This window comes from Enterobacter sp. ENT03 (genome assembly GCF_019218745.1).
In the GTDB taxonomy this organism is placed as follows: Bacteria; Pseudomonadota; Gammaproteobacteria; order Enterobacterales; family Enterobacteriaceae; genus Enterobacter_D.
In genome coordinates, this window is record NZ_JAHUXA010000002.1 from 230686 (window position 1) to 286694 (window position 56009).

Sequence of the window (56009 nt, forward strand, 5' to 3'; positions counted from 1 at the left end):
CCGGGCTGAGGGTTTGGGTGGATTTTTTCATTATTATTGAAGTCGTTAGTTGAATAGTTTTCTTGCCAGAATTCAATGATAACGAATTGGGAGATTGTTGGGGAATTGTTACGTGTCCGAACGTGCGGTAAACCTCACCCCGGCCCTTTCCATCGGGAGAGGGCCGGGGTGAGGGGGAAATCACACTTATTTCTGCGCTGCCAGCGCTTCTTTCACCCAGCCGTCAAACTGCTGCTGGTGGGCTTTGATCCAGCCATCGACGTGACCGTTAATATCGGCTTCCGAGGCTTTACCGGCATGCATCATCGCGTTCTGCGCATTGATGTCAGCCAGCGGCAGTTTCATTACCGAGAACAGCTTCGCCGCCGCCGGGTTTTTTTCCGCCCAGGCTTTGTTCGCCACAATGTGCATGGTGTTAACCGGGAAGCCATAGTTCATGCCGTTCGGCAGTTTGGTATCAATGTCTTTCTGCTCGCCCGGCAGGGAGGAGAACGGTACCTGCAACCACACCACATCTTTACCCGGTTTCAGCACATCGCTGACCCAGTACGGCGTCCAGGTGTAATAGAGCACCGGTTTACCTTCTTTAAAGCGTGCAATGGTGTCTGCCATCATCGCCGAATAGTTACCGTGGTTCACGGTGACCGTATCGGCCAGTTTGTAGGCCTCGTTCTGATGGTTAATCACCGCTTCACAGCCCCAGCCTGGCGTACAACCCATCATGTCGGCTTTGCCGTCGCCATTGCTGTCGAACAGCTTCGCGATCTTCGGATCTTTCAGCTGTTCAATATTGGTGATGTGGTATTTTTCGGCGGTTTTCTTGTCGATCAGATACCCCTGGGCCGCGCCGGTCACAAACACCCCTTCACGGTAGAACTTCTTGTCGCCGCCCGCGGCGGTATACATATCGTCGTGCAATGGCTGCCAGTTAACGGCGGTAAAGGTGGCATCACCGGAGGCAATCGAGGTGTAGCCAACGTTGTAATCCACTTCGCTTGGCTTATTCACGGTGTAGCCGAGCTTTTCCAGCGCGCGGCTTACCAGCTGCGTCTGAAAGGTTTCTTCGGAGATGGTGCTCTGGATCGGCTGCACAGTAATGCCTTTACCCGGCAGATCGGCGGCGAAAGCGCTGGTGGAGACAAGGCTGGCAAACGCGGTGGCAATGATTACATTCTGTCGCATCGTTGTTCCTCAAGCTAAATGTTATGTAGGCCCGGCAAGCGCTGTGCCGCCGGGCAAAAAGATCACTTACTGAACGGACGGGTCAGCAGACCCAGCGGGCCGGTCTGATACCAGCGGCGGTTGCCGCGACTGCGGGAGTCGCGACCCACGGCCTGGGTCAGACGGTCAAGAATAATGGCGAGAATAACGATCCCGACGCCGCCCACGGTGGCCAGTCCCATATCGAGACGGCCAATGCCGCGCAGCACCATCTGACCCAGCCCGCCCACGGCGATCATCGAGGCGATCACCACCATTGAGAGCGCCAGCATCAGCGTCTGGTTAACGCCCGCCATGATGGTCGGCATCGCCAGCGGTAGCTGAACCTTGAACAGCATCTGGCGCGGGCTGGCACCGAACGAGCGCGAGGCTTCGATCAGATCTGCCGGCACCTGGTTAATGCCAAGGATCGTCAGACGCACAATCGGCGGCAGGGCGAAGATAATCGTCACCACCACGCCCGGCACGTTGCCGATACCGAACAGCATGACGATCGGCACCAGGTAAACAAACGCCGGTGTGGTCTGCATGGCATCGAGCAGTGGACGAATAATTTTCGCCGCCCGCTGACTGCGTGCCAGCCAGATCCCCAGCGGCAGGCCGATGATCATACAGAACAGCAGCGCGGTCAGTACCAGCGCCAGGGTGATCATCGCCTGCGACCAGGCACCGATGGCCCCGATAGCGACCAGTGAAATCAGCGTCGCCACGCCCATGCTGAGGCTCGACATCTGCCAGGCAATCAGCGCGAAAATGGCAATTGCCACCGGCGCGGGCATGCCCAGCAGCAGTTGCTGGAAGGCGCTGAGGATATAATCCACCGGCACGCGAATGCCCTGGAACAGCGGGCGGAAATGCACCACCACCCAGTCGATGCCCTGCGTCACCCAGCTGTCGAGCGGGATCAGAGTCTTATGGAACGGATCCATAATATTGAAATGCTCCGGTGCAGGCGGCGCGCTGGAAAGCCAGTCTGCGCTGCCGCTATCGGCAGGCGCACCTGACGGGTTGCCCCAGGCATCGGCAGACTGTGCGGCACTGTCGGCAGCCGGTTCGCTGCCCCACGGATTAGATTGATCAGCCATTGTTCACCCCATCGCGATCTAAAGCCTTGAGCAGCGTACCTTTGGAAATGCTGCCCATATACTGTTGCTCATCACCCACTACCGGCACCGCGCAGGGCGCCAGACCGACATGTGAGAGCAGTTCGCTGAGCGGCGTTTCGGCCTCCACCGCAGCGGGGGAGTCCAGTAACGCCGCATCGATACCCAGATTCTGGCTTAACGCCGTTTTCAGAGAATCGATCGAGACAATGCCGACAAATTTATTTCCGCGTTCAATGACGTAACCGTAATCACGATCTTCGTCCTGCAATAATTTCAGCGCCGAGCGGGGACCAAAACCTGGCGTTTTACGGATCAGACCTGCCTGGCTACGGCGGGCAATATCTTTAGCGCTGAACACCTGGCTAATATCCACGCCGCGGAAGAAGGTGCGGACATAATCATTGGCCGGATTATTGAGAATTTCATCGGGCGTGCCGACCTGCACCACTTTGCCATTTTGCATAATGGCAATGCGATCGCCGATACGCATCGCTTCATCGAGATCGTGGGAAATAAAGACGATGGTACGCTGATGTTTCGCCTGTAATTTTACCAGCTCATCCTGCATCTCCGTGCGGATAAGCGGATCGAGCGCCGAGAAGGCCTCATCCATTAATAAAATATCAGGGTTGATGGCTAATGCGCGCGCCAGACCAACACGCTGACGCATACCGCCAGAGAGTTCATCCGGATACGAATGCGCATAATTTTCCAGCCCTACCTGACGCAACGCATCCAGCGCTTTTGTCTGACGTTCTGCCGCTGGAATGCCGGCTAATTCCATGCCAAAGGCGGCATTATCCAGCACCGTCATATGGGGCATCAGCGCAAATGACTGGAAGACCATCGCAATCTTTTTCCTGCGCACCTCACGGAGAGCGGCATCCGATATTTTGGCGATGTCTTCGCCGTCAATCAGTACCTGTCCACGGGTGGGTTCAATCAGGCGATTGAGAAGGCGAACCATGGTCGATTTACCTGAACCAGATAATCCCATGATGACGAAAATCTCGCCTTCTTCAATGGCCAGACTGGCGTCAATGACACCAAGCGATAGCCCTGTTTTTTCCAGTATCTGTTCTTTCGAAAGTCCTTTTTCGATATATTTGAAAGCCCGCTGTGGATGCTCACCAAATATCTTATAGAGATTTTTAATTTCGAGTTTAATTGCCATGCAATAAAAGAGTTCCCGTTATTTATTTATATCAATACAGTTCCTGATGGAAATAATGAGCGGGCTATACCCTAACATACTCAGATTCTGAGACAACCCTCAAGGGGCAACTGGCATGGAAATTGCCGAAGCTCATCTGGCGGCATTTCCCATGATATAAGGGCTGAGCGCAGGTCATAAAAAGTGATATTTTTTTTGAATGGCAAGCAGAATGGCACCTGAAACTCCGGGCTTCAGGTGAACAGCATTAGCAAAAACAGTATAAGGTATGGGGAAATAATGGTGTGATGAATTGGCTATTCGCGGCAAATATCCATCCGGGAAATAGGTAAATATTTCCCGGATAAAAGCAGATTAAAAATCCCAGTCTTCGTCGGTGGTTTCCACCGCTTTGCCCATTACATAAGACGATCCAGAACCGGAGAAAAAGTCATGGTTTTCATCGCCGTTGGGGGAGAGTGCCGCAAGGATCGCCGGATTCACGTCGGCCATTTCCGGCGGGAACAGCGCCTCATAGCCGAGGTTCATCAGCGCTTTATTGGCGTTGTAGCACAGGAACGCCTGCACATCCGCTTCAAGACCGGTGCCGCCGTAGAGATCGGCGGTGTAAGCCAGCTCGTTGTCATAGAGATCCATCAGCAGATCCAGCGCAAACAGCTTTAACGCCTCGCGCTGCGTTTCGTCCACTTTTTCCAGTCCCTTCTGATACTTATACCCAATGTAATACCCGTGTACGGCTTCGTCGCGGATGATCAGCCGGATAAGATCGGCGGTGTTGGTCAGCTTGCCACGGCTGGAAAAATACATCGGCAGCCAGAAGCCGGAATAAAACAGGAACGACTCCAGAAAGACGCTGGCGATTTTCTTTTGCAGCGGCGCGTCGGCGGCATACTGTTCGAGGATCAGCTGCGCTTTGCGTTGCAGCGGCGCATTTTCCTCGCTCCAGGCGTAGGCGGCATCGACATCTTTGGTCTGGCACAGCGTCGAGAAAATCGAGCTGTAGGAGCGGGCGTGCACCGCCTCCATAAAGCTGACGTTCGACAGTACCGCCTCTTCATGGGGCGTCAGCGCATCGGCCATCAGCGCGGGCGCGCCCACGGTATTCTGGATGGTGTCGAGCAGCGTCAGACCGGTGAACACACGGATAGTGAGCTGCTGCTCGGCGTGGCTCAGGGACTGCCAGGCGGGGATGTCGTTGGACAGCGGGACTTTTTCCGGCAGCCAGAAATTGCTGGTCAGGCGGTTCCACACCTCCAGATCTTTATCATCCTGGATTTTGTTCCAGTTAACCGCACTGACGCGGGATAAACGGTTCATCCTTTTCTCCTTACAGCGCGCATGACACGCAGCCTTCAATTTCGGTGCCTTCCAGCGCCAGCTGGCGCAGACGAATGTAATACAGCGTCTTGATGCCTTTCTTCCAGGCGTAAATCTGCGCACGGTTGATGTCGCGCGTCGTGGCGGTATCCGGGAAGAACAGCGTCAGCGACAGCCCCTGATCGACATGGCGCGTGGCGGCGGCGTAGGTATCAATGATTTTTTCCGGCCCGATCTCATAAGCATCCTGATACATCGCCAGATTGTCATTGGTCATAAAGGGAGCGGGGTAGTACACCCGCCCGGTCTTACCCTCTTTGCGGATCTCGATTTTCGACACAATCGGGTGAATGCTGGAGGTGGCATGGTTGATATAGGAGATCGACCCGGTTGGCGGCACCGCCTGCAAATTCTGGTTATAGATCCCGTGACGCATCACGTCATCGCACAACTGCTGCCACATGGCGCGCGTCGGCAGCACAATACCCGCGCGGGCAAACAGCGAACGCACTTTCTCGGTTTTCGGCTGCCAGTTTTCTTCCAGATAGGGCGTGAAATACTCACCGCTGGCATAGCGGGACTGTTCAAAACCGGCAAAGCGCTGGCCCCGCTCGCGGGCGATCATCATCGAGGTGTGCAGCGCGTGCCAGGTGATGGTGTAAAAATAGAGATTGGTGAAATCAATGCCTTCTTCGCTGCCGTACAGAATGCCTTCCCGCGCCAGATAGCCGTGCAGGTTCATCTGCCCGAGGCCGATGGCGTGTGACGCGGCATTGCCGTTTTCAATTGACGGCACTGAGCGGATATGGCTCATGTCCGATACCGCCGTCAGACCGCGCACCGCGGTTTCCACTGTGCGGCCAAAATCGGGGGAATCCATGGTGTGGGCGATGTTGAGCGAGCCAAGATTGCAGGATATGTCCCGCCCGGTCTGGGCGTAATCCAGATTTTCATCGTATTCTGACGCGCTGTTGACCTGCAAAATCTCCGAGCAGAGATTGCTCATATTAATGCGCCCGGCAATCGGGTTCGCGCGGTTGACCGTGTCTTCATACATGATGTAGGGGTAGCCGGACTCGAACTGGATCTCCGCCAGCAGCTGGAAAAAGTCGCGCGCATTGATGTACGTTTTACGAATACGATCGTCGGCCACCATCTCATGATAGTGCTCGCTGATCGCCACATCCCCGAACGGCTTGCCGTAAATACGCGCCACGTCATAGGGCGAAAACAGCGCCATCTGGTCATTGTCTTTCGCAAGCTGGAAGGTGATGTCCGGGATCACCACGCCGAGGGAAAGGGTTTTGATACGAATTTTTTCGTCAGCGTTTTCCCGTTTGGTATCCAGAAAACGCAGAATATCCGGGTGATGGGCGTGCAGATAGACTGCCCCCGCGCCCTGGCGTGCGCCGAGTTGATTGGCATACGAGAACGCATCTTCCAGCATTTTCATCACCGGGATCACGCCGGAGGACTGGTTTTCAATACGCTTAATCGGCGCGCCCGCTTCCCGCAGGTTAGAGAGCAAAAACGCCACGCCGCCGCCGCGTTTGGAGAGTTGCAGCGCGGAATTCACCGCCCGGCCAATGGACTCCATATTGTCTTCGATACGCAGCAGGAAACAGGACACCAGCTCGCCGCGCTGCATTTTGCCGCAGTTTAAAAACGTTGGCGTCGCGGGCTGAAAGCGTCCGGCGAGAATTTCCTGCGTCAGCTGCTGCGCAAGTTGCTCATCACCCTGCGCCAGCGTCAGCGCCACCATCACCACCCGATCCTCAAAGTGTTCCAGGTAGCGTTTGCCGTCGAAGGTTTTTAGCGTGTAGCTGGTGTAATACTTCCAGGCACCCAGGAAAGTCTGGAAACGAAAACCGCTGGCGTGCGCCGTCTCAAACAGGCCGATCACGAAGGCGCGATCGTAACGCGCCAGCACGCTGTCATCGTAGTAACCCTCTGCCACCAGATAGTTCAGGCGGGCATGCTGATCCGCAAACGTCACGGCATTGGGCAGCACGTGGGCGTGATAGAACGCCTCCACCGCCTGATGATCTTTCTCAAACTGGATACGGCCCGCTTTATCGTACAGATTCAGCATGGCGTTCAGCGCGTGATAGTCCGTGGAGGCCTGCATTACGCGTTCTGCGGTTGTCGTTGCCAAAATTCGCTCACTCCTTTTCGCACATTTACGATGTCACGCGGCGTACCCATCAGCTCAAAACGGTACAGATGCGGCACGCTGCATTTTTGCGCGATGACATCCCCCGCACGGCCATAAGCCTCGCCAAAATTGCGGTTCCCGGCGGCGATCACGCCGCGGATCAAGGCCCGGTTGTGCGGATCGTTTAAAAAGCGGATCACCTGACGCGGCACGGCGCCTGCGGTTCCGCCGCCGCCGTAGCTCGGCACCACCAGGATATAAGGCTCGTCTACCTGGATCCGCCCACGCTCATTCAGCGGAATACGCACTGCCGGCAACCCCAGGCGCGTGATAAAGCGGTGCGTGTTTTCCGAGCTGCTGGAGAAGTAGACGAGGGTACTCATGCGCTGGCGACGCGGGGCGCGCAGGCCAGGCGGTTGATCATGTCCGGGCGAAAACCGGACCAGCTGGTGTCACCGGCGATCACCACCGGCAACTGGCGAAATCCCAGCGCGCGAAGTTCATCTGCGGCGTCGGGCACCAGATCCACATTGACCATATCGAAGGTGACGCCACGACTTTCCATGGCGCGTTTGGTGGCATGGCACTGCACACAGTCATTTCGAGTGTAAATAGTAATGCGCATGATTCGTATTTCCATCTAAGATAGCGATACGACGCGGAAAATCGCGTCGGGTTGTGTGTCACTTGCTTAGAGAGATACTAGATGTAGTTATAAAAATTATCAACCGCACAATATATAGGATTTTCAGATAAGTTTATTCCCGCTGATGCACTCAGCGGGGAAGGGTTTTTTATGGCTAAATTACATGCGCATAGCAATGGCGAGACGGTTAAACGCGTTCATCAGGCTGACGGCAAAGGTCAGATCGCTGATTTCCTGAGCGCTAAAATGTTCCAGCATCGGCTGATAAACGTCATCCCCGGCATGGGTGGTGGAGATATGCGTCAGCGACTCCGCCCAGGCGAGCGCGGCTTTTTCTTTCGCACTGAAATGCGGGCTGATATGCCAGCCTGCCAGCGCATCAAGCTTGCTCTGATCGGTGCCGGTTTTGCGCAGGGCCTTGCTGTGCATCTCCAGACAAAACGCGCAGCCGTTGATCTGCGACACGCGTAAATAAACCAGTTCCAGCAGCGGTTTGTCGGTGGCGCTGCGCTCCAGTGCCTGGCTGGTCTGGACAAGGCCGTTGTAAGCCTCAGGGCTGAGTTCGGAATAGGGCTGGCGTAATTCAGTCATGGTGATCTCCTCGTTTTGATGGCGAGAAAATAGCACTATAATGGTCTGCATCAGATAGCCATATTTTAACTAAAAAAGCAGACCATAATGGACGCTTGCTACCAGCAAATCGCCCGCTTACTGAAGAACTCCATCACCGCAGGCGAACTTGCGCCCGGCGCGCGGCTGCCGTCGAGCCGCACTTTCGCGCAGGAAAATGGCGTATCGCGCGCCACGGTGGAACACGCCTATGCCGAGCTGGTGGCGCAGGGGTGGATAGAGCGGCGCGGGCAGGCGGGAAGTTTTGTCGCCGAGACCGTCACGCCGGGCAACGCCACGCCGTCGCCTTCGCCAGCGGAGGGCAGCGACAAGATCCCGCTGCCGTTTGAGATGGGTTTACCGGCGCTGGATCTGTTCCCCCGTGCGCTGTGGGCGCGGCTGATGGGGCGGCGACTGCGCACCCAGACGCGCTACGATCTGGGGCCGGGAGAGGTGGCGGGGGAGCAGCTGTTGCGGCAGGCCATCGTCGATTACCTGCGTTTTTCCCGCAGTATCGACTGCGCCCCGGAGCAGATTTTCATCACTGCCAGCTTCGCGATGTCGATGACGCTGATCCTTCGCACGCTCGCCCGCGCTGGCGACGGCATGTGGGTGGAAGACCCGGGCTTTCCGTTGATCCGCCCGGTGATCGCCGGTGAAAACGTGGCGCTATTGCCCGTGCCGGTGGATGACGACGGCATGAACATTGATGCCGGGCAGGCGTTACACCCGCAGGGGCGTTTTGTGTTGCTGACGCCCGCGCACCAAAGCCCGCTCGGCGTGGCGCTGTCGGCAACTGCTCGACTGGGCAGCGCACCGTGAGGCGTGGATCATCGAAGACGATTACGACAGCGAGTTTCGCTATCACGGCAAACCGCTGCCGCCGCTGAAAAGCCTCGACGCGCCGCAACGGGTGATCTACGCCGGGACGTTCAGTAAATCGCTGTTTCCGGCGATCCGCACCGGCTGGATCGTGGTTCCCGCTCCCCACGTAGCGGCGTTTCGCCAGCAGGCGGCGCTGTTACCCTGTACCGTGCCTGGGTTGATACAGCTGACGCTGGCGGATTTTATCTCACAGGGCCATTTCTGGCGGCATCTGAAAAACATGCGTCAGCACTACGCCCGGCGACGCGAATGGCTGGAAACGGCGCTTAAAAAGCAGGGTTTTGCAGTTGTGGGGCAATTGGGCGGTATTCAGCTGGTAATGGCGGTTGAGGGCGATGATCGTGAAATGGCGGCACGGGCCAATCAGGCCGGGCTGGCAGTACAGGCATTAAGCGCATGGCAACTGACGGGTGAAAACAGAAGGGGACTGATCGCGAGTTTTACCAATATAACGTCGGCGCAGAAGGCGGAACAGCTGGCGGAAAAATTACGGCGGGCAATACAAAACGCCCCGTGAGCGTGGCTCACGGGGCATTGACATCTTAGCGACGCGTGCTCAGGAGCGCGCCGAGGAAAATCCCGATCGCGGCTGCTGCACCCACGCTCGACCAGGGTTTATCTTTCACGAAAGCATCCGCGCTGCTGACCACATCACAGGCTGCCTGCTTAACACGGGTACGGCCCTGCATTCTGGCACGGGTTTCTTTTAACAGCGCCTGCGCTTTGCGACGTGCGCCATCGGCATCGTCTTTCACATCGCTGCCCCAGGACTTCAGCACGCTTTCCAGGCTATCCGCTAAACGACTTACATCGTCGTTGATCTCCTGAACGCCTTCATCCACTTCTCTGCGGTTCGGTCTGCTAAACATATGATCCTCCCTTGTTTTCGTTGTCATTATCAGTGTAGCTCACAAAATTCGCCTTTGAAGCGGATCGCGGGAAACGCTGTCCTTTATGGACTTTTCCGAAAGCACTGCCGATGCTCATTACTGTAAGGTTGCGGGGCAGTTGATGATGACGAGGAAAAAATATGTATTTACGACCCGATGAGGTGGCACGCGTTCTTGAGAAAGCGGGATTTACGATGGATGTCGCGACAAATAAAACCTACGGTTACCGTCGCGGTGATGATTATGTGTACGTGAATCGCGAAGCGAGAATGGGGCGTACAGCGTTAATTATTCATCCCACGCTTAAAGAGCGCAGTTTGTCCCTTGCGGAACCCGCCTCGGAGATCAAAATGTGCGATCACTATCAGCATTTCCCGCTCTATCTCGGCAGCGATGCGCAGGAGCATTACGGCATTCCCCACGGCTTTAGCTCGCGGATGGCGCTGGAGCGTTTTCTGTCAGGGCTGTTTGGCGAAACGGCTTAAATGGGCGACAGGCCGGAGCCTGTCCCCTGGCATCAGGCTTTCGCCTGGTGGTAACGACTCACTCTGAACAGGCGACGGCAGTAATCAAGGAAGTAGCCGTAGGCCGCACCCATCAGCATCGATACCACGATATTTGAGCTCACCGCCGCCACGATCTGGTGCCATTCTGCGCCCACCGTCAGCAAAATCGCCACGTAAACCGGTGACTGAAAGGTCACATAGGCGGCGATGTCCGCGAGGTTTTTCATCCAGCCTGCCGGGGTATGACGGCGCGCCATGCGCATAATCGCGTCCCGGTACAGGCCATAGGGCCAGGCAATCAGGATATTGACCGGGATCGCCACCAGCCGCGATGAGAGCGACTGCTCAAAACTCATGCCCGACAGGAAAATCTCAATCAACATGTTCACCACCGAACAGTAGACCACCATGGCAAAGGTGTCGGCTACGGCGTGACGCAGGCGAGACTGCGGAGAGAACATGTTAACGCTCCTGTGAGGAAATAATATCGGGTTATTCGCCGGCTTAACCAGCGTAAAGAAGGGTGTTATTTAATGTGGATAGAGTATATCGCTACCTGAAAACACACAATTAGCGATTAATTTTTATTTAACGCGCTTTTGTTAATAAAATACTCTGTGGACGGGCGATTTTTTCGCGCTGCGTTATTTTGCGCGGGGGGAGGGGTAAATCATTTTATAATCAATGGGTTGTATAAAAGGCGGTGAGCAGACTCACCGCATGCTGAAAAGACGCGAATTAGCAGACGCCAAAATCCCCGTCTTCTTTATACGGCGTGACGTCCACCGCTTTCAGCGTGAACTTTTCACCCTGTTCATCGCTAACGCGAACGGCGACGATTTGATCGTCGTTGACTTCAATAACTTTCAGTTTGGGGCCGCCCATACGCGGTTGCACCAGATCGCCTGCTGAAAACATAATTGCACTCCTTTATTAAAAGCATGACTGCGTAAAGCAGAGTAAAAGCATAAGTCGAAACTGGCGATACCTGCCACAATGACTACGCTTAAAGAGAAATTGTCTTTTTTTACAATAGCCTGGATTTTGCTTGCAAGGGAGTCGTTATGGGTTTGTGGCGTATAATTATTACCATCATTCTTCCGCCATTGGGCGTATTACTGGGGAAAGGCTTAGGCTGGGCCTTCATTCTGAACATTATCCTGACGCTGCTGGGTTATATCCCCGGTCTTATTCACGCGTTTTGGGTGCAGTCACGTAACTAAGCTTTCTAAGCTTTCTTTCCGGCGGGCAGGGCGTCCTGCCCGCCAGTCTTACTTACCGCTTAAAACGTTTCCCAGTTCGCATCACCGGCGGTCGCCACCGCCGGGCGCAGCGTAGTTTTCGCTTTTGCCGCTGTGGTAACCGGGCGACGCAGCGTGTCGTTCACCTGAAACACGGCAACAGCCTGACGCAGTTGATCGGCCTGCTCTTCGAGCGCCGCTGCGGCGGTGGCGGATTCCTGCACCAGCGCGGCGTTCTGCTGCGTAACGCTGTCCATCTGCGATACCGCCAGGCTCACCTGCTCAATGCCGCGGCTCTGCTCATCCGACGCCGAAGCGATCTCGCCCATAATATCGGTCACGCGCGTGACGGCATTAACGATCTCTTTCATCGTTTCCCCCGCTTCGGCGACCTGTGACGAGCCGGTATCCACGCGGCTGACGGATTTCTCGATCAGCGCTTTGATCTCTTTCGCGGCGCTGGCGCTGCGACTGGCCAGCGTACGCACTTCACCCGCCACTACCGCAAATCCGCGACCCTGTTCCCCGGCTCGTGCCGCTTCTACCGCCGCATTAAGGGCGAGGATATTGGTCTGGAAGGCGATACCGTCAATCACGCTGGTGATCTGCACGATCTGCTGCGAACTGTCGGCAATATCATTCATGGTGCGCACCACGTTGGTGACCACCTGACCACCGCGATCCGCGGTTTCCGAAGCCGTGCGCGCCAGCTGAGCGGCCTGACGGGCGTTATCGGTGTTCTGTTTCACCGTCGCCGTCAGCTGCTCCATGCTGGCTGCGGTTTCTTCCAGCGACGCCGCCTGCTGCTCGGTACGCGCGGAGAGATCGTTATTCCCGGAGGAGATCTCTCCCGCGCCGGTGTAGATCGAGTCGGAACTGCTGCGCACCGCGCTGACGGTGGACACCAGCGACTGCTGCATCTCATGCAGACCACTGGCTAACTGGCTCATTTCGTTGCGCCCGTCAGCGTCGATCTGACGGGTCAGATCGCCCCCGGCGATAGCGCGAATATGCGCCAGCATGCCCTGTAACGGTTTGAGCAGCATGTGTTGCAGCCCCAGCCAGATCACGACAAATACCGCGATCATCACCAGCAAAATGGTGCCCAGCGTCCACTGCATCTGGCTAAAGCTGTGCTGATTCTGCGCGGCGGCGGCTTTCAGCAGGCCATTATTTTCTGTACGCCACTGGGCGTAGCTCGCTTCCATCTCATCCTGCGCCTGCTGCGCATCCAGATTGCCGTACGCTTCGTAATTATTGGCTTTCAGATACTGGATCGACATCTGCAACACATCGTGCATCTGACGCCAGTTTTTCTCCATCTGGGCGGCAACCGCGCCATTCTGCCCGCCGATACGTTCAGTGCTTTTATAGCTGTTGAAATAACCTTCTGATTTGCTGAGTGAATCGCCTGCCGTGGTCAGCAATTTATCGATGGCCGCCAGTGAGGCGGGATCGCGCTGATTTTTCAGAAAACGGATCGCAACGCGGGTCACAGTGACGCGGGTTTTGACGAGGGTGTTCACACTGTCGCTAAGATTTTCCTGCTGCGCGTTCAGTACGCCATATTGTTGAAAGTTGCTGCGATCGTTATCAACCGCAGAATAGAACAACCCACCCGTCACCACCTGCAGGATGCAGAAAATGGAAAGCGCGAGGATGATGCCGGTGATGACCTTAATATTTTTAAGCATGACAGCCGTCCGTTAATGATCCGCAAATGCATAAAGGTTATCGACGGCGGCAGGGGGATCTTTATGAACATTTGGTTAACATGTGCATAAAATGTAGCCCCGGTAGTGTTTTCCGGGGCGGGGGATCACTGGCCCGTATTGCGCAGATCAACGGCGCGGGCGATATACGGCTCCAGCAGACGGGCCACCGCGGCGAACACCGGCACGACCACGGAATTACCGAACTGGCGGTAGGCCTGGGTATCAGATACCGGAATACGGAACGGGCGTCCGCCGGGGGTTTCAAAGCCCATCAGCCGTGCGCACTCCACCGGCGTCAACCGACGAGGACGCCGCGCCTGATTCGCCGGATCGGCAAACGCGGTTTCACCCAGCGCCTGATCCCAGCCGCGATCGACGAGGATCTCCGATCCATCTTTGTGATAGCGCGCGGACAACGTACGGGTGACCACCTCCGGGCGCGTGGGATCCACCAGCCCGAAGCCAAAACCGTTGCCTTTCGCCTGATGTTTTTTGGCGTAACGGTAAAGAAAATCCCACAGCTTTTCCGACAGCACATATTTGCTGTCCACCACCGGATCCAGCAGCTCGCCGAAGGTCGGCCGCTGCGCCGGATAAAAGCGTTTGATGTCGCGCAGGGTAAAACCGCTGTGAATGTTCAGGTCGCGGCGAAAACCCACCAGCACAATGCGCTCGCGGTGCTGGGGTAAAAAATGCTTACCGTCGATGATTTTCGGATCATCTTTGCCACTCATCGCGGCATCCGCCACGTCGTAGCCCAGCTCGTCCAGCGTTTGCATGATCACGCTGAAGGTTTTGCCCTTATCGTGGCTCTTCAGGTTTTTGACGTTTTCGAGGACAAAAATCGCTGGCTGCTTGGCTTTGATGATGCGCGCCACGTCAAAGAACAGCGTGCCCTGCGCCTCGCACTCAAAACCGTGGGCGCGGCCCAGCGCGTTCTTCTTGCTGACGCCCGCGAGGCTGAACGGCTGGCAGGGAAAACCGGCGAGCAGAACATCATGATCGGGGATGGTGCAGTCAATATGCGCGTAGGCCTGCGCCTCGGTGACGTCCGGCTTATCGCTTAAGGTCACTTCCCGGATGTCGCTGTTAAAGGTGTGCGCCGCCTCGTCGTTATACCAGTTGGCTTTGTAAGTGCGCACCGCGTTTTTGTTCCACTCGCTGGTGAACACGCACTGGCCGCCGATGGCGTCAAAACCCTGTCTGATGCCGCCGATCCCGGCGAATAAATCGATAAAACGGAACGCATAGTCGGGGTGATGGGCGGGGGGGGAAGGCAACATTTTACGCAGCAACGCTTCTTCACTGCTGGTCAGGGATTTGGGGGCGCATTTGCCGTTCACCCAGCGGTTGAGGGTTTCCCGGCTCCAGTCATTTTTGCCGAGCTTACGCAGCTGCTCGGCCACATATTTTTGTCCGTAGATCGCCAGCACGCTGTCCAGCAGCGCTCTGTCACGCGCCTGCTGATCCTGCTCTTCTGCCTGCGCCAGCAGATCCTGAGCAATGACATCAAATTCCGACATAGCATCTCCTTGGTTTAATGCGTGAAAATATATCACTCATTTGACCCAGCGCCTCATTTCATTTGTCCCGCGCTGCTTTTTTTGCCATTGCTATACTCTGATTTCACCCCTCTGGTGGCCTTAAGGGTACTTTGTGCGTATTGCAACTATTACCAATGTCGCCTATGTCGCGACGGTTATTCTGACGCTCGCCTCCGGCGTGGCCTTGTTTATGGCGTCCAGCGCCGACCGCGCGGAGCGTAACGCCGTAGAGCAGCGCTATGTGCTGGATAAACTTACCGAAGAGATTGAAACCGAAGCGTTCGTGTTAAGCGAACTGACGCGCTCGATCGTCATCACGCCGAATGCTGACGAGATCCAGCAATTAAAAGTCGGATTTAAAACAGAGCGGTCGCTGGAAAAGCATCTGGTGGCGGTGAAAGATGCCGGTGCTTCGCCGGATGAACTGCTGCTGTTGCGCGATGCGCTGGTGGTGATGAAAGAACTGGAAGATGAACAGCAGGCGGCGCTGGGGGCCGTTGAGCGCGGGGTGGCCGCTGAAGGGATGAAGATCGTGTTCAGCGCGGATTACGAGCAGCAGCTCGATCAGGCGCAGTACCGTTTCGATCACTTCCGGCAACTGCTCGATCAGCGGGCGCAGGTGGCGATCGGTGAAGCCACTAAAAAATCCCAGTGGCTGCGATCCCTGTCAGAAATCATGGTTGCGCTGACTGCACTGCTGTTCCTGTTTGTGCTCGGCTTTATCATCAAGCACCGTATTCTGCGTCCGGTGGTGACGCTCAGTGATGTGGTTAACCGGCTGGCTTCGCAGGATTACGATGTCGAAACACCGGTGCTGGCGCAGGTGGACGAAATCGGCGACATGGCGCAGGCGATCCGTATCTTCCGCGAGAATGGTCTGATCCGCCAGCGGCTGGAGCGCGAGCGCGACGCCGACTGGGTGACGCGCAATCTGCTGGCCCGCATGACGCAGCGGCTCCAGGGCTGTGATACCCGGGACAGCATTCTGAAAGTGGTCGCGCTGTTCGTACCGCAAATCATCCCGGAGATGAGCGGGCGGCTGTATATGCTGGACCGGCGCGCGAACCGTATGGTCTGCATGTCGAGCTGGCTGTCGCCCTCCGGTGACGACACGCCCTTTACACCGGATCACTGCTGGGCGCTCAAACGCGGGCAGCTTCACAGCCCGGCGCGGGATACGGTGGATGTGCCCTGCGAACACCTGGCCCCCGACATCGCCGGCAAGGCAATCTGTGTACCGCTGATCGCGCAAAACACGATCATCGGTTTGCTGACTTTCGAAAACCATGCGCCGGAGAAAGAGCCGCCTTACACCTATCTTGAACTGATCGCCGAAACCCTGGCGCTGTCGCTGGCTAACCAGAAGCTGCGCGACACGTTGACCGAGCGGGCGATGTACGACTCCCTCACCGGGCTGCACAATCGTTACCATCTGGAAGAAACCCTGCGTACGCTGCTTGGCCGTGCGGAAGCGAAAAAAAGCATGCTCAGTTGCCTGATGCTCGACATCGATCACTTTAAACGCCTCAATGACACCTACGGGCACGAAGCGGGCGATCAGGTGCTGCGGGAAACGGCGCGGGTGATCCAGCATGCGTTAAACGAGCGCGGCATGGCGTTTCGCTATGGCGGGGAAGAGTTTCTGGTGATCCTGCCGGAAATGAACGAAGCCCAGGCGCAAACCGTCGCCAGCCGACTGCTGATGGCCATCTCATCACAGTCGCTCGTCTATGAGGCGCAGGAAATTGGCCCGGTGGCGGTTTCTATCGGTATCGCCACCTGGCCGGTACACGCCCGCGCCGACAATCTTATCCGTACCGCCGACCTGGCGCTCTATCTGGCAAAAGAGCGCGGGCGCGGGCAAATTGTGATGGCGAAAAGTCTGGCGAAAGAAGGGGAATGAGGGCAGAGATGCAAACGAGGCTTGCATGCGCAGAATTAGCGCGTGTTCTGTCATGCAGATGGAGGAAACTAGATAGGGGTAAAATTTGTAATTAATTTGCACCTTTTTGCCTGGCTGGAGTAAAATTAACCATCCGGAGTGACTGTCCCGGATAGTGAACCAGGCACCCACATGACCTGTCAGGAGCAATTAAATGAAATCAACGCAAACCATGTCCCAGAAATCAGCCCGCGAAAGTCTGGGTAATCCAGATCTTTTCCACGGCGGGGTCTACATCACTCGCAATGGGGTCGCTGAACTGTTCATTCAGACAGCGGCAGAGCGCGAAGCGGAACTGGCTCAGATTGAGCAGGAACGTCAGGTGAAAGCACTGGGAAAAATCATTACACGAGCGAAGCTGGACATCGCACAGGGCAGACATTCGACTCCAGAAGAAGTCCTTCGACGGATGAGGGCGGCAGATGAATAACAAAAGGAAAAGCAGTAATGAAAAAGTCTGTAATTTTGGCCGAAACGGCCGTCATAGCACTGGAAGAAATCAAGCATTTTAAACGCAGTGCAATGCTCCGGCAGGGGCACAGCTATGAATATTGCTCGGAGCAGGCCCAGATGTTTATCGAAACTCTGGTGGGCCGTTCGATCAGCAGCATAGCGGATGGCCTTGTAACCTGGGGTTTCGATGTGGATCTGGCTAATATCGGTATCCCGGTTAAGAAATACTTTGATAAAGAAACGGACTATCTATGTTTTTTTGATGACAGCGGGCCTCAAATAGCGGTCCTTTATTACACCAGCCCCAGACAAGATTACGTCAATGCGTTGTACAGGCTTACGACGATCTATCAGTAACAAAAAGCAATCCTCTCGGCGGTTGCGGGGAATTGCTTCCCCTTCTTTCCTTCCCCTTTCCGCCAGAAACCTATTACCATGGATTGCTGGTATCAATGATTTCTGACATTTTCGCTATATTTTAACGTCTTGCTTTTGAAAGAGTTTTCCGCAACAAAGTCGATGTATTCAGAAGCCTGGCTACCCAGCATCTTCAAATATTCACTGGCGAGCGAAGCGTCTGCGTAACGGAGGCCTGACTGAAAGCTTAGGTACATTTTCCGGTGGGCGCTTTCAGTGGTCCACACTCTGCAAAACCATAAACTTGATAGCCCTTGCCTTTCATACAGCTCAACACCTGATTGCGCCGGGCATTGAACTGTTCAGACGTTTCACCCGCATACGAACCGTTCAGGCTCCAGTGCGGATCGTCCAGATCCGCTTTCGGGTTAACGCCGCAGGCATACAGATCGGTTTTACGCTGCCAGGCGTTGGTGCGCCCGGCAGCGTCAGGTTTCTGGAACAATTTTATCCACGGCACGTAGTCGTAGTTAGAAGCGTCCATATCCGCCACGACGCAGCCGGTCAATCCGAAAAAACAGGCCATAACGACTGCGCGATGTCCCCTCATTCAACACATCCTTAGCGTGATGCCGCAAAGATAAAGTCCAGCAGCTCAGGCGACACCAGTTCACTCATCGCAAAGGGCGCGGCAACAGGGATAGCGGCAACGGTCCAGGTTTCCGCAGCAATATTGGTAAAAGTACCGCGATCGCGGGAGGTGTTACCCAGTGCGTCGTAGAATCCCGGTACTTGTCCACCGATGAAATCGTGCGTCCCGGCAAAGCTTTCGACAATATTATCGCCTATATCCCCAAAGAAGCTTCCCGGCTTATACGTACCGAAAAATGTTAACTTACCGTCGCTCCCCTGGAAGCCGCCGGTAGGTCCGAAAAGGCCGTCGGCAAGGGGATCCGCACGAAGTTTTTCCAGCGTATCGAGTTTCGGTGTGCCAGTGTAGATAACACGGCCTTTGTCATTGAGTTGCAGGATCTTAGGATTATTGTTAACGGTCTGGCAGCGTTCATTATTGCCGTCGCAATAAATATCCAGGGATACCCTGACACCGCCCGCTTTGATACCGTCATACAAGCCGTTACTTTTACCCGAAATATTGCTGTCAACATTTCCGCCTTTATCTTCAATCCCGCCGAATAACATCGAGTTTTTAATCGTCTCCTCACGCATTTTCGTGGCGGCCAGCGAGAGCGTACCCTGCGTAATGGCCGCGTCCGGCGAACCGGCCACCACGCCCACCAGCGTTTGCAGGAAGCGGCGCTGATACTGGAGCTTATAGACTTCCGCCAGTGCGGCATCGCGTTTTTCGACATCGCCAGACTCGATCGCCGCATGCAAATCAGCGCGCGCCGCTGCCTGCTTACCATCCAGGTAAGAATTAATCTGGTTGTTGGCGTTCTCTTTGAAATCGCGCGTCACTTTTACCTGCAGGTTCAGCTCTTTCAACACCTTGTCTTTATCGAAGTTGTTGGCCAGCTTACCGGAGTTCGCCGCGGCGGTTTCCGTGGTGATGTCCGTCTTAACGCCCTCGATAGCCTGCTGCTGGTCAGCCGGGCGGGTGAGGGTGATATTGCTGGTGTTGATGCCGCTACGGGTGACTGAGCTGTCGCTGTCACTGTCGTGCCCGATACCGAAGCTGACATTCTTATCCAGCGAGGCATAGCCATTTGCCGGAAGCTGGTAGCCCTCTTCGGTGGTGACGGTTTTGTTGTTCTGACGGGCGGCATGATCCCCCAGACCCAGATCGGCGTTCATGCTCATAGAGCCGCCAATGCCAAAGCCGTTGCCTTCGTATTCAGAACGGTTGTTAATATCGCTCCAGCTCAGCGTACCGGTACTGAGCTGGTTTCTGCCCGCCAGTTCAGCGCTTTCGCTGGAGGTGATCAGCCCGCCTTTCAGGTCGGTATGATCTTTCACGTTGATGTTATAGCCGTTTTCACCCGCAAAGACGCCGGACTGCTCCTGCACTGAGGCGTAATCAGCATTGACCTTCGACTGGCTATAGTTGCCCGACGCGGAGAAACCAAAGCCGACGGTGACCTGGCCGCCCATATCTTTCTGCTTGCCCTCGTAGCGCGAGGTGTCCTGGAGGCTTTCGATATTCAGGTTTTCCGCCGTAATATCCACGCCTTTACCCAGTACCTGGCCGCCGCGCAGCGTGGTGGTGCCGCCGCTGGTGATCGAGGTGAAACCGTCCAGATCGCCGACATGGCTGTTGCGCCAGTAAACGTCGTCACCGTTGCCATAGCCTTTGCCTTTATTAGCACCCGCGGTGACGCCGAAGGAGGCACCCCCCTGGCCGTAGCTCACCGCGACCCCGGCGTTCCAGCCGCTGGATTTATTGTCGCTGCGGGTATGACTCTCCTGTTGGGCGGCAACGATATTGACGTCGTTATCCGCAAACAACGTGGTGCCTTGTTTACCGCTGACGTCGGAGCCGATGATATTGATGTCGGACTGCTCGCCGCCGGTCGCCACCACAATCGCCTGTTTCCCGGCGTTCACTTTACTGGCGAGCGCGCTGGTACGATTGGTGTCTTCGGTGTTGGTCTGTTTACTCTGCCCGTAGGTGAGGGAAACGCTGACGTTCTGCGCCATCGCCTGAGCGCCGTTATCCATCACGCCCTGCGCGGCGTTCATCATGGTGCTGGCTGCCCGCGCGCTGTCCCATGCGGCGTTGGCGGCGGCCAGCATATTCACGCGATCGTCGTTACTCTTACCGACGGTCTGCGTGGTGTTAACCACGCTTTGCAGCGCCTGCACCACCGGCACGTTCACCGCCAGCGTAAAGCCTTTCTGTTCAACGGTACGTTTGTACTGCGAGGCGTAGGTGTCCTGCGCCGCCTCGATGGTGACATTTTTCCCCTGAATGCCGACGTTGCCGTTCGGCGAGGCGACGCTGCTGCCCGTCTGACGGTAGTCATTACCGGCAATCAGCACGGTATCCCCTTGCAGGCTGCCGACCATCGAGCCCTGACCGGCTTTCGCCTGGCTCGCCTGCTCGGTGGTTTCCTGGCGTGAGCCGACGGTAAAGCCGATGCCGCCAGAGCTTAACAGGCCAGATTTTTTCTCCTGCCGGAGGTGCGTTTCGTCGTTGCGCCCGCCCATCGTGGTGAGGGTCAGATCGTTGCCCGCGCGCAGGGCGACGTCGTCAGTGCCGACGACATTACTGCCCGCGACGGTCAGGTTGTTGCCCGCCACGATGTTCACCGATCCCGCGCTCAGTTCGCTGCCCTGCACCTGTTGTCTGTCCACGGTATCGCGTGTTTTGGTGGTGGTTTTCGACAACCAGCCGTTGCCGCCCACCACTTTATGCCGCTCATCCAGCGTGCTGTCGTTGAGCACACCTTCGATGTTGACGTCGTGATCGGCACGCATGGCGAGCGCGCCGTCAGTTTTCACCGCCGCGCCACGGGCATTAATGTCATTGCCTGCGCCCAGCACCACGCCACCGCTGGCGACGACCTGGCTGCCGGTATGATCGCGGCTGCTTTGCGTCAGGCTGTTATCCGCATCCCACACCAGCTTGTCGCCGCGCGCGGTAGTGACGGTATCGAGATTCAGATCGCGTCCGGCCACCAGCTGCGCCTTGCCGTTTTCACCGCTGGCGATCACCTGGGCGCCGGTCAGGGTAATGTCCCGCCCGGACTGCAACGCCAGTTTGCCGTCATCCCCCTGCACGTAAATGCCGGAAACGCTGTTGATGGTGGTACGGGTGAAGCTGTTCTCACCGCTGACGCTCTCAGCACTTCTCACCGTGCTGGTGACGTTGAGATCGCGGCCTGCGTTTGCCAGCAGCGTGTCGTTGCCGACGATCGCCCCGTCGATATTGTTAATGTCGCGGCGGGCATTCAGGCGCACATCCGCGCCCTGGATCCGGCCCGCCTGGTTAGTGATGTTCTCGGCATCGAGTTGCAGCACGCGGCGTCCGGCGATGGTGCCGGAGTTAAACAGATCGCCATTAAGCTTCATTGACACATTGTTGCCGGCGATCAGCGCGCCGGAGCCGTCGATGTCGCCCGGTTTCACTTTCGCGTACACCTGCGGGATCAGCACGTTTTGCTGAGAGCCGTCCGGCATCTGCACGCGGGTGTTCACCAGCCAGACAATATCGCCGGTCAGTAACGCCATCTGCTCCGGCGTCAGCGCCACGCCCAGTTTCAGCGAGTACTGTTTGCCGAAGGTGATGCCTTTATCCATGAGCGCTTTAAACTGCTCTTCGTCATTGTTGTAGCCGTCGAGGTAGCGCTGACCGGTGATGCCCACCACCTGCTCACGCACCAGCCGCTGCTCGTAGTAGCCATCGCCCAGACGCTTGATGGTGTTGTCGCCATTGTTGCTAAAGGCGTTTTGCATATAGTCGCTGCCGAGCCACTGGCGCTCGTTGGTGAAGCGCGGATCGGTTTCCACCAGATACGGCACGTCTACCGATGGATTCACCTTAAACAGGCTGTTATCCGGCAGCGCGGTATTCGCGCCGACGATGCGGATCGCGCCCTGCGCCGGATTGACTTCAAACTGCTGTCCGGCAGGCGGCGTAACCGGTTCTCCCGGCGAGACGGTCTGCTGCCACGGCGCATGACCGGCATCATTGACACCGGCGTTAACCAGATTCGCCCGATCAATAGTGACGTCGGTGCCCGGTGTCTGTAACGGATTAAGGGGAATATTGCTGCCTTCTACGCTGCCGTTGCTGACCAACTGGCCCGGTCTGAGGGTGATCAACTGGATCGCCGTTGGTGGCACATAGGCGGTTTTGTCACGACCCTGTTCATCGCTGCCTTTGTGGCGAATACGGTGATAGTGGGTGACCGTACCGACATCGGTGGTATGGCGTTCGCCGCCCACGCCATCGTTTTTCACGACAGTGACGCCGTCCGTGTTAAGCGTTCCGCCTGCGACAACCTGGCTGTTATCGTTAAACAGTTGATCGCCGTTAAGGGTCAGATTGCCGCCTGCGAGGATCTTCGCCGGATCGCTCTCCTGAATGCGTGTCTCTTCTACCGTGCGGGTGAAGTCATACTGATTGAAGTTGTCGTTACCGTGTCCGGTTTTGCCGGGGGTGTTGAGGTTGCGCAGGCGATCGGCGGAGTTGCGGTCAACGAAGACGCCTTCATCGCCCGCTCTCCAGCGGTCGGTGGAGCCTTTGTGCTGATACTCGGTCAGTTGCTCCTGGGAAACCGTCACCAGCGCGGTGGAGAAATGATCGTTAATGTTGTTGATCTGCCCGGCGTTGATCGTCATGTTGCCCGCAGATTCGATGGTGGAACTGTGGTTATTGAGCGACGCCGCGCGGCCGGTGGCAACACCTTTGTCATCCAGCGCGCCGCCAATCGCCATTTCGCCTGCGCTGTAGATCAGCGCGTGATCGTGGTTGTTCAGGGTCTGCACGCCCAGATCAACACGCTCGCGCCCGGCAAGCGTAGCCGCCGTGCCGTTTTCCGTCAGGTTATTAAAGGTCCCGGCGTTAACGCCCACTGCATCGCCGTAAATGCGTCCACTGCCGATATTGTTCAGCGTTCCGGCATTAAGACGTGTGATGCTGCCGTCGATCAGGCCACGGTTCTCCAGCGTACCCTGTGCGTTGAGGGTGTTACGTCCGGCGGTGATCTCACCGCTGGCGGTATTGTTGATATTGGCGCTTTGTACGTCCAGCGCGCCGCCCGCCAGCAGTTTGCCGCTGTTGGTCAGATCGCCTGCGGTGGTCACGGTCGCGTTACCGTTGGCGGCGAGGGTGCCGCTGTTATTAAGCGACTGCCCGCTGTTAAGCGTCATATCACCCAGCGACAGCAACTGGCCGCTGCCGTCGATATAACCGGCGTTCACCGTTAACTGTTGACCGGCTTTCGCTGTCCCGCCCTGGTTCTGCAATTGCAGCCCGTCGCCGCCCAGATCCAGCAGGCCGGAGGACGCCAGCGCCCCGGCGTTGTTATTCAGTTCACCGTTATTACGCACGGTCAGGGCCTCATCCGCGAGGATGCTGCCGCTCTGGTTATTCAGGCTGCCGGTATTGAGCGCCACCTTCTGGCCTTCCAGCCCCTGATTGTCGCCCAGCGTATTCTGGTTGATAAGGTTAACGGCGTTTACCGTCACCGCTTTGCCGCCGCGGATCAGCCCGGAGAGGTTGTTTACCACGCCGCCCGCACTGTCGAGCAGCAGATCGCCCAGCGACTGGATCTGCCCGCCGCTGTTTTGCAGATTATTGCTGTGCAGACGGGTGGCGGATTCGCCGATCACCCGGCCGCCGTTCTGGTTATCAAGCGTACCGGCGGTAATATCGGCATCACCTTTCGCCGCCAGCGTACCGCCCGCATTATTCACTGAATCCCCTGAAAGGGTCAGCGCCCCAAGGCTGTTCAGCGTGCCGCCAGTGTTGTTCAGCCCGGCGGTGGTGACGTCAACGCGGTTGCCCTGCATCAGCCCGGTGGTGTTATCGAGTGACGCGGTGGGGGAGAGGGTAAGGCCGTCGGTGGCGACCAGTTGCCCGTCGCGGTTGTTCAGCGTTGTGCCGCTGAAATCGAGGTTTTTACCCGCCAGCGTCACGCCGCCGCTGTTATCAAACGCGCCTGCCGTCAGCGTCATATCGCCGAGGCTAGTGAGGCCGCCTTTGTCGCCGCTGTTACGGTTGTTCAGCGTGTCTGCACGGAGGCGCAGCGCGTCGCCGCTCTGGATCAGACCGCCGTCATCGTTGTTCAGCGTCGTGCCGTCAAGGGTCAGCGCCTGTTGCGCGGCCAGTTGCCCGCCCTGATTGTTCAGCGTCCCGGCGTTAATGGTCGCCGTATCGCCGCTCACCAGCGTACCTTGCTGGTTTTGCACCGTATCCGCCGTGAGCGTTAACGCCTTGCCCGCACCCGTGGTGCCGCTCTGGTTATCCAGCGTGCCGCCGGTCAGCGTCATGGCGTCACCGGATTTCAGCGAGCCATTCTGGTTATTAAGGGTGGCGAACTGCGCCTCCAGCGCCTGCTCGGAACCGAGCTGGCCGCCGGTGTTATCAATATCGCCGCCGGTGAGGGTAAAGTTACCGCCGCTGGCGAGGAAGCCGTTCTGGTTATTGATCGCGCCGCTGGTGAGATCCAGCGTCCCGTGCGACAGCAGTGAACCGTCCTGGTTGTTAAAGGTGCCGTTATTCAGCGCCAGCGTCGCTCCCTCGGCAACGATCACCCCTTGCTGGTTATCCAGCCCGGCGGCAGTAATGCGCTGGGTTTTCGCCGCTTCGATACGGCCATGGGTGTTGTTCAGCACGTCCGTGCTGCGAATATCGCCGTCGCCCTTCGAGGCGGAGATCAGGCCGTCCTGGTTGTTGATCGTCCCGGCCTTGAGCGTGGCATCGCCTGCCACCGCCAGCAGCTGACCGCCGGTGTTATCGATGGACGTCGCGCCCAACTGTACATTGCCGTTGGCGGCGATCTGCCCGTGCTGGTTATCGATGTTACCCGGCAGCGTAACGGCGAGCGTGCCGCTGCCGGCCTGGATCAGCTTGCCTTTCTGGTTCGACAGGCTACCCGCGTTAACGGTGAGCGCGTCGGCGCTCAGGCTGCCGCCATTGTTATTGAGCTGTTTTCCGGTACGCACAGTCAGTTCGCTGGCGTTAACCTGCGCGTTTTGCGTGTTCAGATCGCCCGCGCCGCCGTCCAGCAGCATGCGTTTCGCCTGGGTCTGGCTACCGCTGACATCCACGCCCTGGCCGCGCGCGCTGAGGTTGCCGCCTGCCAGCGTCTGACCGTTAGCGGTCAGTTGCCCGCGAGTATCAAGCTGTAAATCACCGCGGTCTGCCAGCTTACCGTCGTTATTTACCCCGGCGGCCAGCACACTGTCTTTGCTGCTGGTGAGGGACGCGGCGCGGACCTGCACGTTTTTACCGCCGGTCAACACGCCGCTGTTGCTGAATTCGCCCGCCGTCTGCACCGCGACGTTTTCGCTGCCGCGAGTGATGCCGCTGTTTTCGATGCGCCCGTCAGCGGTGAGGGTGACGGTGCCAGCCTGCGCGCCAATCGCCCCGGCGTTACGCACGCCGACGCCCTGTTCAGTGCCCACCATGCGGATCTTACCGGCATACATCCCGCCGAGGCTGGAGACATCCACCGCCAGCTGTGGGCGGGTAGCGGCATCGTCGCTGCCTTTGATAATGCGGCCGTGGTCGGCATCCACCTGGTTGCGCCCGGTGGTGACTTTCAGATCTTTGGCCCACAACCCGGCGTTCACTTTGACGGAGCGGGCGATGATGTCGGTGTAATCCGCGCCGGAGGTGTCGAGGCCTGCGCCATCCACCACCACTTCGCCGCGTTCTACCTTATAGCCGGTCAGGTTGCCGTTGTTCATTTGCACCTGACCGGTGGTCAGGGTGGCGCGATTGGTATTGATAAAGCCGCAGCCGCTACAGGTGATGCCCGCCGGGTTGGCGATCACCACCTGGGCTTTTTGCCCGGCGACTTCGATCATGCCGTTCAGCTTGCTGGGATCGCGGGAACTGACTTCGTTAAGTATGACCTTCGCTTCGCCTCTTGCCAGCCACGGGTTGCCCGTTACCATGCCGCCCAGCTGCGTCTGCACATTTTTGTGGGAGTTATTAAGGATCGCCCCCTGCTTGCTGACGTCGAACTGGGTGTAGTCGTTGCGCGAGACGCCTGCTTTCGATGGCGTCTGGATATTGACCTGCGTGGTGCCGTTAGCGCTTTTTAGTACCGTCGGCTGTTGGTTTTTCGGCGCGCCGGGGTTAGCGACAATCGCCGCTTGCGCCGTATGCACCACGCCCATCGCCAGCCACAGGCTAAAGCTCAGTGCGCTGACTTTGCCAATCAGACGGCTATGGTTATGGCCGATGCCCGAAGAACGGGAAGAACCCGCGCGGCCTGAGCGGGCGATGTCGGCCACCACCATCAGCATGCCGCGTGCTTTGTTGAAAACGATGCGGTACAGGTTCTTATTCATGGTGCATTCCTTTAAAAACTTCCGGCAGGTTGACGCTGAGCGGGTGGGCGAGCTGCCAGGTGTGTGCTTGTTCGCGGTTGACGTGGTTGCCATGCAGCATCAACACACGTTTGCCGAGCTGTTGACCCCGATGATGCAGGGCGCGGAAACAGTGATCCGGGAAGAGATCGCGGCGGATCAGACTGCCCATTGCCAGGGTATGGCCAAAGGGGGCGATCCAGTCGATACACCACATGCGATCGCCTGAGTCCCAGTCCTCTTCCTGCATTTCAATGGCCGGGCGCGTGAGATAGCGTGCTTCCGACTCCGGGTTAAGCCACGCCCAGCTGAAAAAGAAAATCGGCCGTTCGTCTTTCGCCACCAGCACGTACTGGCGGCGTTTAATAATCGGCAGCAGCAGCGTGGGCAGGGCGTGCAGCGGTGCATCCCGGTGCAGCGGGGAGTGCATCCACAGCCAGACGCTGGCGCCGAGCACTTCCGCTTCGTTTTCATCCCCGCCGAGGAGCAGCGGGGCTTTGATGTCGTATTCGCCGACGCGCATCACCAGCTCCAATTCAGGTTAAACCCGAGGGTAGCGGAACTGGTGCGGAACCCGTCCGGCTTCGAGAAAGGCCGCCCGGCGAACAGGTCGTAGCCGGTGTTGAACGCGCTGCCGCGCAGCCCGACGACGCCGCCTGCCAGATGTTTGCCGATCAGCGGCTCTGAGCTGTATCCGCCCACTTCACCGTAGTCGGCGCCGAGATAGAGTTCCTGATTAGGCAGCGGTGTGCTCCAGGCGATGTCGTTACGCACATACCAGCCGTGGCTGGCGCTCAGCGTGCGCTCGCCGTCAAAGCCCCGTACCGTCCAGCGACTGCCGAGCGCGAACTGCTCCTGCGGCGTCAGCGGGGTGTTGCTCGCCTGGCGTTGATACTGCACGTTGTAGCGGAAATGCTGTGAGCCAAGCTCAAACGGCAGATCCAGCCCGGCATTAAGCAGAATGATTTTGCTCAGCGCGGTGGCGTCTCCCACGTATTCCTCCGGCGCACGTTGCGCGCCAAACCAGCGGGTACCGCGCTGATAGCTGATGCCCGCGTCGAGGGTCGCCTGACCGATGTAGTGGCGATGCTGCAAGCCTGCGCGCCATGCCGCCGTCTGCCGACGTTGCACACCCACTTCGGTATCGTCGATATAGCTGCGGGTTTCGCGCCCCATCACTTCATAGGTGAACGAGGTTTTCTGCGAGCCGCTACGGTGCAGGACACGGCTCAACTGCACGTTGAGGTTTTTGCTTTTGCCGCTGTAGCGGTAATCGGCGTTATCACCCGCCACCGTCTGGTGGTAGTCATAATCGCTGCCGGTGATGCCCAGCATCCAGTAACCGAAAGGCACGGAATAGTGCGCGGTATAGTTCTTGCTGCCTTTGCCGCCTTTATTGTCCAGATCGTGGCTGGCGGAGACATAGAGCAGATCGCTCAGTGAGAAAGGATTATCCAGCGACAGGGTCGCACCGCCCTGATACCGACCCGTCGATGTGGTGCCGGAGTCATCCAGTGACAGCCCCAGACGCCACATTTTCGACTGTTTGCGGGTGATCACCACATCGCTCTCACCGGGTTTTTCACCGGGGACAATTTCCATGCTGGCTTCCACGGTGGGCAGACGCTGTAAGTTTTCCAGCCCTTGCTCAATGTCGCGCAGATCCAGCAGTTTGCCCTCATGCGCCGGGAAGGCGCTGTAGAGCTGGATATAGTCGTCGCTGTCGTCGGTCAGTTTTACATGGCGAATATTGCCCGGCACCAGCGCCAGCTTCAGCGTGCCGCTTTTCAAATCCTGCGACGGAGCCAGCACGCGGGTGGTGATCCAGCCGTGATCCACAATACGGTTTTGCAGGGTGCTCATCAGCAGGTTAATCCCCTTACCGCCCAGGCAACGGCCTTCCGCCTGGCTGGCGATATGCTGCAAGGGCAGCCAGCGGGGCAGGGCGTCTTTGCCGCTTATTTCAACGCGCTGAATGGCAAAGCACGGCGTTTCGGTGGGGAAATTAATCCGCCCATACCCGGAAGACGGCTCCGATAAACGAACGTCCGGCACCGGCGGCGTAAGCTGTTGCTCAATTGCTCGCTGGCGCTGTTGCTGAATAATAAATTGATCGTCCGGCCCGGCAGCAAGGGCTGAAAAAGGAACGGACAGGCTGCTGACAGCCGATATTATTATCGCTATTTTGTTTGACGAATTCATCGGACTTCCGCGCTGTGTAATAGAAAAAGGAGGCAATGTGAAGATATGTAAAATTGTTTAAAAATTAGCGTCTGATGAAAAGGGGGATTAATCCTAAAGGCCCGACCATTGCGGCCCAGAACCATCCCCAAATCTGGTAGGGAAGGGATAAAATAGCGAAAAACAGCAAATAAGAAGCAGCTTAAGACGATTTTTGCTCCACGCGCATCACCCCTCAGGGCGCGGCTTAATACGGTGGCACATTACTCTTTTTACGGGCAGATCATAACACCCTGGTTCAGCGGCCAGCCGGTATATTATTTTTCCTGTTGGGCACCATAGGGACAGTGTTTAAAACGACAATCGGGTCTTTTAGAACAGTCATGAATAAACGGATCGTTATTTCCGGGACACTCAATATTATTTCTGAAGGACGCCCACAGCGAGGGTGAGAAGGGAAAGGCATGAATGATATTAATATCGCGTTTACGATCATTCGCAGTCAGACCAACAGGCGTCGTGGATAATGTATTGCCTTTGTGCAAAAAGTAATCGCCACGATACCATAAGATAATATTAAGGTTACGCATAGAGGATACCGCTGCGAATGCCGTACCTGTTTGAGGACATGCGAGAGCCTGTTTTACAAACCATTCCATTTGTGTCGGTTCTCCTGAGCTTATTTCGGATTATTCTCTATCCTGGGTGTTAAGGATAACGACTCAGAATGTCGTGTCGAGGCTGCTTTAATAACCATTCTTAAGCTGACAAAAAATAGGTTTCTTTATATTTCCTTGCATAGCAGAGGTTAATCGTTAAGCAATTAACGGATTGAGAGACGCGGGCGAGGGTGGGGGGACGAAATGTTGAGCAGGATAAGCAGATAAAAGGCGGGCTGCGACCCGCTGGGCAGAGCGTCTTTTGCTTTTCTGTCTGCTGCCCGTCTGTATCTTAGCGCTCTGGCCGCAGGCGGGTGCGCGACAACCGCCCCGGCATGGCGGGGCGGCGTATCATCAACCCGTTAATATTTAACGATAAAAGATTTTTTTTAACAGGAAACCCTCACCAGCACACATAGATAATGCTTATTTATATAAAGTGGTTATTATTATCAATTGAGTTTTTCCTTATCGCACTTTTATCGTGAAGCATATGAAACTGAAAACACATTTTTCTGCTGGGGCTTTTTTTCTGATCCTTCTTGCTGTTCTGTTCCCCTTCGCTGCAGATATGCATATTCCCCTGGTTCATGGAAAGGTGGTGGAATGGATTGAAAACGGGCAGGCAGTATGGCTGTTGTTTGGCGCGATCTTTACCGCATTCTACATCAGACCGCTCTCGCTGGAGAACGGATCCAGGCAGTTTTGGCTGTGGGCAGTGGTCTGGTGGCTGGTGCTGTTTGGCAGAAGTACCAGTTGGGGACGGGACTATTTCCCTGAAGAACCGAGAATTTTATTCCGGACGATTTCAGTGCTCTTAATTGCAGCGCTGGTGTTGCCCGTTATATTTTCCTCCGTGCTGCGGAATGCGATTGTGTTTCGACTGAGGACGCTTCGTTTACCGTTATGGATGTCCATTATCGTCGTGGCGACGTTTTTAATTGCTGATGCCGTTGAACATCACCGTCTGCTGTCGCCGATATTTTTACACGATCTCCGTTATGGCGAATTGATGGAAGAGCTTTATGAAAATATTTTTATGATTGGTCTTTTTATTGTTTGTCTGGATATTATGCGCAACGAAAAAGAATCTCTGCGCCGTCCACCCGTGACCAAAATGGAAAGCTAGATTATTGTAATAATGCCTGCTGGCTACGCAGGCATTCCACGTTTCTCCTTCATGCAGACGCTACACAAGCGCCAGGATTTATCGCGCTGTCAGTCGCGGATAAAAGCAGTGGCTGAATTTTGCAGATATAGGTCGCATTGTCATTTATATCCGACAGTACCAGAGACATCGCGCCAATCTTAACGTTATTGCCAATCCTCACTCCGCCAAGAATACATGAATTCGCACCGATGGTGACGTTATTGCCAAGGGTTGCCACCGAGTGATCGTCATCATCTCTGACGCCGATGGTGACATTCTGGTGGATAATCGCATGATCACCGATGACGACGCCATCGGAAATAACGACCCCGGTCAGGTGAATAAATTTAGGTTTTTTGCCAATGGTGGCACGCAATCCCACTTCAGAAGCATAGCGGCTTTGCAGTTTCCAGTTGATTTTCCGGGCGACCCGTTTTTGCGACTTATTACCATGAACGAACATGTGGTTTGCCAGCCGCCACCACATCAAAAAGTGACGGGTTCTGCATCGATGAGCAATATACAGCCGTAAAAGGGATAATTTCCCCGTGGGTGTGATCTCATCTCGCCATATCTGTTTCAATGGTGCGCTTTTTTTTGATAGTAAAAACGTAATTATCTGTATTGTTTTCAATTATCATTACCGTAGTTGGGGACCGCATTAATTTCAGTGGGTTAAGCACAATCTGCAATGCGTATATTGTCAGAGGCGATAGCTGGCAGGGAGATTAACAAAGATGCCGCCCGATGTCTGTAGTCACCACGCAGCGCTGCCTGCGGTTTCGTTAAGACACTCCGCGCGAAATTAAAGAATACTCTCAATATCCTGGGGATTTTGCCGGTTCGTATAACGTGCGTAACCTTTACACTAAACTTAATAGCCGTGAAGCAGATAAAAGGAGTTCACATGAAATTATGGCCTGTTGTGACGGGTGTCGCTATTGCGCTGACGCTGGTCGCCTGCAAATCCCCTACGCCGCCAAAAGGCGTGAAGCCCATCAGCGGTTTTGACGCCAGTCGCTATCTTGGTAAATGGTACGAAGTGGCCCGTCTGGAGAATCGCTTCGAGCGCGGGCTGGAGCAGGTCACCGCTGATTACGGCAAGCGCAGCGACGGCGGGATCCGCGTGCTCAACCGCGGTTACGATCCGGTGAAAAAAGCATGGAGCGAGAGCGAAGGCAAAGCCTATTTCACCGGCGAGCCAACCACTGCTGCGCTGAAAGTATCATTCTTTGGTCCGTTCTACGGCGGGTATAACGTGATCAAGCTGGATGACAATTACCAGTATGCGCTGGTGAGCGGCCCGAACCGCGACTATCTGTGGATCCTGTCGCGTACCCCAACCCTGCCGGACGCGGTGAAACAGGATTATCTGAATACCGCACGTGCGCTGGGCTTCCGGGTCGATCAGCTGGTGTGGGTGAAGCAGTAACCTTGCGGGGCAACGAAACCGCTCCTGCATGAGGAGCGGGTGAGGTCTGACATCACCTGTCAGCGCGACCGGACAGGATGTATGCGGTAAAGGCGCTGGCGCAGTCCAGCGCTCAAACGGCAGTGCGCTTATACATCCTTCGCGGATGGCCAATTTTCCCGTACAGCATCTCTACCGTCAGAAAACCAATCTCCACGCAGTGTTCCAGGTAACGCCGCGTGGTGGTTTTACTCAGGCCGGTTTCGTTCACCACGTCGTCCACAGAGAAACAATGGGCGTCCTGGTCAGAAAACAGCGTCTGCACCCGCGCGAGGGTATTCTCTTCAATGCCTTTGCTGCCGTTATCCTGACGGTAGTTTTTGGCCTGTAGCTGGTAGAGCGAATCGACGTTCTGCTGATCGACAATTTTCCATACCCGTTGTTGCTCGGCAAACTGCACAAAGCGCTCAAGCGACTGGCTAAGCCGTTTCCAGGAGACGGGTTTGAGAATGTAATCGAATGCGCCGTTGCGAATAGCGAGGCTACAGGTGTTCATGTCGCTCGCCGCAGTAATAAAAATCACTGAGCAGTTGGCGCGCGCCAGCATGGGGTTGCTGATAAGCGTTATGCCTTTACCGTCGGGCAGATAATTGTCCAGCAGCAGCAGTTTTGGCTGTTTACTCTCCAGCTGTGCCATGGCATCAGCCAGCGAGGAGGCGATGCCCACCAGACGCAGGCGCGGGTGTTTAGTGATAAGTTCCGCGTGCAGTTGCGCCAGTTCGTTCTCGTCTTCAACAATCAATACGTCGATAAGTTCATGTTGCATAGTCGGTATCTTCCAGTTCCTGTGCGGGGCGGCGGGCGGTTCCCGCGGTGGGAATGAACAGTGAAAAAATCGCGCCACGCGGCGTGTTGTCGGCCACTTCGATGGTACCGCCAGCCTGGGTGACATAGCTTTCAATCAGATACAGGCCAATGCCGTGATCGCCGCGCGTTTTGGTGGTGATCCCGCGTTCAAAGATCCGCTCACGGATCGCCGGGGTAATGCCTGTGCCTTGATCGGCCACTTCGAGGATCAGCTCCTGCTCGTTCAGTTTGATCAGCACTTCTACCGGCTCATGCGGGAGCGGGGAACGCTGTGTCGCTTCGATGGCGTTATCCAGTAAGTTACCAATGATAGAAATCAATTCCGCTTCCGACAGCGGCAGGAAGGGTTTATCCATCCGGCAGGCGGGATCGAAATTCAGCGCCACCCCTTTCTCACGCGCACGGGCGGCTTTCCCTAACAGCAGGCCACACAGGGTCGGTGAGTTAAAGCGCGACGAGATAAAATCCAGTAATTCTTGCGCGTGCTCAGACTGCGCCTGTATGTAGCCGATAGCCTCCTCATAGCGTCCCATATGCAGCAGGCCGGAAAGCGTTGTCATGCGGTTAAGCTGTTCGTGGCGCATGATGCGCAGGTTATCGACATAGCGTTTTACCTGGCTTAACTGGGCGCTCAGCGAGTCAATTTCATTGCGATCGCGAAACGTGATCACCCAGCCCTGAAGGGAATTTTCCAGCATGATCCGCACCCGGCTGGCAATCACGGTAAGATCGTTAAAGCGGCAGATCTCATCGTGGGTATCTTTTTGCAGCAGGGTTGGCACAGTGAAGAAAGGCACCGGTTCGATGACCTGGCCGATGCGCTGGCCGCGTAGTTCGCGCGCAGGCTGGCTTAATTTCAGTAGTTTCCTGGCCGCCTGGTTGATCACTTCAATGCGCAGATCCTTGTCGATGGCGATCACGCCTTCGTAAATAGATTCCATCATGGCCTTTTGCTGGCGCACCAGCAGACCGATTTCGCGTGGCTCCAGGGAGAAGATCTGTTTTTTAATACTGTGGGTGAAAAACCAGGAGAAGATAAACAGCGCGATCAGCAACAGCACGGCGGCAATCAGGATATTGACCACTTTATTGACGGTAATGGTGTCAAGATAGCTGGTGAGATACCCCACCGAAACGATCCCCACTACCTGCCCGGCCTGGTTAAAAATGGGCGCTTTGCTGCGCAGCGAAATACCCAGCCCGCCCTTGCGGATCGTGGTGGTGCTTTTACCCTGTAACACCTCGTCGTTGTCGCCGCCGACCAGGGTGGTGCCTACGCGATCGGCAAAAACCGAATGAAACAGATGACGGCCTTTATTATCACCAATCACAATAAAGCTCGCATCGCTGCGGGCGGCTATTTTTTGCATGAACTCCTGAATGGATTTGATATTTTTTTGCGCGACTTCATTACGCAGGGAAGGAATAATCGCAATTTCCTCTGCCTGTATTTTTGCACGCGCGCTCATTTCCTGATATAGCTGTCTGCCGACATCGAAATAATAATAGCCTCCCAGCAATGCAAACAGCACTGAGAAAAAAGCTACCAGCGAAAAAAACAGCTTAATCTGGAACGATACTTTCATCATTATCACGCGCGGATCGAATAAGATTCTGCAATATATCATCTTTTCCGGCGCTTACCCCCGCTTTGCCGAAAAGTTGTGATCCCTTACACAGCACGCTGTGTAAAAGATTTATCTGCATCAACCCTCGTTCTGGCGCTAAATTAGCAGTTGTTATGTATATGTTGGAAGATGAAAAGAAACCATAAAAACCACGACGATAAATATGGCGTTAATCACATTAAATAAAAGAAACCATTAAAACCATAGGTGCCATTAAAACTTCGCTTTTAGTATGTGTCTCCTCACATAAACTAAGTCTTTGTGATCTTAAGCTGCATGCACAAAATAACCAAAGGGGCTTATTATGAGCACAACTGACGATTCTTTCTCTGTTACCCACGACCCGATAAATATTCAACGGCCATCGTTCAAAGAGCGCTGGTGGAACATTATGGACACCTGGAAAGTCGGGATCATTCCTCTGCCGCTGTTCGTCCTGGCGGGGGCGCTGATCGCGATTGATTGCCTGGGCGGTAAACTACCCAGTGACATCGTGGTGATGGTGGCAACGCTGGCGTTCTTCGGCTTTGCCTGCGGCGAGTTCGGCAAGCGCTTACCGATTGTCGGCAAACTGGGCGCGGCGGCGATCTGCGCCACCTTCATCCCGTCAGCGATGGTCTATTACGGTCTGCTGCCGGACGTGGTGGTGGAATCCACCACCAAATTCTATAAATCCACCAACATTCTTTATCTCTATATCTGCTGCATTATTGTCGGCAGCATCATGAGCATGAACCGCACCGTGCTGATCCAGGGCTTCCTGCGCATCTTCTTCCCGATGCTGTGCGGCGAAATCGTCGGCATGCTGGTGGGGATGGGCGTGGGCCTGGCGCTCGGTCTTGAGCCGTTCCAGATCTTCTTCTTTATCATTCTGCCGATCATGGCGGGCGGCGTCGGGGAAGGGGCGATCCCGCTCTCCATTGGTTACGCCACCTTGCTGCATATGGATCAGGGCGTGGCGCTTGGTCGCGTACTGCCGATGGTGATGCTCGGCGGCCTGACGGCGATCATTATCTCCGGCTGCCTGAACCAGCTCGGTAAACGCTACCCGCATCTGACCGGTGAAGGCCAGCTGATGCCCAACCGTGCCAACGCCGATGCAACGGAGACCCAACCGGCCTTCTCCGGCAAAGCGGACGTCACGACCATTGCCTCCGGCGCGCTGCTGGCGGTGCTGCTCTATATGCTGGGTATGCTCGGTCATAAGCTGATTGGTCTGCCAGCCCCGGTCGGCATGCTGTTTGTCGCGGTGCTGGTCAAGCTGTGTAACGGCGCCTCCCCCCGTCTGCTGGAAGGTTCGCAGGTGGTGTACAAATTCTTCCAGACCTCAGTGACCTACCCGATCCTGTTCGCCGTCGGCGTGGCCATTACGCCGTGGCAGGAACTGGTCAATGCCTTCACCGTCAGCAACCTGCTGGTGATCGTCAGTACCGTCTCCGCGCTGGTGGCCACCGGTTTCTTCGTCGGTAAAAAGATTGGTATGCACCCGATTGATGTCGCCATCGTCTCCTGCTGCCAGAGCGGCCAGGGCGGTACCGGCGATGTGGCGATCCTCACCGCAGGCAACCGCATGAGCCTGATGCCGTTCGCCCAGATTGCTACCCGTATCGGCGGGGCGATTAACGTCTCTATCTCGCTGCTGATACTGGGCAACTTCCTCGTTTAAGTTTTCAGGAAAGAACCATGAAACTCGCAAGCTTTATCTATCAAGGTCAACGCAGCTACGGCATCGTCAAAGCCGATGGCGTGGTGAATTTAGGTCGCCGGTTAGGGGATCGCTACCGCGACCTGAAGGCGCTGCTCCAGGGTAACGGCATGGTGGAAGCCGCGCGCTTTCTCAACGATGCCGTGGATGTGCCGATGGAAGCCATCACCTTTTTACCGGTGATTGAGCAGCCGGAGAAAATTCTCTGTGTCGGCATGAACTACGCCGCCAAGCGGCAGGAGTTTGACCAGCACAACCCGGCACCGACGCTGTTTGTCCGCTTTCCGGATTCGCAGACCGGCCACAATGAACCGGTGTTAAAACCCCGCCATTCCAGTGAATTTGATTATGAAGGTGAGCTGGCGGTGATTATCGGTAAAGCGGGGGAGAACATCAGTCGCGACGACGCGCTGCGCCATGTGGCGGGCTACAGCTGCTACATGGATGGTTCGGCGCGCGACTGGCAGCACACCTGGTTTACGGCAGGTAAAAACTGGCGGCAGACCGGTGCGTTTGGCCCGTGGATGGCAACCGCCGATGAGATCCCGGATCCGCATCAGTTAGCGATCCGCACCTGGCTCAACGGTCGTATGGTGCAGGAAGACAACACCAGCAGCATGATCCACAAGGTCGCGGAGCTGATCGAGTACATCAGCACCTTCACCCGTCTCAGTCCGGGGGACGTGATTATCACCGGCTCCCCTGGCGGCGTCGGTAAAAAGCGTAACCCGCCGCTGTTTATGCACGCGGGGGATCGCATTGAGGTGGAGATCGAGCATATCGGTCATCTGAGTAACGTCATCATGGACGCGCCGGTCACCGGGCTTGCGGCGGCACACTGAGAAAGGCGGCGGTATGCAATCACAACCCACTATTGATTTTCGGCACACGCTGGTGGCGAACCATCCGCAACGTGTCAGCCAGATCCGTCATCTGCTGGCCGACAGCGGCCTCGGTATGGACAACGACATCACGCTGTTTGTCGAAGCCTGGTCAGGGACGCAGCTGGTGGGGTGTGCAGGGCTTGCCGCCAACGTCATTAAGTGTGTGGCGGTAGACGAGCGGTTACGTGGCGAAAACCTGAGCGCGCGGTTGCTGGCGGAAGTGGAAAATGCGGCGCTGGCACGCGGTCATTTTCATCTCTTTCTCTGTACACGTCCGTGCAATGAAGAACGGTTTGGCCGCAGTGGTTTCTGGCCGCTTGCCCGCAGCGGTAACCATGCGGTGCTGATGGAGAACACACCGCAGGGCATCGCACGTTATTGCCGGTCGCTAAGCGCGCAGCGCAAAGGCGGGGAGAACATCGGCGGCATTGTGATGAACGCCAATCCGTTCACTCTCGGCCATCGTCATCTGGTGGCACAGGCGGCGCGACAGTGTGACTGGCTGCACCTGTTTGTGGTGCGTGAAGATGCATCGTTCTTTCCGTTCAGCGCCCGGCTGGCCATGGTGCGCGCCGGGGTGGCTCATCTGCCGAACGTCACCGTGCACGAAGGCTCGGCGTACATCATCTCCCGCGCCACCTTTCCGGCCTACTTCCTGAAGGAAACCGGGAAAGTGCAACAGGCGTGGAGTGAGATCGACGTGCTGATTTTTCGCGATTTCATCGCCCCCGCGCTCGGTATCACTCACCGCTTTATTGGCTCGGAGCCGTTTTGCGCGATCACCCGCCAGTACAACCAGACGCTGCATGAGTTGCTCGCCTCGCATATTGAGGTGGTGGAAATGCCGCGCCTCAAGGCCACGGGCAACGCCATTTCGGCGTCGGAAGTGCGCCATTTACTCAAGACACAGCAGTTTTCCCGGATCCGGGAGATTGTCCCGGACTCCACCTTCGCGCACCTCGAAGCACACTATCGTGCAAGTGCGGAAGTCGCTTAACTATCAGGAATTTATTATGAATATTGTAAGGGAGGCGCTGGCCGGCACGCAGGAGTCCAGCGACCTGATGGTGAAAATCGCCCCCGCCGACGGCGAGCTGGAGATTGTCATCCACAGTGAAGTGATCAAGCAGTTTGGCGAGCAGATCCGCCGGGTGGTGGACGACACGTTACGCGCCATGAACGTGCAGCAGGGATTAATCATTATTGAAGACAAAGGGGCGCTGGACTGTGTGATCCGCGCCCGCCTGCAAAGCGCGCTGCTGCGCGCCGCGGATGATCAGGAGCTCAATTGGGGGGCGCTGAAATGAGCAAACTCCGCCGCAGTATGCTGTTCCTGCCGGGGGCGAACGCCGCCATGCTTTCAACCGCATTTATCTATCGCCCCGATTCCATCATGTTTGATCTGGAAGACGCCGTTGCCCTGCGCGAAAAAGATAGCGCTCGTCTGCTGGTATTTCACGCTTTGCAGCACCCGATGTATCAGGATATTGAAACCGTCGTGCGCATTAACCCGCTGAGCACGCCCTTTGGCCTGCTCGATCTGGAAGCCGCCGTGCGCGCCGGGGTTGACGTGATCCGTCTGCCGAAAACCGATACCCCGGATGACATTTATGAGCTGGAAGGTCACCTGGCGCGTATCGAGCGCGAGTGCGGGCGCAAGCCAGGTTCCACCCGCGTGATGGCAGCGATTGAATCAGCCATTGGCGTGATCAACGCCGTGGCGATCGCCCGCAGCTCCCCGCGCTTAATCGGCATCGCGCTGGCCGCCTTTGACTATGTGATGGATATGCAGACCGAACGCGGCGACGGCACCGAACTGTTTTATGCCCGCTGCGCCGTGCTCCATGCCGCCCGCGCCGCCGGTATCGACGCTTTCGATGTGGTGTGGTCAGACGTTAACGACGAGGCCGGATTTCTGCGCGAGGTCGAGCTTATTCGCAAGATGGGCTTTAACGGCAAATCACTGATTAACCCGCGTCAGATCGATCTGCTGCATAACGCCTACGCGCCAACCCCGCAGGAAGTGGATCACGCCAGACGGGTGATCGACGCGGCAGAAGAGGGCGAACGTAATGGCCTCGGCGTGGTGTCGCTCAACGGCAAAATGGTTGACGCACCAATTATTCACCACGCGCAGGTTGTGCTGGAACGCGCGGCGGCCTCCGGCGTGCGTCGTTAAGGACGAGATAATGAATCAGACAGAACTGCTCCACGACTATTTTCCCCATTTGCGGGACCTGAAACCCTTTGATACAGCGCACAGCATGACGCCGTGGCTGGCAGACAGCGACGCTAAGCACAACCGCAAACTGTGCGCCTCTCTCGAAGACGCGGTGAAGCGCAGCGGCTTACAGGACGGGATGACCATCTCTTTCCACCACGCCTTTCGCGAGGGCGATCGGGTGATCAACAGCGTGGTGGCGCTGCTGGCCCGCATGGGTTTTAAAAATCTGACGCTGGCTTCCAGCTCGCTGATGACCTGTAACGACGCCTTAATTGAACACATTAAAAGCGGCGTTATCACCCGCATTTATACCTCGGGTATGCGCGGTAAGCTGGCGGAGGCCATCTCGCACGGCCTGATGGACGAGCCGGTGCAAATCCACTCCCACGGCGGGCGCGTCAAACTGTTGCAGGACGGCGAGCTGAATATCGACGTGGCCTTTCTTGGCGTGCCGTGCAGCGATGAATTTGGTAACGCCAACGGCACGCACGGCAAATCCTGCTGCGGCTCTCTAGGCTATGCGATGGTGGATGCGCACTTTGCCCGCACCGTGGTGCTGCTGACCGAAGAACTGGTGCCATTCCCCAATATGCCCGCCAGCCTGGTGCAGGATCAGGTGGATTACATCGTGCAGGTGCCGAGCGTGGGCGATCCGGCAAAAATCAGCGTCGGCGCGGCGCGCGTCACCAGCAATCCGCGCGAACTGATGATCGCCCGCTACGCCGCAGAGGTGATTGAACACTCAGGTTATTTCAGAACGGGCTTCTCGATGCAGACCGGCTCTGGCGCGGCGGCCACCGCCTGCACACGGTTTATGGAAGAGAAGATGGAGCGCAGCGGCGTAAAAGCGCGTTTCGCGCTGGGGGGCATCACCGGCAGCCTGGTGGATCTGCACGAGAAAGGGCTGATTGAAACGCTGCTCGATACCCAGTGTTTTGACGGCCAGGCCGCCGCCTCGCTGGCGCGTAACCCGAACCATGTGGAGATCTCCACCAACGTTTACGCTAACCCCGGCAGTAAAGCCGCGTGCTGTGATCAGCTCGATGTGGTGATCCTCAGCGCGCTGGAAATCGACGTCGATTTTAACGTCAACGTGATCACCGGTTCTGACGGCGTAATGCGCGGTGCCTCCGGCGGGCACTGCGATGTTGCCGCCGCCGCCAACCTGACCATTGTGGTCGCGCCCCTGCTGCGCAGCCGCATCCCGACGGTGGTGAAACGGGTGACCACGCGCCTGACGCCGGGGGAGAGCATCGACGTGCTGGTGACCGATCACGGCATCGCGGTTAATCCGGCGCGCCCGGAAATCCGCGAGCGGCTAACAGATGCCGGGCTGAAGATCGTCGACATCAATGCGCTCTTTGAACGGGCGATTTCACTGACTGGCGTGCCAAAACCCATTGAGTTTACCGACAAAATCGTTGGCGTCATCCGCTACCGCGACGGCAGCGTGATCGACACTGTGCGACAAGTGAAGGAGTAACAGATGACGATTGCGACACCCGTGCGGACGGGTGTCAGCCTGGATGAACTGCTGGCGGCGAAAGAGCGCCGCGCAGCACGCCAGACTGACTGGCTCACGCACTATCAACAACCGGTCATGTCCCTGACGCTGGTGACGCCGGGGGCAATTAAAGACAGCCTGCGCTATCGCAATACCATGGGCGTGGCGTTACAGATGTGCGATCAACTGCTGTGGGAACACCGCTGGCAGGTGCTGGATCGTCAGGTGCTGTGGCTGCCGACCGGGCCAGAAGCGCTATGGTGTGTGGCGCATCATGCCGCGGAAATCAAAGCCCACTGCGCCGCGCTGGAACAAAATCATCCCCTTGGCCGACTGTGGGATGTGGATGTGATTTGCCCGCAGCACGGTCATGTCGGGCGGCAGTCGTTGGGGGCGCAGCAGCGTCGCTGCCTGCTTTGCGATGCGCCGGCGCATGCCTGTTCCCGTTCACGACATCATCCTGTTGAGCAGGTAGTGGCTCGCGTGGAGAAGCTGATCGATGACTGGTTTGCCCGCGACTAAACCGCGCCCGGCGGAGGTGCCAGGGCTTGCCGAAGAGGCGCTGTGGCAGGAGCTGGAGCTGACGCCAAAGCCAGGGCTGGTGGATACGCTTAACAGCGGTGCGCACCGCGATATGGATCACGCACTGTTTGCCCGCAGCATTACCGCGATCGCGCCGTGGTTTGCGCGTTTTGCCGAGCTGGGTAACGCCCATGCGGATAAACCCGCCGCTGAGCAACTGCGCCTGATCCGCCCGATGGGTATCGCCTGTGAGCAGGCGATGTATGCCGCAACCGGCGGCGTCAACACCCACAAAGGAGGGATATTTGCCCTCGGCTTGATCTGTTTCGCCGCCGGGCGTGTGACAACGGTATCGTCTGAATGTCTTTGCAATGAAGTCAGCCAGATCACGCGCGGGCTGGTGGCGCGTGAACTGGCAGAACGCAGCGGCCAGGCCACCGCAGGCGAGCGGCAATATCAGCAATATGGATTAACCGGCGCGCGCGGCGAGGCGGAAAGCGGCTTTGCCACGGTGCGAAAGGCACTATCGACATGGAACGGCCAGCCGCTTCACCACCTGCTGTTACGCCTGATGGCAATCAATCAGGACAGCAATCTTGTCGCCCGCGGCGGCATCGATGGATTACGTTATGTACAGGGTTATGCGCGCAGATTACTGGCGGATGGCTGGGATCATCATGCGCTGGTGACGATGGACCGGGCGCTGATCGACAGGAATTTAAGTCCCGGCGGCAGCGCGGATTTGCTGTCGGTGGGATGGGTACTGGCGAGGGTGACGGGCTTAATGTGAACGCATCAGCGTTAAGTCGTCTGCTCTTTCATTGACTGGCCGAATGCGTTAGCGTCATGGCAACCGTTTCTAAGGGTCAATGATGGAGAAGGTATGAAGGCCAGGATCGTCGAAATACTGCAATACACCCTGAAAAAAGAGTCTGGTGAGGCGTTTCATCAGGTGATGCGTGAAATAAGTGTTCCACTCCATGTCCGTAACGGTATTGATGTTGTGGCGTATGGAAACTCTTTGCACGATGCGGACAGCTATTACCTTATCCGTGCCTTTGAGAGCGAAGAACAGATGAAAAGCGTTCTTGACGATTTCTACGCCAGTGCAGACTGGAGAGAGGGTCCTCGAGAAGCCATCATCAACCGAATTGAAACCAGCCTGAAAGCGGTTTTGATGCTTTCCGGGAGAGCGGTGGAGGGGATGCGGGGATAATGGCGTTAACGAAGATAGGGATTTATACGTCAAAAACAATGTAGCTTTAAGCGGTGCGAAAAAGGTTCTTAGACTTCGCGGGACAAATTCAAGGCACAAAAAAGCCCGCAGGGCTTGCGCCGGACGGGCTCTTAGGACTTCATCGGATGACTCTGGTAATCACCGATGGAGAATTTTGGTGGAGCTGGCGGGAGTTGAACCCGTGTCCGTTTTTCTTTAAGCGGCTGAAATATAATATCTTATATCACGCTTATTTTTCTGCGGCTCCTTCACGGCTCCTTTTACGTCCCGCCACTGACCAGCTTTGGTCTTTTCTCGGTGTTGCCGTCGTACTCCTTCAGATAGGATCCGTAATGCCTGAAAAGCATCTCGGGTCCTTTATGCCCCATCTGTCCAGCGAGCCAGAAAAGGTTAGTCCCCTGGCTGATGTGACGAGTCGCAAAAGTATGCCGGGTCTGGTACGGATTTCGGTACCGTATTCCCGCTTTACGTAACGTGGGCACCCATGCTTTTTTTCGTATTGCATCGGCGCTCGCCCATGGCTTATTTGTTTTCGGATCCTCAAAGATGGTCGCGTCTTTCATGAATGTGAAGGACTTCTGGGACGCGAGTACCGCCATAGCCGGATCGTTGAGCTCGACTTTACGGGTTCCAGCTTTTGTCTTGGTTCCCTTAATAACGCCGACAACGCTCGCGCTCTGCACGTGCGCCGTTTTGCCGATAAAGTCGATATCGCGCCAGCGCAGCGAGCAGAGTTCTGAGCTGCGTAACCCCGTCTGTATGGCGAACATAAACAGATTTTCCCATTGCTTGTTGCCAGCGGCAGACAAAAGAGCATTCACCTCTGCGGGGGAAAGCGGATCGACAATGTAATTGCTGTGAGCACTTGTTTTATCACTTTGGTAGCGCGATGCGGTTACCAGAGATACCGGGTTAATTTGCAATACGCCATCGGTAACGGCTTCATCAAGCGCAGAACGCAGAAACGATAGCTGATTGCGTATGGTTTTCAGGGTAGTTGTCCGGCTTTGTATCCAGGCTTTCATCGCAGCTGGTGTCAACTCGCTGGCCGGAAATTGATGTAGAGCCGCCAGTGCACTCCGGCATTTTTTATAACCACCGATTGTAGAAGGCGATAATTTTCGCGTCTCACAGATGCCAATATATTCATCAAGGTACATTTTGACAGTCTTACCGGCGGCCGCATTACCGAATATCTTTAATCGTGCTGATCGCGGAAAATACTCAGCATATACGAAGGTACCTCGCTCAATTTTATTGTGGATTTCGCCCAGTGTCCGCTCGGCATATTTGAGGTTTTTACTATTCACTTCCAGATTGGAAAGGGGTTCGCGACACTTAACCCCTTTGTATGTGAAAGTTATATTTATCGTCTCTCCCTGGCTGTGTTTCCTTACGGTCACGCCGCGCGGAAGTTTTGACGATTCTGTCTTGCCCATTTAGCGACCTCACTAAGATCTATCCATCTTTCCTTAACGCCTTCCACTTTCAGCACCTGAACACCTTCCAGCCAAACACCACGCTGTATACGCTTGTTTATGGCATCAGGCGACTCGCCAGTTTCTTTGCAATAAGTCGAGATTGGTACACAATCGAGGTTCAGCATAGTTTTCTCCGGTAGCCCGGCTGCACCCGGGCGTTTAACAATATTCGCTGGTGGCAGGAATTAACCGCTGCCAGATTGCCGAAACGTACTACTCACTCCCCCCAGTAAGTTAGTTCTTCTGCGAGATGATCATCCGCATCCGCCTGACAGGTGATTGGCTCGCTTCCTTCGACGCTGGCCGCTGCAAAATCACGGGCGCACGCTTTGCGATGTTTACGGTTTCCCATGCTCCAATGCGGTAACCTCAGCTCTTTATTCCAGGCGCGAAGCATGTATTTCATGCGTGATTTAGCCATCTTTATTTCCCCCGATTTGCAAATTACTTGTTTCAGCAGCCTGCTTTGCTGCCACGCGCTTTTGGCGATCGCGAAACCAACCGTAAAGCTCCATCAGCTCTTCATCGATTGGCGCATATTTGCGATCGAAATATGCCTGTGCGTCTTTTTCAGCTTCATCAGGTAATTCACCCGGACCAAACAGCGTATTGAAGATCCACGCCATTCCATTCTTTGCATCACTGGTTGCACGCCAGTCGATGATCGCCGCCTGCATAACCAAAAGGTTTTTCCCAAATAACCGGTCGGTCTCTTTAAAGCGGTTACGGATATACTCATTCTCGTCTTTTAAAGTGACGTTCTCAGCGGCCAGCTGGTCGCGATCCTTTTCTGTGCTACTAAGTGCAGCCATTGCACCTATATGCGCCAGATTTAGCGCCTCCAACCGAGCGGCCATTTCCCGTACCAGCTCAGAATAAACGCCGGTCTGCTTGATGCTGGTGGAGTAGCTGTGCGACGTTCTAACTAGATCAATGATGGTCATTTTTGCCAGTAGCTCTTTCATTGGCGCGCCCCGCTCAGTTCATTGAAGCGGTTCATGAACAGACCAAAGGCCTGGCCAGGGCGCAATGGTACAACCTGAATCAGATCAGACGCGGGAACGCCCTCAAGGATCAGCCACGGCGTACCATCATCAATCTCCAGATCGCGGCGTTCGGTCGCCAGCATGGTGAGATCGGCATATTTCACCAGGTCGGACTGATGCAGGGGCAACCCGAACTTAGAGCGGATCAGATCATCAACGAGCGTTTCGATCCGGCGGTAGTCCGGCAGCAGCCTTTTGAGCGGCGCGGGGATGTCCTGGCAGTACGCTTCAGCGGCGTCATGCATCAGCGCTTCAAAGGCGTATTCCGGCGGGACGATCTGGCTGCACAGAACGGAGTGCTGCGCCACGCTGTAAAACTCCGGCAGGTGACCGGCAAAGCGGCAAATATTGGACAGGGCAGTGGCGATGTCCTCAATATCAACATCGTCTGTTTGCGCGTTCAGGTAATCAAAATGCTTACCGCTCAGGGTTTGAATAAAGGACATCGTTAGTTCTCCGTGTTATTTCGCGCTGCACCGCGTCGAATTTTGGTTACAGTAATCCCTCGCCCGAAGGCGATAATTAATGAGGATCCGCTTCCATAAATGCCCCCTGAGGGGGCATTTGCAGCAGCAGACTAAGCGGTGAACGCGCCGATAAAAGTTTCTACCTGGCTGTCCTTGAACTTTTCCACCAGTAGATCGCGGAATTCAACAGCCATATCTTCCTGCTGGGCTTCCAGCTGGACGATGCGCAGCACCAGCGTCGGGCGATCGCCGCCAATGATGCTCAGACGCAACTTAAACGGACGCTCTTTCAGGCCTTCAAACGGCACACACTTAAATTCGAAAGCAACCGGCATAATGTCCTGCGTTCTGGCTTCAACTGATTCCATCAATGAGCGCTTACCGCTGAAGTCCTGATCTTCGAAGTCTGCTTTTTGGATCGATTCGATGGAGATCTTGCGGATTGCAGCAGCTGATCGCTTGGCATCGAGCACAGCACCTTCAGCATCAAAGCCGAGCAGGTTTTCCGCCCAGTCTTCCAGCCATTCCGCCAGCTCTTTTTGAGTATGGCGTTCGCCGTTAATGGAAAGCAGAGAAGAGTACGGTGCGGTCTTTTTCAGAGCGAGCAGGGCGGTGTTGTCGGCATGGCCGGGATTCACCAGAGTACCCAGGTTGAAGACGGAAACTGCGCGCATCTCATCTGCATTGATGAAGCAGCGCGTGCCTTCTTCGGCGTAGCCGGTGGAATAGCGTGCAAAATCTTCGATACTGGCAGTCTGCATCTTCCCGCGAAAACGAAAGCGCTCTAATGACAGACGCTCCAGGCTTTCAATACTTGCTCCGGCAGGGATCACAGCTGCCGGGCAGTCAACAGAAGACAGTTTTTCTTCCAGGAACTGCGACAGGACAAGGGTTTGCACTTTTTCGATAGCGCCTGAGTCTAAAGAGTAGGACATGTGATTTCCTTAATTGGGGTTAACGGTAGGGCTTACTGTTGAGCGCGGAGCTTCGCGTCAGGATCACCGGCCAGGGTAAAGAGCTGTCCCTGGTCTTCCTGCAAAATAGAAAGCTTTCCGCCGCGGTTCACATACATCGGCGTTTCGGTAGTGTCCTCCTCGGACGATTTACCGCGTGGGGTAGGGCGTACATAAGCCAGCTTGTGCTTGATCATCACGCGCTTCTCTTCGACAGAGTTGCTCATGCGGTCCAGCTCAAAGGTCAAAGTTACTTTCCCCTTCTGGCCGTTGTTCAGTACGCCAAAGGCAACCTCACTCAGCGCCACGGCGATCTTGTTCTGGAACACGCCGCCGTCCAGTTCGCCCATAAACTCAGGCACATCGGTCAAACGTTCATTACTCATCGGGTATACCCTCTGAAAGTAGGCTGCTGACACAGCCGGGTTAGTTTCTCCACACAACACAGAAGAGCACCTGCGGTCGGGGCCGCCCGGGTGGATTGGGTTATGAGCCCGTCGCCCGGTGATGCTCTTGTGTGTTGGGTAAAAAAGTGCGGCGCCCTCACGGGAAAATAAGATCAGACGCCGCCAAGCAACTACCACGTTTTATTTTTTGGATCACAGGGAGTTTCGGGCGGGGTGCCGATAACTAGTCGGCAACCCTACGGTATTCCGTAGCTGGTGCCCGTGGGTTGGACGGGACCGTGTTCACCAGGTGAGCGCTTTGATTTGGTAGTCACTCCAAACCGCAACCCCTCCCGAAACTTCCTGCTTACGAATCATCCGGTCATTCATACGCCACCGGCGGCCTACTTCGTTGGCGTCCTGCCTGTTCGCTGTTACTGTTGCTAATGTAGGATAACTTACCTCTTGATGTCAATATTAAAAGTAGGAAAACTTACATTGAGGGCGATAAAAAAGCCGCATAATGCGGCTTCATTTTTTTGATGACGTATTAGAGGTCTGTCACTACTTGCTTAACAACCCCAACAAGACGGCAGTTACCATTAACCTCTAAAACTCTATAGTTAGGATTTAGGGGTACAAGATACCTAACAGGGCCATCAATAACGAATTTCTTCAAAGTGGCTTCTGTGGATCCATCAATTTGAGCGACCACGATACGTCCATTTACTTCATACGGGCTCCCGTAATCTGGGTCAACTATAACCAGAGAACCTTCAGGTATGCTGGGTGCTCCGTTGGGGTTTGTCATTGAGTCGCCACGAACCCGAAGAGCAAAGCCCTCATCAGATAAGTTCGCAGTAGTGTAAATCCACTCTTTGACATCATCACGAGTAATGGACGCGCCGGACTCCGTCCATTCTCCGGCCTGAACCCATGAGAGAACAGGTATCTGCTTAACACCAAATTTATCAGTAGGGCGCATAGCAGGGACGTCGCTATCAGGATCACCTGCGCCATCGATCAGCCATTGGGGGTTACATTTTAAGGCAGCAGAAAGCGCCTGAAGATTCGAACCTCCAGGAGCATAATCACCAGATTCCCACCCCGTGACAGTTACACGGTTTACACCAACGAGCTTCCCTAAAACGGCCTGTGTGAGCTTTAGCTCTTTGCGCCGTGCGCGGATGCGATCATTCATATTCATGTAGGCAATCCTACCATCTTTCAATGTAGGAGTCCTTGACCTCTATATGTAAGTTATCCTACTATCGCAGTGTTCCTATTAACTACAAGAGACAGTCTAATGAACAAAGATGAAGTGCTTTCCTACTTTGGTGGGGTGAGTAATTTAGCAAGGGTACTTGGTATATCTCACGCATCAGTTTCCGGATGGGGAAACGTAATCCCAAAAGGTCGGGCCTTTGAAATTCAGACCATCACGAAAAGCGCACTGAAAGTTAATCCCTCTCTATACGCAAAACCTAACGAAACAGCGGCTTGAAAGTAACCACAGGAAGAAGAGGTGAACCGTGGATAACAAACACTGGCAGGTAGAAAAGCAGCCCGCATGGCTGGTGGCTGCCATCAAAAAAACCATATCAGAATTGCCTGGCGGATACGCCGAAGCAGCTGAATGGCTGGGCGTTACCGAAGATGCATTGTTCAACCGTCTGCGCGCAGGTGGCGATCAGATCTTCCCGATGGGCTGGGCAATGGTGCTCCAGCAGGCGAGCGGTAAGAAGTTCATCGCTGATGCCGTTTCTCGTCAGTCGAATAGCGTGAACGTACCGCTGGTGGAAATTGAAGACGTAGACAACGCCGATATTAATCAGCGTCTGATGGAATCCATCGAGTGGATCGGCAAGCACTCGTCATACGTTCGCAAAGCGACTGCTGACGGTGTCATTGACCAGGCGGAACGCGCTCAAATCGAAGAGAACAGTTATCAGGTTATGGCGAAGTGGCAGGAGCATTTGACGCTGCTGTATCGGATTTTCTGCGCGCCAGAAAAGAGTGACGCCCGCGAGTGTGCAGCTCCGGGCGCCGTGGCGTTTCGTAAACATGTGGAGAACTAACGCATGAACAGTTTAACGGCTATTTGCCGCTTACCGCAACTGCGGATGATCCCGGTGCCGGGACTGCCGCTGTTTCGGTATGAACGCAGAATATCAAACCGCTGGGTGGCGTGTAACCACAGCCGCGCGCGGGCAATCGTGGGTGTGTATTACCGGAGGGCGAAAGCTTTATGCGTGAACTCAACCGATGGTTCAAAGACCACCATGGCATCCCCGTCCAGGTCATCAGATGGGAGCCAGAAACCCGGCGCGTTATCTATCTGCGAAAAGGTTATGAGTACGGCGAATGTTTCAGCCCGCTCGAACAGTTCCAGCGAAAGTTCAGGGAAATAGAGGGCGATCATGAGCACTAAATTAACCGGCTACGTCTGGGATGCATGCGCCGCTTCAGGCATGAAGCTCTCCAGCGTGGCGATTATGGCCCGACTGGCTGACTTCAGTAACGACGAGGGTATCAGCTGGCCTTCCATCGGCACCATAGCCCGTCAGATTGGTGCGGGTGAAAGCACCGTGCGTACTGCGATCGCGCAACTGGAAAAAGACAACTGGCTTTCGCGCAAACAGCGCCGTCAGGGAAACCGCAACGCGTCGAACGTCTATCAGTTGAACGTGGCAAAGCTCCAGGCCGCTGCATTCTCTCACCTGTCAGATTCTGACCCGTCAAATTCTGACCCGTCAAATTCTGACGCATCAAAATCTGATGCATCAAAATCTGACCCCTCAAAATTTGAGGCGTCAAAAAACAGGACTGGCGGAAGTTTTGACCCGTCAGAATCTGGTGGGGATCCGTCAGTAAAATCAACTACAGATCCACAAGTAAAACCAAAACCCTCTTGTCCGGTTGCTACGCAACCCGACCCGGAAGTTGTACTGACTGATTTTGCGATCGAAGTGCTTTCTCATCTGAACCTGATCAGCGGATCCCGTTACCAGAAATCCAAAACTTCGCTGGAGAACATCCGGGCGAGGCTGCGGGAAGGTTACAGCGTTGCGGATCTGAAGCTGGTGATTGACCTGAAACACGAGCACTGGCGTGAGAACGACGAGCAGTACCAGTACATGCGTCCAGAAACGCTGTTCGGTCCGAAGAAGTTCGAAGGCTATCTGCAAAGCGCAACGCGCTGGGAAGCGAAGGGGCGCCCGGCGCGGGAAACGTGGAATAAAAACCAGGAGCGGGATGTTAATGCGATCACCGCCTGCGATAACAAGATTCCAGAGGGGTTCCGGGGATGAGCGACCTTACTTCAGACGACGCCATGCTTAACCAATATTGCCAGGCGCTGGCAGAACTCCGCAGCCGTCCGGCACATGAGCTTAAAGAAATTGGTGATCAGTGGCGTACACCCGAAAACATTTTCTGGGGTATTAACGTGATGTTCGGCCCGCTGGTGCTGGATCTGTTCACCGATGGCGAGAACAGCAAATGCGAAGCGTATTACACCGCAGAAGATAACGCGTTGACGCAGGACTGGTCCGCTCGCCTGAATGAACTCCATGGCGCGGCCTATGGCAACCCACCGTACAGTCGTGCATCTCAGCATGACGGCGAATACATCACCGGGATGCGGTACATCATGCAGCACGCCAGCGCGATGCGCGATAAAGGCGGGCGGTATGTATTTCTCATCAAGGCAGCCACCAGCGAAGTGTGGTGGCCGGAGGATGCCGACCACATATCGTTTATCCGCGGGCGAATCGGTTTTGATCTGCCAAAGTGGTTTATTCCGAAAGATGAAAAACAGGTGCCGTCAGGAGCGTTCTTCGCCGGGGCGATCGCTGTATTCGACAAAAACTGGCGTGGCCCGGCGATCAGCTACATCGACCGTAAGGATCTGGAAGCGCGCGGTGATGCATTTATCGCGCAAATTCACCGCGAAGCGCTGCGCCTGTTACCCCAGATGCAGCAACAAAATATTCCGGAAGTGATTCCTGTCGCAGGCGATGAGGCTGTCGAATGCGCAGAAGCGCTGGATCTGGCCGAAGAAGTTGCGCTGCCAAGACCTGCCACCAGTTCCGAAGACATCCTGCCACTGAACCAGGTTGATATTCTTGCGAAGAGCGGTATCCAGGCATGGGCCTGTGTCCGGGCGGTTTTTGGCGACAAGGAAGAGTACACCTTCAAGGAGTCAAAGTTTGCTCACGTATGGGCCTCCGACAATGTTTCCCAGCCGACTGTTGTAATGGTAAGTGCAGGTGACATTGCTGTGGCGGAAGTCCTGATCGCTGAGAAAAGTTTGCATCTGGCTGTCAGCGAATGGCTGGATCTTAATTTCTCCGAGAATGACCAGCGAAAAGCCGATATGCAGGAACGGTTAAATATCGCAGGTATGGAAGCGATGAACGAATATGGCATGGCGATCCCGATATTTATGGATGTCATCAAAGAAATGGATCCCGCGGCGCGCTGCAACATTCGCAATATTCGGGTCGCACTGAAGGATTTCAGCAGCAAAGCCTCCCTGAAGGAGGATGCAGCGTGAAAAACCTGACCGCCCGCCAGCAGGAAGTTTTATCCCTGATCATGGCTTTCCAGAAAGAGCACGGTATCCCACCAACGCAAAAAGAAGTTGCCGGCCTGATGGGCGCGGCGTCTCCGAACGCGGCGAGCGAACTGCTACGTGCGCTTCAGCGCAAAGGTGCAATCACCATGGTGCCGGGCGTCAGCCGGGGCATCTCGATTAACAGCCAGACCGCAGAGGATGAGGCTATATCACTGCTGCGCTCGCTGGTGGCTGGTGATCAGGATGCCCGGGAAGAAGCTATCGCCTTTCTCGAAATGCGCGGGGTGGTCGTATGAAACTGACGCTGCCATTCCCGCCGAGTGTTAACACCTACTGGCGCGCCCCGAATAAGGGGCCGCTGGCCGGGCGCCATCTCATTAGCGCCGCCGGGCGCAAATATCAGAGCGATGCCTGCGCGGCGATCATTGAGCAGTTGCGCCGCTTACCTAAGCCGTCAGCGGAAGCCGCTGCGGTTGAAATCATGCTGTACCCGCCGGACGCCCGCCGCCGGGACATCGACAACTACAACAAAGCGCTGTTCGACGCGCTGACGCACGCTGGTGTATGGGAGGACGACAGCCAGGTAAAACGTATGCTGGTGGAATGGGGGCCAGTGATAAAGAAGGGAAGGGTAGAAATCACGATCAGCAAATTTGAAACCGTGGCGAGTGCAGTCGCCGAATAAGTGGAGAAGAGCATGAGCGAGTTAATCAACGTAACCAGCGCGCTGGCGATGTCCAGCCGTGAAATTGCCGATCTGGTGGAGTCCCGCCACGACGATGTGAAGCGCTCAATCGAACGCCTGGCTGAGCGGAGCATTATTCAACTTCCGCCACTGGCGGATGTTAAAAATCACCTCAATCAGACGGTATCTGTTTATCTGGTGAACAAGCGTGACAGCTATGTCGTTGTGGCGCAGCTGTCGCCAGAATTTACCGCCCGGCTGGTTGACCGCTGGCAGGAGCTCGAACAGACGCAGCAAATCCATGTGCCACAATCTCTGCCTGATGCGCTTCGCCTCGCTGCGGATCTGGCAGAGCAAAAGCAGAAGCTGACGGCAGAGCTGGCCGCCGCGGCGCCGAAGGTGGAGTTCGTCGACCGGTACTGTACCGCACGCGGATCCATGTCGTTTCGTCAGGTGGCCAAACTGCTTGGCGCCAAAGAGCCAGAGTTCCGCCTGTTCCTGATCGATAACAACATCATGTACCGGCTGCCGGGCACGCTGACACCTCATCATCAGCATATCGATCTCGGTCGGTTCGAAGTTAAGACAGGTACTTCAGCAACCACCAACCACGCATTCAGCCAGGCGCGCTTTACGGCAAAAGGCATCAAATGGATCGGCGGCCTGTGGGCTGAACATCTGGCAAAGGGAAAAGCGGCATGAGGGCACTGCTCAAACCGGTTGTTGTCCGGGAGCTGGGTGTGGTGATGTTCCGTCCCGGAGCTGATTTGCTGGCGCACTTCAGCCGCGGGCGCATGTTGCTGGAGAACGAACCGGAACGTCTGGCCGGGTTACCGTCCGGGCAAATCCCGCCCGCCGCGCAGCCGCTGGCAGAAGATCCGATGCTGGTACCTGTGTTTGAAAACGAGAAGGTGATCGCGCGCGCCGGCGGCATGTCTGGGCTGGAAAACTGGCTGATGCGCGGCGGTGAATGTCAGTATCCGCACGGCACCTATCACATGGAAAACGTGACGGCATTTCATCATGCGCCCGGCGTGATCCGCGTCTGCTGGCACTGCGATAACACACTGCGCGGCCAGTTCACTGAGCGCCTGGCGGGCATCGCCCGGACGAACCTGGCGCAGTGGATCATTGAGTTCGTGCGGATGGCGCTGGGCTTTGATGATACCCACCAACTGACGATCCCGGAGTTGTGCTGGTGGCTGGTGCGTAACGATCTGGCTGACGTTATTCCCGAAGAGCTGGCGCGCCATGCGTTACGCCTGCCGGTGGCAACCATTCCGTCGGTGTATCGCGAAAGCGAGCTGGTACCGGCACCGGCGGCCACTAGCATCATTGAGGAAAAAGCGAAGCAGGTGCTGGCACTACGCATCGATCCGGAATCGCCGGAGTCCTTTATGCGACGCCCGAAGCGTAAGCGCTGGGAGAATGTGAAATACACCAGATGGGTAAAGACGCAGCCATGCGCCTGCTGTAGCAGTCCTGCTGACGATCCGCATCACGTCATTGGCTACGGTCAGGGCGGCATGGGAACCAAAGCGCATGACCTGTTCGTGATACCGCTGTGCAGAGCGCATCACGACGAGTTGCACGCTGACATGAAGGCGTTTGAAGAAAAATATGGCACGCAGCCCGAGCTGCTGCTGAAAACATTAGACCGCGCGCTGGCGATCGGCGTACTGGCGTAAACGGAGTGGAGACCGCTATGAACCTCGAATCATTACCTAAATTTTATTCCCCGAAATCACCGAAGCTGAACGATGAGACGCCAGCCACCGGCGGGGATGCGCTGACAATCACCGATGTGATGGCCGCCCAGGGCTTTGTTCAGGCTCAGGCTTCACTCGGATTTAATCTCTTCTTAGCCAAAATGGGGATTCAGGATCCGCAGCCTGCTATAGAAGGTCTGTTTAATTACGCGCTGGCGTTGAGAAACCCTGTGCTGAATAAGCTTAGCGAGAAAGCGCGGCATGAGATCGTCGGCTGCCTGGTCCGGTTCGCGTACGCTGATTATTCCCGATCTGCTGCCAGTAAAGCTATGTGCGAACACTGTAGCGGAAATGGTGTTCGTCGCTCAATTCAGGACGTCGTGAAGCACCCCGGTGTGAGAGGCGTCGAAGCGAGGGTAAAACAAGAAGTGGTAGAGGAACTGTGCGAACACTGCAACGGGAAAGGAGAGGTCAGCACTGCCTGCCGGGGCTGTAAAGGTAAAGGCACCGTGCTCGATGAGAAGCGCACAAGACTTCATGGCGTGCCAGTGCAGAAGATCTGCGGTCGCTGTAATGGTCACCGCTTCAGTCGTGTTCCCACCAGCCTGGCCCGTGCGGTTGTGGAACGACTGGTACCGGATCTGACAAAGCATCAGTGGTACACCGGTTATGCTGAAGTCATCGATAAGCTGGTAACGAAGTGCTGGCAGGAAGAGGCTTATGCGGAGAAGCTTTTGCGCAAAGTCACAAGATAGAATCATTATTTTGAATTTTAGCGACACAATGCTTGCAATGTTCGGAAAAGTTGGTTAAAGTTTTTCCAACGATGGGCGTTGTATATGCAGCGTTAAAAAACCCGCTTCCGGCGGGTTTTTTATTGGCTGCAATGCAGGGAAGGGGTAAAATGCGTTCGTCACTCAACGGGTGATGCGCGCAGGATGTGCGGTTCGTCTCTATGAAGGTGAAACTATGCACAACTCAGAAACACTCCGTTATATTTTAGCTCGCCATAATTCCAATGATGGAATAAAAGCCGTTGTGCGAGAAATTCGCATCTCAGGATATAGCCGTGATGGGATTAATTATTACCATGGACTTTTTTCTGATACTGGCGTAAGCATCGCAATGACTGAGTATTCCTATTTAAGGACGTATGACACAGCTGAAGATGCTGAGATTGGAAACCCACAGTGGGTCCATTGGCGGCAGCAGGAAGCGTTGGATTTAAAGCGAAACCCATTTGAAAACTAAAGTTGAATCATTCAAGCCCTGGCAATAGCCGGGGCTTTTGTGTTTCTGAAGGGGAAGATAATGTGAAAGCCAAACGGATAGACCGCATCCGAAAGGAAATGTAGCAGTTATGAAGCATCGCCGCGTTCTGCTAATGCCCAGGCACTGCGTGAACTGGCAGACGTGGCTGGTACTGACGATGCGGTTAACGTTCTTTGTCTCTGCCTGGACATTGCCGATCATGATGGAATCGGCGAAGAAGAAGAGGCGCAGTTGAAGAAAATTGCGCAGGCGCTTCAGTTGCCGTTGGATCAGTACCTGTGATCGGTAAGCTCCGCTGGGCCGCCGCCGCGGTACTGCTGTTCTTGGTGGTGGCGATCGATTTCACGGGAAAAATGATGTCGATCCTGGCAAACGGCATGCTGGTGGCCGGAGTTATCGTATTACTCTGGCCGCTTGTAAGAGCCAGCAAATAACACTGTGCAAAAGGCATCTTCAGGTGCCTTTGACAGAGTGTGATACATGTCAGCTAAATGAAAAATGAATGTTCAGTTACAGGGGCTAATTTCCCGTACTGGCTATCTTTAAAGAGAATAAAAGAGTGCTCCTGGAAGTAATATTCGGGTGAGCGCGACAAACACAGTAATGGCCATACTCTCACCTATGACCAGCGCCCCAATCGCTGGTCTTTTTTTATCCGCCATTAGCTCAACTGGAAAGAGCACGGAGCTTCTACC

At 55.7% G+C, this 56009-nt stretch carries 58 protein-coding genes, 1 tRNA gene and 2 pseudogenes (2 of these 61 only partly in view); 31 read left to right on the forward strand and 30 right to left on the reverse strand.

Features of this window, described 5'->3' with window-relative positions; translation table 11 throughout:
- The 9 genes from KW828_RS06020 to KW828_RS06060 form a co-directional block, all read right to left on the reverse strand.
- Window positions 1-31: the 5' end (the start) of an MFS transporter gene (locus KW828_RS06020; protein ID WP_218335548.1), read on the reverse strand. The gene continues 1160 nt to the left of window position 1, outside the view; only the first 31 of its 1191 coding nucleotides appear in the window; its start codon is at window positions 29-31; its stop codon lies beyond the left edge, outside the window.
- A 155-nt stretch (window positions 32-186) separates the two neighbouring features.
- Entirely contained in the window at window positions 187-1182 is a 996-nt protein-coding gene (gene proX / locus KW828_RS06025) for a glycine betaine/L-proline ABC transporter substrate-binding protein ProX (protein ID WP_218335549.1), read from the reverse strand.
- Window positions 1183-1244: 62 nt separating this feature from the next.
- The gene (gene proW / locus KW828_RS06030; RefSeq protein WP_218335550.1) at window positions 1245-2306 is read right to left on the reverse strand and encodes a glycine betaine/L-proline ABC transporter permease ProW; all 1062 of its coding nucleotides are present in this window, start codon (window positions 2304-2306) and stop codon (window positions 1245-1247) included.
- Entirely contained in the window at window positions 2299-3501 is a 1203-nt protein-coding gene (proV, locus tag KW828_RS06035) for a glycine betaine/L-proline ABC transporter ATP-binding protein ProV (RefSeq protein ID WP_218335551.1), read from the reverse strand. The genes proW and proV overlap by 8 nt, the downstream gene beginning before the upstream one ends.
- Window positions 3502-3855: 354 nt before the next feature.
- Window positions 3856-4818, reverse strand: coding sequence for a class 1b ribonucleoside-diphosphate reductase subunit beta (gene nrdF / locus KW828_RS06040; protein WP_218335552.1), 963 nt, complete (start codon window positions 4816-4818; stop codon window positions 3856-3858).
- 10 nt (window positions 4819-4828) lie between these two features.
- Window positions 4829-6973, reverse strand: coding sequence for a class 1b ribonucleoside-diphosphate reductase subunit alpha (gene nrdE, locus KW828_RS06045; protein ID WP_218335553.1), 2145 nt, complete (start codon window positions 6971-6973; stop codon window positions 4829-4831).
- Window positions 6946-7356: a class Ib ribonucleoside-diphosphate reductase assembly flavoprotein NrdI gene (gene nrdI, locus KW828_RS06050; RefSeq protein ID WP_218335554.1), complete on the reverse strand. Its 411-nt coding sequence runs from the start codon at window positions 7354-7356 to the stop codon at window positions 6946-6948. The genes nrdE and nrdI overlap by 28 nt, the downstream gene beginning before the upstream one ends.
- A complete protein-coding gene (gene nrdH, locus KW828_RS06055; RefSeq protein ID WP_218335555.1) occupies window positions 7353-7613 on the reverse strand; it encodes a glutaredoxin-like protein NrdH in 261 nt (86 codons plus the stop codon). Before nrdH ends, nrdI begins: the two co-directional genes overlap by 4 nt.
- 165 nt (window positions 7614-7778) lie before the next feature.
- Window positions 7779-8210, reverse strand: a complete 432-nt coding sequence (locus tag KW828_RS06060) for a carboxymuconolactone decarboxylase family protein (RefSeq protein WP_218335556.1) — start codon at window positions 8208-8210, stop codon at window positions 7779-7781.
- Between the two features lie 87 nt (window positions 8211-8297).
- Between KW828_RS06060 and KW828_RS06065 the strand changes: the two are divergent.
- A pseudogene (locus KW828_RS06065) lies at window positions 8298-9630 on the forward strand (PLP-dependent aminotransferase family protein).
- A 25-nt stretch (window positions 9631-9655) separates the two neighbouring features.
- Here the strand turns inward: KW828_RS06065 and KW828_RS06070 are convergent.
- The gene (locus KW828_RS06070; RefSeq protein ID WP_218335557.1) at window positions 9656-9982 is read right to left on the reverse strand and encodes a DUF883 family protein; all 327 of its coding nucleotides are present in this window, start codon (window positions 9980-9982) and stop codon (window positions 9656-9658) included.
- A gap of 161 nt (window positions 9983-10143) precedes the next feature.
- Here KW828_RS06070 and KW828_RS06075 point away from each other — a divergent pair, with 161 nt between their 5' ends.
- Window positions 10144-10488, forward strand: coding sequence for a DUF2002 family protein (locus KW828_RS06075; protein WP_218335558.1), 345 nt, complete (start codon window positions 10144-10146; stop codon window positions 10486-10488).
- Between the two features lie 32 nt (window positions 10489-10520).
- Here the strand turns inward: KW828_RS06075 and alaE are convergent, their stop codons facing one another.
- A complete protein-coding gene (gene alaE / locus KW828_RS06080; protein ID WP_218335559.1) occupies window positions 10521-10970 on the reverse strand; it encodes an L-alanine exporter AlaE in 450 nt (149 codons plus the stop codon).
- 277 nt (window positions 10971-11247) lie between these two features.
- Window positions 11248-11427, reverse strand: coding sequence for a hypothetical protein (locus tag KW828_RS06085; protein WP_218335560.1), 180 nt, complete (start codon window positions 11425-11427; stop codon window positions 11248-11250).
- Between the two features lie 146 nt (window positions 11428-11573).
- Between KW828_RS06085 and KW828_RS06090 the strand changes: the two genes are divergently transcribed.
- Window positions 11574-11732 (forward strand): YqaE/Pmp3 family membrane protein, encoded by a 159-nt coding sequence (locus KW828_RS06090; RefSeq protein ID WP_218335561.1) that lies wholly within the window; start codon window positions 11574-11576, stop codon window positions 11730-11732.
- Between the two features lie 59 nt (window positions 11733-11791).
- Here the strand turns inward: KW828_RS06090 and KW828_RS06095 are convergent, their stop codons facing one another.
- Window positions 11792-13444: a methyl-accepting chemotaxis protein gene (locus KW828_RS06095; RefSeq protein ID WP_218335562.1), complete on the reverse strand. Its 1653-nt coding sequence runs from the start codon at window positions 13442-13444 to the stop codon at window positions 11792-11794.
- A gap of 125 nt (window positions 13445-13569) precedes the next feature.
- Entirely contained in the window at window positions 13570-14988 is a 1419-nt protein-coding gene (locus tag KW828_RS06100; protein WP_218335563.1) for a DNA cytosine methyltransferase, read from the reverse strand.
- Between the two features lie 133 nt (window positions 14989-15121).
- Between KW828_RS06100 and KW828_RS06105 the strand changes: the two genes are divergently transcribed.
- From KW828_RS06105 to KW828_RS06115, 3 genes are all read left to right on the forward strand, one after another.
- On the forward strand, window positions 15122-16912 hold the full coding sequence (locus tag KW828_RS06105; RefSeq protein WP_218335564.1) for a diguanylate cyclase: 1791 nt from the start codon (window positions 15122-15124) through the stop codon (window positions 16910-16912).
- 193 nt (window positions 16913-17105) lie between these two features.
- Complete coding sequence (locus KW828_RS06110; protein ID WP_218335565.1) at window positions 17106-17381, forward strand: hypothetical protein; 276 nt, start codon at window positions 17106-17108, stop codon at window positions 17379-17381.
- A 17-nt stretch (window positions 17382-17398) separates the two neighbouring features.
- Window positions 17399-17761: a hypothetical protein gene (locus KW828_RS06115; RefSeq protein WP_218335566.1), complete on the forward strand. Its 363-nt coding sequence runs from the start codon at window positions 17399-17401 to the stop codon at window positions 17759-17761.
- A gap of 247 nt (window positions 17762-18008) precedes the next feature.
- On the opposite strand, the gene KW828_RS06120 is transcribed toward KW828_RS06115, so the two are convergent.
- The 5 genes from KW828_RS06120 to KW828_RS06140 form a co-directional block, all read right to left on the reverse strand.
- Entirely contained in the window at window positions 18009-18371 is a 363-nt protein-coding gene (locus KW828_RS06120) for a hypothetical protein (RefSeq protein ID WP_218335567.1), read from the reverse strand.
- Window positions 18372-18382: 11 nt separating this feature from the next.
- Entirely contained in the window at window positions 18383-26746 is an 8364-nt protein-coding gene (locus KW828_RS06125) for a hemagglutinin repeat-containing protein (RefSeq protein ID WP_218335568.1), read from the reverse strand.
- The gene (locus KW828_RS06130; RefSeq protein WP_218335569.1) at window positions 26739-27287 is read right to left on the reverse strand and encodes a toxin-activating lysine-acyltransferase; all 549 of its coding nucleotides are present in this window, start codon (window positions 27285-27287) and stop codon (window positions 26739-26741) included. The genes KW828_RS06125 and KW828_RS06130 overlap by 8 nt, the downstream gene beginning before the upstream one ends.
- Complete coding sequence (locus KW828_RS06135) at window positions 27287-28966, reverse strand: ShlB/FhaC/HecB family hemolysin secretion/activation protein (RefSeq protein WP_218335570.1); 1680 nt, start codon at window positions 28964-28966, stop codon at window positions 27287-27289. The genes KW828_RS06130 and KW828_RS06135 overlap by 1 nt, the downstream gene beginning before the upstream one ends.
- 296 nt (window positions 28967-29262) lie before the next feature.
- The gene (locus KW828_RS06140) at window positions 29263-29604 is read right to left on the reverse strand and encodes an anti-adapter protein iraM (RefSeq protein ID WP_218335571.1); all 342 of its coding nucleotides are present in this window, start codon (window positions 29602-29604) and stop codon (window positions 29263-29265) included.
- Window positions 29605-30097: 493 nt separating this feature from the next.
- On the opposite strand from KW828_RS06140, the gene KW828_RS06145 reads away from it, so the two are divergent.
- On the forward strand, window positions 30098-30733 hold the full coding sequence (locus KW828_RS06145) for a hypothetical protein (RefSeq protein ID WP_218335572.1): 636 nt from the start codon (window positions 30098-30100) through the stop codon (window positions 30731-30733).
- Window positions 30734-30782: 49 nt separating this feature from the next.
- Here the strand turns inward: KW828_RS06145 and KW828_RS06150 are convergent, their stop codons facing one another.
- Window positions 30783-31217, reverse strand: coding sequence for a DapH/DapD/GlmU-related protein (locus KW828_RS06150; RefSeq protein WP_218335573.1), 435 nt, complete (start codon window positions 31215-31217; stop codon window positions 30783-30785).
- 444 nt (window positions 31218-31661) lie between these two features.
- Between KW828_RS06150 and KW828_RS06155 the strand changes: the two genes are divergently transcribed.
- Window positions 31662-32186, forward strand: a complete 525-nt coding sequence (locus tag KW828_RS06155; protein WP_218335574.1) for a lipocalin family protein — start codon at window positions 31662-31664, stop codon at window positions 32184-32186.
- Window positions 32187-32298: 112 nt separating this feature from the next.
- On the opposite strand, the gene KW828_RS06160 is transcribed toward KW828_RS06155, so the two are convergent.
- Together KW828_RS06160 and KW828_RS06165 are read right to left on the reverse strand one after the other, a co-directional pair.
- Window positions 32299-32991, reverse strand: a complete 693-nt coding sequence (locus KW828_RS06160) for a response regulator (protein ID WP_218335575.1) — start codon at window positions 32989-32991, stop codon at window positions 32299-32301.
- Window positions 32981-34618, reverse strand: a complete 1638-nt coding sequence (locus KW828_RS06165) for a sensor histidine kinase (RefSeq protein WP_218335648.1) — start codon at window positions 34616-34618, stop codon at window positions 32981-32983. Before KW828_RS06165 ends, KW828_RS06160 begins: the two co-directional genes overlap by 11 nt.
- 346 nt (window positions 34619-34964) lie before the next feature.
- Here KW828_RS06165 and KW828_RS06170 point away from each other — a divergent pair, with 346 nt between their 5' ends.
- From KW828_RS06170 to KW828_RS06210, 9 genes are all read left to right on the forward strand, one after another.
- The gene (locus tag KW828_RS06170; RefSeq protein ID WP_218335576.1) at window positions 34965-36326 is read left to right on the forward strand and encodes a 2-hydroxycarboxylate transporter family protein; all 1362 of its coding nucleotides are present in this window, start codon (window positions 34965-34967) and stop codon (window positions 36324-36326) included.
- 17 nt (window positions 36327-36343) lie between these two features.
- On the forward strand, window positions 36344-37207 hold the full coding sequence (locus tag KW828_RS06175) for a fumarylacetoacetate hydrolase family protein (protein WP_218335577.1): 864 nt from the start codon (window positions 36344-36346) through the stop codon (window positions 37205-37207).
- 13 nt (window positions 37208-37220) lie between these two features.
- Window positions 37221-38246 carry a [citrate (pro-3S)-lyase] ligase gene (gene citC / locus KW828_RS06180; protein WP_218335578.1) on the forward strand — a complete coding sequence of 342 codons (1026 nt, stop codon included), beginning with the start codon at window positions 37221-37223 and terminating at the stop codon, window positions 38244-38246.
- Between the two features lie 16 nt (window positions 38247-38262).
- Window positions 38263-38556, forward strand: coding sequence for a citrate lyase acyl carrier protein (citD, locus tag KW828_RS06185; RefSeq protein ID WP_218335579.1), 294 nt, complete (start codon window positions 38263-38265; stop codon window positions 38554-38556).
- Window positions 38553-39428, forward strand: a complete 876-nt coding sequence (citE, locus tag KW828_RS06190) for a citrate (pro-3S)-lyase subunit beta (protein ID WP_218335580.1) — start codon at window positions 38553-38555, stop codon at window positions 39426-39428. The genes citD and citE overlap by 4 nt, the downstream gene beginning before the upstream one ends.
- Window positions 39429-39438: 10 nt before the next feature.
- Window positions 39439-40956, forward strand: a complete 1518-nt coding sequence (gene citF / locus KW828_RS06195; protein WP_218335581.1) for a citrate lyase subunit alpha — start codon at window positions 39439-39441, stop codon at window positions 40954-40956.
- 3 nt (window positions 40957-40959) lie between these two features.
- A complete protein-coding gene (gene citX / locus KW828_RS06200) occupies window positions 40960-41499 on the forward strand; it encodes a citrate lyase holo-[acyl-carrier protein] synthase (RefSeq protein ID WP_218335582.1) in 540 nt (179 codons plus the stop codon).
- Window positions 41477-42289: a triphosphoribosyl-dephospho-CoA synthase CitG gene (gene citG, locus KW828_RS06205; protein ID WP_218335583.1), complete on the forward strand. Its 813-nt coding sequence runs from the start codon at window positions 41477-41479 to the stop codon at window positions 42287-42289. Before citX ends, citG begins: the two co-directional genes overlap by 23 nt.
- 93 nt (window positions 42290-42382) lie before the next feature.
- Entirely contained in the window at window positions 42383-42715 is a 333-nt protein-coding gene (locus KW828_RS06210) for an NIPSNAP family protein (RefSeq protein ID WP_218335584.1), read from the forward strand.
- Between the two features lie 281 nt (window positions 42716-42996).
- Here the strand turns inward: KW828_RS06210 and KW828_RS06215 are convergent, their stop codons facing one another.
- From KW828_RS06215 to KW828_RS06250, 8 genes are all read right to left on the reverse strand, one after another.
- The gene (locus KW828_RS06215) at window positions 42997-44175 is read right to left on the reverse strand and encodes a site-specific integrase (RefSeq protein ID WP_218335585.1); all 1179 of its coding nucleotides are present in this window, start codon (window positions 44173-44175) and stop codon (window positions 42997-42999) included.
- On the reverse strand, window positions 44136-44342 hold the full coding sequence (locus KW828_RS06220) for an excisionase (RefSeq protein ID WP_218335586.1): 207 nt from the start codon (window positions 44340-44342) through the stop codon (window positions 44136-44138). Before KW828_RS06220 ends, KW828_RS06215 begins: the two co-directional genes overlap by 40 nt.
- Before the next feature lie 92 nt (window positions 44343-44434).
- On the reverse strand, window positions 44435-44638 hold the full coding sequence (locus tag KW828_RS06225; protein ID WP_218335587.1) for a hypothetical protein: 204 nt from the start codon (window positions 44636-44638) through the stop codon (window positions 44435-44437).
- Window positions 44631-45182 carry an ead/Ea22-like family protein gene (locus KW828_RS06230; protein WP_256350023.1) on the reverse strand — a complete coding sequence of 184 codons (552 nt, stop codon included), beginning with the start codon at window positions 45180-45182 and terminating at the stop codon, window positions 44631-44633. Before KW828_RS06230 ends, KW828_RS06225 begins: the two co-directional genes overlap by 8 nt.
- Window positions 45179-45709, reverse strand: coding sequence for an HD family hydrolase (locus KW828_RS06235; protein ID WP_218335588.1), 531 nt, complete (start codon window positions 45707-45709; stop codon window positions 45179-45181). The genes KW828_RS06230 and KW828_RS06235 overlap by 4 nt, the downstream gene beginning before the upstream one ends.
- Window positions 45710-45840: 131 nt before the next feature.
- Window positions 45841-46665: a YfdQ family protein gene (locus KW828_RS06240; RefSeq protein WP_218335589.1), complete on the reverse strand. Its 825-nt coding sequence runs from the start codon at window positions 46663-46665 to the stop codon at window positions 45841-45843.
- A gap of 32 nt (window positions 46666-46697) precedes the next feature.
- Complete coding sequence (locus tag KW828_RS06245; RefSeq protein WP_305730773.1) at window positions 46698-47069, reverse strand: hypothetical protein; 372 nt, start codon at window positions 47067-47069, stop codon at window positions 46698-46700.
- A gap of 550 nt (window positions 47070-47619) precedes the next feature.
- Window positions 47620-48276, reverse strand: a complete 657-nt coding sequence (locus tag KW828_RS06250) for a LexA family transcriptional regulator (protein ID WP_218335590.1) — start codon at window positions 48274-48276, stop codon at window positions 47620-47622.
- 99 nt (window positions 48277-48375) lie between these two features.
- Between KW828_RS06250 and KW828_RS06255 the strand changes: the two genes are divergently transcribed.
- From KW828_RS06255 to KW828_RS06320, 14 genes and pseudogenes are all read left to right on the forward strand, one after another.
- Window positions 48376-48573 carry a Cro/CI family transcriptional regulator gene (locus tag KW828_RS06255; RefSeq protein ID WP_218335591.1) on the forward strand — a complete coding sequence of 66 codons (198 nt, stop codon included), beginning with the start codon at window positions 48376-48378 and terminating at the stop codon, window positions 48571-48573.
- 28 nt (window positions 48574-48601) lie between these two features.
- The gene (locus KW828_RS06260; RefSeq protein ID WP_218335592.1) at window positions 48602-49147 is read left to right on the forward strand and encodes a YmfL family putative regulatory protein; all 546 of its coding nucleotides are present in this window, start codon (window positions 48602-48604) and stop codon (window positions 49145-49147) included.
- Window positions 49148-49317: 170 nt separating this feature from the next.
- Window positions 49318-49500 (forward strand): DUF4222 domain-containing protein, encoded by a 183-nt coding sequence (locus KW828_RS06265; RefSeq protein WP_072570091.1) that lies wholly within the window; start codon window positions 49318-49320, stop codon window positions 49498-49500.
- Window positions 49490-50380, forward strand: coding sequence for a conserved phage C-terminal domain-containing protein (locus KW828_RS06270; protein ID WP_218335593.1), 891 nt, complete (start codon window positions 49490-49492; stop codon window positions 50378-50380). Before KW828_RS06265 ends, KW828_RS06270 begins: the two co-directional genes overlap by 11 nt.
- Window positions 50377-51627, forward strand: a complete 1251-nt coding sequence (locus tag KW828_RS06275; protein ID WP_256350024.1) for a phage N-6-adenine-methyltransferase — start codon at window positions 50377-50379, stop codon at window positions 51625-51627. The genes KW828_RS06270 and KW828_RS06275 overlap by 4 nt, the downstream gene beginning before the upstream one ends.
- Window positions 51624-51944: a LexA family transcriptional regulator gene (locus tag KW828_RS06280; protein ID WP_218335594.1), complete on the forward strand. Its 321-nt coding sequence runs from the start codon at window positions 51624-51626 to the stop codon at window positions 51942-51944. The genes KW828_RS06275 and KW828_RS06280 overlap by 4 nt, the downstream gene beginning before the upstream one ends.
- Window positions 51941-52333: a RusA family crossover junction endodeoxyribonuclease gene (locus KW828_RS06285; protein ID WP_218335595.1), complete on the forward strand. Its 393-nt coding sequence runs from the start codon at window positions 51941-51943 to the stop codon at window positions 52331-52333. The genes KW828_RS06280 and KW828_RS06285 overlap by 4 nt, the downstream gene beginning before the upstream one ends.
- Window positions 52334-52345: 12 nt before the next feature.
- The gene (locus KW828_RS06290; protein ID WP_218335596.1) at window positions 52346-53035 is read left to right on the forward strand and encodes a phage antirepressor KilAC domain-containing protein; all 690 of its coding nucleotides are present in this window, start codon (window positions 52346-52348) and stop codon (window positions 53033-53035) included.
- On the forward strand, window positions 53032-54021 hold the full coding sequence (locus KW828_RS06295; protein ID WP_218335597.1) for a DUF968 domain-containing protein: 990 nt from the start codon (window positions 53032-53034) through the stop codon (window positions 54019-54021). The genes KW828_RS06290 and KW828_RS06295 overlap by 4 nt, the downstream gene beginning before the upstream one ends.
- Before the next feature lie 17 nt (window positions 54022-54038).
- Window positions 54039-54797, forward strand: coding sequence for an antitermination protein (locus tag KW828_RS06300; protein ID WP_218335598.1), 759 nt, complete (start codon window positions 54039-54041; stop codon window positions 54795-54797).
- A gap of 214 nt (window positions 54798-55011) precedes the next feature.
- On the forward strand, window positions 55012-55293 hold the full coding sequence (locus KW828_RS06305) for a hypothetical protein (protein WP_218335599.1): 282 nt from the start codon (window positions 55012-55014) through the stop codon (window positions 55291-55293).
- A gap of 108 nt (window positions 55294-55401) precedes the next feature.
- Window positions 55402-55596 (forward strand): annotated as a pseudogene (locus KW828_RS06310) (hypothetical protein); the annotation flags it as partial.
- Window positions 55593-55748 (forward strand): DUF3927 family protein, encoded by a 156-nt coding sequence (locus tag KW828_RS06315; protein WP_218335601.1) that lies wholly within the window; start codon window positions 55593-55595, stop codon window positions 55746-55748. The pseudogene KW828_RS06310 and the gene KW828_RS06315, both read left to right, overlap by 4 nt.
- A 221-nt stretch (window positions 55749-55969) precedes the next feature.
- Window positions 55970-56009: transfer RNA gene (locus KW828_RS06320), tRNA-Arg, on the forward strand; it runs 37 nt beyond the window's last position.

What these genes read in the sequence shown, in the direction of transcription:
- proX (WP_218335549.1), bottom strand. Translation starts at nt 1,182, where the DNA reads ATGCGACAGAATGTAATCATTGCCACCGCGTTTGCCAGCCTTGTCTCC.
- proW (WP_218335550.1), bottom strand. Translation starts at nt 2,306, where the DNA reads ATGGCTGATCAATCTAATCCGTGGGGCAGCGAACCGGCTGCCGACAGT.
- proV (WP_218335551.1), bottom strand. Translation starts at nt 3,501, where the DNA reads ATGGCAATTAAACTCGAAATTAAAAATCTCTATAAGATATTTGGTGAG.
- nrdF (WP_218335552.1), bottom strand. Translation starts at nt 4,818, where the DNA reads ATGAACCGTTTATCCCGCGTCAGTGCGGTTAACTGGAACAAAATCCAG.
- nrdI (WP_218335554.1), bottom strand. Translation starts at nt 7,356, where the DNA reads ATGAGTACCCTCGTCTACTTCTCCAGCAGCTCGGAAAACACGCACCGC.
- nrdH (WP_218335555.1), bottom strand. Translation starts at nt 7,613, where the DNA reads ATGGAAATACGAATCATGCGCATTACTATTTACACTCGAAATGACTGT.
- KW828_RS06060 (WP_218335556.1), bottom strand. Translation starts at nt 8,210, where the DNA reads ATGACTGAATTACGCCAGCCCTATTCCGAACTCAGCCCTGAGGCTTAC.
- KW828_RS06070 (WP_218335557.1), bottom strand. Translation starts at nt 9,982, where the DNA reads ATGTTTAGCAGACCGAACCGCAGAGAAGTGGATGAAGGCGTTCAGGAG.
- KW828_RS06075 (WP_218335558.1), top strand. Translation starts at nt 10,144, where the DNA reads ATGTATTTACGACCCGATGAGGTGGCACGCGTTCTTGAGAAAGCGGGA.
- alaE (WP_218335559.1), bottom strand. Translation starts at nt 10,970, where the DNA reads ATGTTCTCTCCGCAGTCTCGCCTGCGTCACGCCGTAGCCGACACCTTT.
- KW828_RS06085 (WP_218335560.1), bottom strand. Translation starts at nt 11,427, where the DNA reads ATGTTTTCAGCAGGCGATCTGGTGCAACCGCGTATGGGCGGCCCCAAA.
- KW828_RS06090 (WP_218335561.1), top strand. Translation starts at nt 11,574, where the DNA reads ATGGGTTTGTGGCGTATAATTATTACCATCATTCTTCCGCCATTGGGC.
- KW828_RS06095 (WP_218335562.1), bottom strand. Translation starts at nt 13,444, where the DNA reads ATGCTTAAAAATATTAAGGTCATCACCGGCATCATCCTCGCGCTTTCC.
- KW828_RS06100 (WP_218335563.1), bottom strand. Translation starts at nt 14,988, where the DNA reads ATGTCGGAATTTGATGTCATTGCTCAGGATCTGCTGGCGCAGGCAGAA.
- KW828_RS06110 (WP_218335565.1), top strand. Translation starts at nt 17,106, where the DNA reads ATGAAATCAACGCAAACCATGTCCCAGAAATCAGCCCGCGAAAGTCTG.
- KW828_RS06115 (WP_218335566.1), top strand. Translation starts at nt 17,399, where the DNA reads ATGAAAAAGTCTGTAATTTTGGCCGAAACGGCCGTCATAGCACTGGAA.
- KW828_RS06120 (WP_218335567.1), bottom strand. Translation starts at nt 18,371, where the DNA reads ATGAGGGGACATCGCGCAGTCGTTATGGCCTGTTTTTTCGGATTGACC.
- KW828_RS06125 (WP_218335568.1), bottom strand. Translation starts at nt 26,746, where the DNA reads ATGAATAAGAACCTGTACCGCATCGTTTTCAACAAAGCACGCGGCATG.
- KW828_RS06130 (WP_218335569.1), bottom strand. Translation starts at nt 27,287, where the DNA reads ATGCGCGTCGGCGAATACGACATCAAAGCCCCGCTGCTCCTCGGCGGG.
- KW828_RS06135 (WP_218335570.1), bottom strand. Translation starts at nt 28,966, where the DNA reads ATGAATTCGTCAAACAAAATAGCGATAATAATATCGGCTGTCAGCAGC.
- KW828_RS06140 (WP_218335571.1), bottom strand. Translation starts at nt 29,604, where the DNA reads ATGGAATGGTTTGTAAAACAGGCTCTCGCATGTCCTCAAACAGGTACG.
- KW828_RS06145 (WP_218335572.1), top strand. Translation starts at nt 30,098, where the DNA reads ATGAAACTGAAAACACATTTTTCTGCTGGGGCTTTTTTTCTGATCCTT.
- KW828_RS06150 (WP_218335573.1), bottom strand. Translation starts at nt 31,217, where the DNA reads ATGTTCGTTCATGGTAATAAGTCGCAAAAACGGGTCGCCCGGAAAATC.
- KW828_RS06155 (WP_218335574.1), top strand. Translation starts at nt 31,662, where the DNA reads ATGAAATTATGGCCTGTTGTGACGGGTGTCGCTATTGCGCTGACGCTG.
- KW828_RS06160 (WP_218335575.1), bottom strand. Translation starts at nt 32,991, where the DNA reads ATGCAACATGAACTTATCGACGTATTGATTGTTGAAGACGAGAACGAA.
- KW828_RS06165 (WP_218335648.1), bottom strand. Translation starts at nt 34,618, where the DNA reads ATGAAAGTATCGTTCCAGATTAAGCTGTTTTTTTCGCTGGTAGCTTTT.
- KW828_RS06170 (WP_218335576.1), top strand. Translation starts at nt 34,965, where the DNA reads ATGAGCACAACTGACGATTCTTTCTCTGTTACCCACGACCCGATAAAT.
- KW828_RS06175 (WP_218335577.1), top strand. Translation starts at nt 36,344, where the DNA reads ATGAAACTCGCAAGCTTTATCTATCAAGGTCAACGCAGCTACGGCATC.
- citC (WP_218335578.1), top strand. Translation starts at nt 37,221, where the DNA reads ATGCAATCACAACCCACTATTGATTTTCGGCACACGCTGGTGGCGAAC.
- citD (WP_218335579.1), top strand. Translation starts at nt 38,263, where the DNA reads ATGAATATTGTAAGGGAGGCGCTGGCCGGCACGCAGGAGTCCAGCGAC.
- citE (WP_218335580.1), top strand. Translation starts at nt 38,553, where the DNA reads ATGAGCAAACTCCGCCGCAGTATGCTGTTCCTGCCGGGGGCGAACGCC.
- citF (WP_218335581.1), top strand. Translation starts at nt 39,439, where the DNA reads ATGAATCAGACAGAACTGCTCCACGACTATTTTCCCCATTTGCGGGAC.
- citX (WP_218335582.1), top strand. Translation starts at nt 40,960, where the DNA reads ATGACGATTGCGACACCCGTGCGGACGGGTGTCAGCCTGGATGAACTG.
- citG (WP_218335583.1), top strand. Translation starts at nt 41,477, where the DNA reads ATGACTGGTTTGCCCGCGACTAAACCGCGCCCGGCGGAGGTGCCAGGG.
- KW828_RS06210 (WP_218335584.1), top strand. Translation starts at nt 42,383, where the DNA reads ATGAAGGCCAGGATCGTCGAAATACTGCAATACACCCTGAAAAAAGAG.
- KW828_RS06215 (WP_218335585.1), bottom strand. Translation starts at nt 44,175, where the DNA reads ATGGGCAAGACAGAATCGTCAAAACTTCCGCGCGGCGTGACCGTAAGG.
- KW828_RS06220 (WP_218335586.1), bottom strand. Translation starts at nt 44,342, where the DNA reads ATGCTGAACCTCGATTGTGTACCAATCTCGACTTATTGCAAAGAAACT.
- KW828_RS06225 (WP_218335587.1), bottom strand. Translation starts at nt 44,638, where the DNA reads ATGGCTAAATCACGCATGAAATACATGCTTCGCGCCTGGAATAAAGAG.
- KW828_RS06230 (WP_256350023.1), bottom strand. Translation starts at nt 45,182, where the DNA reads ATGAAAGAGCTACTGGCAAAAATGACCATCATTGATCTAGTTAGAACG.
- KW828_RS06235 (WP_218335588.1), bottom strand. Translation starts at nt 45,709, where the DNA reads ATGTCCTTTATTCAAACCCTGAGCGGTAAGCATTTTGATTACCTGAAC.
- KW828_RS06240 (WP_218335589.1), bottom strand. Translation starts at nt 46,665, where the DNA reads ATGTCCTACTCTTTAGACTCAGGCGCTATCGAAAAAGTGCAAACCCTT.
- KW828_RS06245 (WP_305730773.1), bottom strand. Translation starts at nt 47,069, where the DNA reads ATGAGTAATGAACGTTTGACCGATGTGCCTGAGTTTATGGGCGAACTG.
- KW828_RS06250 (WP_218335590.1), bottom strand. Translation starts at nt 48,276, where the DNA reads ATGAATATGAATGATCGCATCCGCGCACGGCGCAAAGAGCTAAAGCTC.
- KW828_RS06255 (WP_218335591.1), top strand. Translation starts at nt 48,376, where the DNA reads ATGAACAAAGATGAAGTGCTTTCCTACTTTGGTGGGGTGAGTAATTTA.
- KW828_RS06265 (WP_072570091.1), top strand. Translation starts at nt 49,318, where the DNA reads ATGCGTGAACTCAACCGATGGTTCAAAGACCACCATGGCATCCCCGTC.
- KW828_RS06270 (WP_218335593.1), top strand. Translation starts at nt 49,490, where the DNA reads ATGAGCACTAAATTAACCGGCTACGTCTGGGATGCATGCGCCGCTTCA.
- KW828_RS06275 (WP_256350024.1), top strand. Translation starts at nt 50,377, where the DNA reads ATGAGCGACCTTACTTCAGACGACGCCATGCTTAACCAATATTGCCAG.
- KW828_RS06285 (WP_218335595.1), top strand. Translation starts at nt 51,941, where the DNA reads ATGAAACTGACGCTGCCATTCCCGCCGAGTGTTAACACCTACTGGCGC.
- KW828_RS06290 (WP_218335596.1), top strand. Translation starts at nt 52,346, where the DNA reads ATGAGCGAGTTAATCAACGTAACCAGCGCGCTGGCGATGTCCAGCCGT.
- KW828_RS06295 (WP_218335597.1), top strand. Translation starts at nt 53,032, where the DNA reads ATGAGGGCACTGCTCAAACCGGTTGTTGTCCGGGAGCTGGGTGTGGTG.
- KW828_RS06300 (WP_218335598.1), top strand. Translation starts at nt 54,039, where the DNA reads ATGAACCTCGAATCATTACCTAAATTTTATTCCCCGAAATCACCGAAG.
- KW828_RS06305 (WP_218335599.1), top strand. Translation starts at nt 55,012, where the DNA reads ATGCACAACTCAGAAACACTCCGTTATATTTTAGCTCGCCATAATTCC.